57 protein-coding genes, 4 tRNA genes and 1 pseudogene (1 of these 62 running past the window's edge) are annotated in these 57,671 nt (G+C 45.9%); 30 read left to right on the top strand and 32 right to left on the bottom strand.

The features are described from left to right. Positions 1-816: the 5' portion of a hypothetical protein gene (locus C8R11_RS03440; RefSeq protein ID WP_107794493.1), read on the bottom strand. The gene continues 231 nt to the left of window position 1, outside the view; the window shows 816 of its 1,047 coding nt (coding positions 1-816); the start codon lies at positions 814-816; its stop codon lies beyond the left edge, outside the window. Positions 817-961: 145 nt separating this feature from the next. Beyond that, positions 962-1,321 (bottom strand): hypothetical protein, encoded by a 360-nt coding sequence (locus C8R11_RS03435; protein WP_107794492.1) that lies wholly within the window; start codon positions 1,319-1,321, stop codon positions 962-964. A gap of 285 nt (positions 1,322-1,606) precedes the next feature. Here C8R11_RS03435 and C8R11_RS03430 point away from each other — a divergent pair, with 285 nt between their 5' ends. From C8R11_RS03430 to C8R11_RS17110, 9 genes and pseudogenes are all read left to right on the top strand, one after another. After that, the gene (locus tag C8R11_RS03430; RefSeq protein WP_107794491.1) at positions 1,607-2,185 is read left to right on the top strand and encodes a hypothetical protein; all 579 of its coding nucleotides are present in this window, start codon (positions 1,607-1,609) and stop codon (positions 2,183-2,185) included. 52 nt (positions 2,186-2,237) lie between these two features. Continuing rightward, entirely contained in the window at positions 2,238-4,388 is a 2,151-nt protein-coding gene (locus C8R11_RS03425) for a P-loop domain-containing protein (RefSeq protein WP_107794490.1), read from the top strand. Then, positions 4,378-5,301, top strand: coding sequence for a hypothetical protein (locus C8R11_RS03420; RefSeq protein WP_107794489.1), 924 nt, complete (start codon positions 4,378-4,380; stop codon positions 5,299-5,301). The genes C8R11_RS03425 and C8R11_RS03420 overlap by 11 nt, the downstream gene beginning before the upstream one ends. Positions 5,302-5,417: 116 nt before the next feature. Beyond that, positions 5,418-7,172: a type IV secretory system conjugative DNA transfer family protein gene (locus C8R11_RS03415; RefSeq protein WP_107794488.1), complete on the top strand. Its 1,755-nt coding sequence runs from the start codon at positions 5,418-5,420 to the stop codon at positions 7,170-7,172. A 12-nt stretch (positions 7,173-7,184) separates the two neighbouring features. Further along, complete coding sequence (locus tag C8R11_RS03410; RefSeq protein WP_107794487.1) at positions 7,185-7,466, top strand: hypothetical protein; 282 nt, start codon at positions 7,185-7,187, stop codon at positions 7,464-7,466. A 91-nt stretch (positions 7,467-7,557) separates the two neighbouring features. Then, positions 7,558-7,836 carry a hypothetical protein gene (locus C8R11_RS03405; RefSeq protein ID WP_219908532.1) on the top strand — a complete coding sequence of 93 codons (279 nt, stop codon included), beginning with the start codon at positions 7,558-7,560 and terminating at the stop codon, positions 7,834-7,836. Then, positions 7,820-8,287, top strand: a complete 468-nt coding sequence (locus C8R11_RS03400; protein ID WP_107794486.1) for a hypothetical protein — start codon at positions 7,820-7,822, stop codon at positions 8,285-8,287. The genes C8R11_RS03405 and C8R11_RS03400 overlap by 17 nt, the downstream gene beginning before the upstream one ends. A gap of 203 nt (positions 8,288-8,490) precedes the next feature. After that, complete coding sequence (locus tag C8R11_RS03395) at positions 8,491-8,808, top strand: hypothetical protein (protein WP_107794485.1); 318 nt, start codon at positions 8,491-8,493, stop codon at positions 8,806-8,808. Beyond that, positions 8,747-9,565: pseudogene (locus C8R11_RS17110) on the top strand (recombinase family protein); the annotation flags it as partial. The gene C8R11_RS03395 and the pseudogene C8R11_RS17110, both read left to right, overlap by 62 nt. A 751-nt stretch (positions 9,566-10,316) precedes the next feature. Here the strand turns inward: C8R11_RS17110 and C8R11_RS03385 are convergent. The 3 genes from C8R11_RS03385 to aroC all read right to left on the bottom strand — a co-directional run bounded on the left by C8R11_RS03385 (position 10,317) and on the right by aroC (position 11,961). After that, positions 10,317-10,392, bottom strand: a tRNA-Phe gene (locus C8R11_RS03385). 25 nt (positions 10,393-10,417) lie between these two features. Further along, a tRNA-Arg gene (locus C8R11_RS03380) sits at positions 10,418-10,494 on the bottom strand. Between the two features lie 294 nt (positions 10,495-10,788). Next, positions 10,789-11,961, bottom strand: coding sequence for a chorismate synthase (gene aroC, locus C8R11_RS03375; protein WP_107794484.1), 1,173 nt, complete (start codon positions 11,959-11,961; stop codon positions 10,789-10,791). A 296-nt stretch (positions 11,962-12,257) separates the two neighbouring features. Here aroC and hemF point away from each other — a divergent pair, with 296 nt between their 5' ends. The 3 genes from hemF (at position 12,258) to smbP (ending at position 14,957) form a co-directional block, all read left to right on the top strand. After that, on the top strand, positions 12,258-13,154 hold the full coding sequence (gene hemF / locus C8R11_RS03370) for an oxygen-dependent coproporphyrinogen oxidase (protein ID WP_107794483.1): 897 nt from the start codon (positions 12,258-12,260) through the stop codon (positions 13,152-13,154). A 179-nt stretch (positions 13,155-13,333) separates the two neighbouring features. Beyond that, the gene (locus C8R11_RS03365) at positions 13,334-14,335 is read left to right on the top strand and encodes a Kelch repeat-containing protein (protein ID WP_107794482.1); all 1,002 of its coding nucleotides are present in this window, start codon (positions 13,334-13,336) and stop codon (positions 14,333-14,335) included. A gap of 277 nt (positions 14,336-14,612) precedes the next feature. After that, positions 14,613-14,957: a small metal-binding protein SmbP gene (gene smbP, locus C8R11_RS03360; protein WP_107794481.1), complete on the top strand. Its 345-nt coding sequence runs from the start codon at positions 14,613-14,615 to the stop codon at positions 14,955-14,957. Positions 14,958-15,029: 72 nt separating this feature from the next. Here the strand turns inward: smbP and rpoH are convergent, their stop codons facing one another. From rpoH to ftsY, 4 genes are all read right to left on the bottom strand, one after another. Then, positions 15,030-15,872 carry an RNA polymerase sigma factor RpoH gene (gene rpoH, locus C8R11_RS03355; protein ID WP_107794480.1) on the bottom strand — a complete coding sequence of 281 codons (843 nt, stop codon included), beginning with the start codon at positions 15,870-15,872 and terminating at the stop codon, positions 15,030-15,032. A gap of 148 nt (positions 15,873-16,020) precedes the next feature. Beyond that, positions 16,021-16,932: a permease-like cell division protein FtsX gene (gene ftsX / locus C8R11_RS03350; protein WP_107794479.1), complete on the bottom strand. Its 912-nt coding sequence runs from the start codon at positions 16,930-16,932 to the stop codon at positions 16,021-16,023. After that, the gene (ftsE, locus tag C8R11_RS03345; protein WP_090699211.1) at positions 16,929-17,582 is read right to left on the bottom strand and encodes a cell division ATP-binding protein FtsE; all 654 of its coding nucleotides are present in this window, start codon (positions 17,580-17,582) and stop codon (positions 16,929-16,931) included. The genes ftsX and ftsE overlap by 4 nt, the downstream gene beginning before the upstream one ends. A gap of 165 nt (positions 17,583-17,747) precedes the next feature. Beyond that, the gene (ftsY, locus tag C8R11_RS03340) at positions 17,748-18,890 is read right to left on the bottom strand and encodes a signal recognition particle-docking protein FtsY (protein ID WP_107794478.1); all 1,143 of its coding nucleotides are present in this window, start codon (positions 18,888-18,890) and stop codon (positions 17,748-17,750) included. Between the two features lie 81 nt (positions 18,891-18,971). On the opposite strand from ftsY, the gene C8R11_RS03335 reads away from it, so the two are divergent. Then, complete coding sequence (locus tag C8R11_RS03335; RefSeq protein ID WP_107794477.1) at positions 18,972-20,363, top strand: M16 family metallopeptidase; 1,392 nt, start codon at positions 18,972-18,974, stop codon at positions 20,361-20,363. A 231-nt stretch (positions 20,364-20,594) separates the two neighbouring features. Here the strand turns inward: C8R11_RS03335 and C8R11_RS16400 are convergent, their stop codons facing one another. Both C8R11_RS16400 and orn read right to left on the bottom strand, forming a co-directional pair. Beyond that, positions 20,595-21,176, bottom strand: coding sequence for an EF-hand domain-containing protein (locus C8R11_RS16400; protein ID WP_219908531.1), 582 nt, complete (start codon positions 21,174-21,176; stop codon positions 20,595-20,597). A gap of 124 nt (positions 21,177-21,300) precedes the next feature. Beyond that, positions 21,301-21,852 (bottom strand): oligoribonuclease, encoded by a 552-nt coding sequence (gene orn / locus C8R11_RS03325; protein WP_107794476.1) that lies wholly within the window; start codon positions 21,850-21,852, stop codon positions 21,301-21,303. Positions 21,853-21,972: 120 nt separating this feature from the next. On the opposite strand from orn, the gene C8R11_RS03320 reads away from it, so the two are divergent. Genes C8R11_RS03320 through rsgA form a run of 3 tightly spaced genes read left to right on the top strand, consistent with a single transcriptional unit; the run spans position 21,973 to position 24,476 of the window. Continuing rightward, a complete protein-coding gene (locus C8R11_RS03320) occupies positions 21,973-23,226 on the top strand; it encodes a M48 family metallopeptidase (RefSeq protein ID WP_107794475.1) in 1,254 nt (417 codons plus the stop codon). 27 nt (positions 23,227-23,253) lie between these two features. Further along, positions 23,254-23,583, top strand: coding sequence for a 4a-hydroxytetrahydrobiopterin dehydratase (locus tag C8R11_RS03315; protein ID WP_107794474.1), 330 nt, complete (start codon positions 23,254-23,256; stop codon positions 23,581-23,583). After that, the gene (rsgA, locus tag C8R11_RS03310) at positions 23,580-24,476 is read left to right on the top strand and encodes a ribosome small subunit-dependent GTPase A (RefSeq protein WP_244907529.1); all 897 of its coding nucleotides are present in this window, start codon (positions 23,580-23,582) and stop codon (positions 24,474-24,476) included. Before C8R11_RS03315 ends, rsgA begins: the two co-directional genes overlap by 4 nt. A 220-nt stretch (positions 24,477-24,696) precedes the next feature. On the opposite strand, the gene C8R11_RS03305 is transcribed toward rsgA, so the two are convergent. The 7 genes from C8R11_RS03305 to rpsF all read right to left on the bottom strand — a co-directional run bounded on the left by C8R11_RS03305 (position 24,697) and on the right by rpsF (position 28,901). Then, entirely contained in the window at positions 24,697-25,368 is a 672-nt protein-coding gene (locus C8R11_RS03305) for a tyrosine-type recombinase/integrase (RefSeq protein WP_107794472.1), read from the bottom strand. 164 nt (positions 25,369-25,532) lie between these two features. Then, a tRNA-Leu gene (locus C8R11_RS03300) sits at positions 25,533-25,620 on the bottom strand. A gap of 218 nt (positions 25,621-25,838) precedes the next feature. Then, entirely contained in the window at positions 25,839-27,227 is a 1,389-nt protein-coding gene (gene dnaB / locus C8R11_RS03295; RefSeq protein WP_107794471.1) for a replicative DNA helicase, read from the bottom strand. 120 nt (positions 27,228-27,347) lie between these two features. After that, on the bottom strand, positions 27,348-27,803 hold the full coding sequence (rplI, locus tag C8R11_RS03290; RefSeq protein WP_107794470.1) for a 50S ribosomal protein L9: 456 nt from the start codon (positions 27,801-27,803) through the stop codon (positions 27,348-27,350). Between the two features lie 10 nt (positions 27,804-27,813). Further along, positions 27,814-28,095: a 30S ribosomal protein S18 gene (gene rpsR / locus C8R11_RS03285; RefSeq protein ID WP_090699236.1), complete on the bottom strand. Its 282-nt coding sequence runs from the start codon at positions 28,093-28,095 to the stop codon at positions 27,814-27,816. Positions 28,096-28,117: 22 nt separating this feature from the next. Continuing rightward, on the bottom strand, positions 28,118-28,414 hold the full coding sequence (gene priB, locus C8R11_RS03280; protein WP_107794469.1) for a primosomal replication protein N: 297 nt from the start codon (positions 28,412-28,414) through the stop codon (positions 28,118-28,120). A gap of 7 nt (positions 28,415-28,421) precedes the next feature. Next, positions 28,422-28,901, bottom strand: a complete 480-nt coding sequence (gene rpsF, locus C8R11_RS03275; protein ID WP_244907528.1) for a 30S ribosomal protein S6 — start codon at positions 28,899-28,901, stop codon at positions 28,422-28,424. 347 nt (positions 28,902-29,248) lie between these two features. Between rpsF and C8R11_RS03270 the strand changes: the two genes are divergently transcribed. From C8R11_RS03270 to trpC, 3 genes are read left to right on the top strand one after another with little or no spacing between them, the layout of a single operon-like run. Continuing rightward, on the top strand, positions 29,249-29,821 hold the full coding sequence (locus tag C8R11_RS03270; protein WP_090699240.1) for an anthranilate synthase component II: 573 nt from the start codon (positions 29,249-29,251) through the stop codon (positions 29,819-29,821). A gap of 13 nt (positions 29,822-29,834) precedes the next feature. Continuing rightward, entirely contained in the window at positions 29,835-30,881 is a 1,047-nt protein-coding gene (trpD, locus tag C8R11_RS03265) for an anthranilate phosphoribosyltransferase (protein ID WP_107794468.1), read from the top strand. Positions 30,882-30,890: 9 nt separating this feature from the next. Then, positions 30,891-31,760: an indole-3-glycerol phosphate synthase TrpC gene (trpC, locus tag C8R11_RS03260; protein WP_107794467.1), complete on the top strand. Its 870-nt coding sequence runs from the start codon at positions 30,891-30,893 to the stop codon at positions 31,758-31,760. Between the two features lie 13 nt (positions 31,761-31,773). Here trpC and C8R11_RS03255 read toward each other — a convergent pair whose 3' ends face one another. From C8R11_RS03255 to aroQ, 7 genes are all read right to left on the bottom strand, one after another. Next, positions 31,774-31,971 carry a hypothetical protein gene (locus C8R11_RS03255; protein ID WP_107794466.1) on the bottom strand — a complete coding sequence of 66 codons (198 nt, stop codon included), beginning with the start codon at positions 31,969-31,971 and terminating at the stop codon, positions 31,774-31,776. Between the two features lie 517 nt (positions 31,972-32,488). Beyond that, positions 32,489-36,199 carry a methionine synthase gene (gene metH / locus C8R11_RS03250; RefSeq protein WP_107794465.1) on the bottom strand — a complete coding sequence of 1,237 codons (3,711 nt, stop codon included), beginning with the start codon at positions 36,197-36,199 and terminating at the stop codon, positions 32,489-32,491. A gap of 117 nt (positions 36,200-36,316) precedes the next feature. Further along, complete coding sequence (locus C8R11_RS03245; protein WP_107794464.1) at positions 36,317-37,219, bottom strand: zinc-ribbon and DUF3426 domain-containing protein; 903 nt, start codon at positions 37,217-37,219, stop codon at positions 36,317-36,319. Between the two features lie 115 nt (positions 37,220-37,334). Beyond that, on the bottom strand, positions 37,335-38,261 hold the full coding sequence (prmA, locus tag C8R11_RS03240; RefSeq protein WP_107794463.1) for a 50S ribosomal protein L11 methyltransferase: 927 nt from the start codon (positions 38,259-38,261) through the stop codon (positions 37,335-37,337). Between the two features lie 117 nt (positions 38,262-38,378). Beyond that, positions 38,379-39,737: an acetyl-CoA carboxylase biotin carboxylase subunit gene (accC, locus tag C8R11_RS03235; protein WP_090699252.1), complete on the bottom strand. Its 1,359-nt coding sequence runs from the start codon at positions 39,735-39,737 to the stop codon at positions 38,379-38,381. A gap of 98 nt (positions 39,738-39,835) precedes the next feature. Next, entirely contained in the window at positions 39,836-40,324 is a 489-nt protein-coding gene (gene accB / locus C8R11_RS03230; protein ID WP_090699254.1) for an acetyl-CoA carboxylase biotin carboxyl carrier protein, read from the bottom strand. 300 nt (positions 40,325-40,624) lie between these two features. Beyond that, entirely contained in the window at positions 40,625-41,083 is a 459-nt protein-coding gene (gene aroQ, locus C8R11_RS03225) for a type II 3-dehydroquinate dehydratase (protein WP_107794462.1), read from the bottom strand. A gap of 308 nt (positions 41,084-41,391) precedes the next feature. On the opposite strand from aroQ, the gene C8R11_RS03220 reads away from it, so the two are divergent. After that, a tRNA-Thr gene (locus tag C8R11_RS03220) sits at positions 41,392-41,467 on the top strand. 35 nt (positions 41,468-41,502) lie between these two features. Here the strand turns inward: C8R11_RS03220 and C8R11_RS03215 are convergent. The 5 genes from C8R11_RS03215 to C8R11_RS03195 are packed head-to-tail and all read right to left on the bottom strand — an operon-like array spanning position 41,503 to position 44,228. Continuing rightward, positions 41,503-42,483 carry a tyrosine-type recombinase/integrase gene (locus tag C8R11_RS03215; protein ID WP_244907539.1) on the bottom strand — a complete coding sequence of 327 codons (981 nt, stop codon included), beginning with the start codon at positions 42,481-42,483 and terminating at the stop codon, positions 41,503-41,505. After that, the gene (locus tag C8R11_RS16620; RefSeq protein ID WP_107794460.1) at positions 42,393-42,722 is read right to left on the bottom strand and encodes a helix-turn-helix domain-containing protein; all 330 of its coding nucleotides are present in this window, start codon (positions 42,720-42,722) and stop codon (positions 42,393-42,395) included. Before C8R11_RS16620 ends, C8R11_RS03215 begins: the two co-directional genes overlap by 91 nt. A gap of 26 nt (positions 42,723-42,748) precedes the next feature. Beyond that, complete coding sequence (locus tag C8R11_RS03205; RefSeq protein WP_107794459.1) at positions 42,749-43,177, bottom strand: conjugal transfer protein TraM; 429 nt, start codon at positions 43,175-43,177, stop codon at positions 42,749-42,751. Beyond that, positions 43,174-43,905, bottom strand: coding sequence for a nucleotide-binding protein (locus C8R11_RS03200; RefSeq protein ID WP_107794458.1), 732 nt, complete (start codon positions 43,903-43,905; stop codon positions 43,174-43,176). The genes C8R11_RS03205 and C8R11_RS03200 overlap by 4 nt, the downstream gene beginning before the upstream one ends. Then, complete coding sequence (locus tag C8R11_RS03195; RefSeq protein WP_107794457.1) at positions 43,905-44,228, bottom strand: TraK family protein; 324 nt, start codon at positions 44,226-44,228, stop codon at positions 43,905-43,907. Before C8R11_RS03195 ends, C8R11_RS03200 begins: the two co-directional genes overlap by 1 nt. Positions 44,229-44,472: 244 nt before the next feature. Between C8R11_RS03195 and C8R11_RS16615 the strand changes: the two genes are divergently transcribed. The 9 genes from C8R11_RS16615 (at position 44,473) to C8R11_RS16010 (ending at position 54,166) form a co-directional block, all read left to right on the top strand. Next, positions 44,473-45,000 (top strand): plasmid mobilization protein, encoded by a 528-nt coding sequence (locus C8R11_RS16615; protein WP_244907527.1) that lies wholly within the window; start codon positions 44,473-44,475, stop codon positions 44,998-45,000. 40 nt (positions 45,001-45,040) lie between these two features. Beyond that, positions 45,041-46,636, top strand: a complete 1,596-nt coding sequence (gene traI / locus C8R11_RS03180; protein ID WP_107794454.1) for a TraI/MobA(P) family conjugative relaxase — start codon at positions 45,041-45,043, stop codon at positions 46,634-46,636. Next, positions 46,633-48,498 (top strand): type IV secretory system conjugative DNA transfer family protein, encoded by a 1,866-nt coding sequence (locus C8R11_RS03175; RefSeq protein ID WP_107794453.1) that lies wholly within the window; start codon positions 46,633-46,635, stop codon positions 48,496-48,498. The genes traI and C8R11_RS03175 overlap by 4 nt, the downstream gene beginning before the upstream one ends. Then, positions 48,495-49,055, top strand: a complete 561-nt coding sequence (traF, locus tag C8R11_RS03170) for a conjugative transfer signal peptidase TraF (RefSeq protein WP_107794452.1) — start codon at positions 48,495-48,497, stop codon at positions 49,053-49,055. The genes C8R11_RS03175 and traF overlap by 4 nt, the downstream gene beginning before the upstream one ends. Further along, complete coding sequence (locus C8R11_RS17105) at positions 49,052-49,282, top strand: conjugal transfer protein TraD (protein WP_107794451.1); 231 nt, start codon at positions 49,052-49,054, stop codon at positions 49,280-49,282. The genes traF and C8R11_RS17105 overlap by 4 nt, the downstream gene beginning before the upstream one ends. Then, complete coding sequence (locus C8R11_RS03160; protein WP_244907526.1) at positions 49,248-52,124, top strand: zincin-like metallopeptidase domain-containing protein; 2,877 nt, start codon at positions 49,248-49,250, stop codon at positions 52,122-52,124. Before C8R11_RS17105 ends, C8R11_RS03160 begins: the two co-directional genes overlap by 35 nt. 68 nt (positions 52,125-52,192) lie before the next feature. After that, entirely contained in the window at positions 52,193-52,495 is a 303-nt protein-coding gene (locus tag C8R11_RS03155) for a helix-turn-helix transcriptional regulator (RefSeq protein ID WP_107794449.1), read from the top strand. Continuing rightward, entirely contained in the window at positions 52,492-53,742 is a 1,251-nt protein-coding gene (locus tag C8R11_RS03150) for a type II toxin-antitoxin system HipA family toxin (protein WP_107794448.1), read from the top strand. The genes C8R11_RS03155 and C8R11_RS03150 overlap by 4 nt, the downstream gene beginning before the upstream one ends. Before the next feature lie 13 nt (positions 53,743-53,755). Beyond that, complete coding sequence (locus C8R11_RS16010) at positions 53,756-54,166, top strand: hypothetical protein (RefSeq protein ID WP_181258144.1); 411 nt, start codon at positions 53,756-53,758, stop codon at positions 54,164-54,166. A 165-nt stretch (positions 54,167-54,331) separates the two neighbouring features. Here C8R11_RS16010 and C8R11_RS03140 read toward each other — a convergent pair whose 3' ends face one another. After that, positions 54,332-54,901, bottom strand: a complete 570-nt coding sequence (locus C8R11_RS03140; protein WP_107794447.1) for a DNA-binding protein — start codon at positions 54,899-54,901, stop codon at positions 54,332-54,334. 33 nt (positions 54,902-54,934) lie between these two features. Continuing rightward, positions 54,935-55,186: a WGR domain-containing protein gene (locus C8R11_RS03135; protein WP_107794446.1), complete on the bottom strand. Its 252-nt coding sequence runs from the start codon at positions 55,184-55,186 to the stop codon at positions 54,935-54,937. 323 nt (positions 55,187-55,509) lie between these two features. Here C8R11_RS03135 and C8R11_RS03130 point away from each other — a divergent pair. Further along, on the top strand, positions 55,510-57,671 hold a 2,162-nt coding region (locus tag C8R11_RS03130; protein ID WP_181258143.1), incomplete at its 3' end, for a tetratricopeptide repeat protein.

Genomic DNA, 57,671 nt, shown 5'->3' with positions numbered 1-57,671 from the left:
CATATAGATGTCTTCCACTGCAAGGAACAGGGCACTGGCGGCCAGCATCTCGACCAGCAATTGTGACCAGATGAACGCAAATCCCGGATCGGCGCTTTCACCGAAAGAATCCCAGTCAATCGATCCGGCAACGCCGGTGTGAATCACGCCAAACATGCTGCCCCAGAATAGAAAGGCAATGCCGGTGGCGGCATAGATGCATTTGGCGTAAGTCTTGCGCGAGCTGTCATAGGTCATGAAGTTGGTCACAAACTTGACTGACACAGAGGCGATAGGCATTAATGCTGAAATCATCAGCGCCAGCCATGGTTTTTCAATGAACACAGCATTGCCGGAAGCAACCAGATTGGCATAGACATTACCCATGCCCAGACCAGCGGCAATAACGAGGAAGGACAGCAATACGCACAGCAAAATCTGGTCTTTGCGCCGCCAATCTTTCCATTGAATATCGCTGGCATCTTTTTTACCGGTACTGTGCAAAGCCCCGCTTTTGATATATCGCGCAGTATTCGCTTTTTTGATTTCAAGATCACCGAGCAATTTGTGAGCGGCCTTGAATCTGGTGTCGATATTTTCGGTATCCAGCTTCACCTGCGCCAGTTCCGCGCCGAATTTCAAATCGGCTTCAAAAGCGGCTTGCTCCTTAATCAATGCAGCGGCAGCTTCCCCGTCGGGATGATGAATTAACCTTTGGGAAAACTCAGGCGGCGTTGATGATGGCGCTCTTCTACCGATTTTCTTATTGCCGGACTCAATCAATGAGGCGGCAAAATTTTGCTTTTTTATTTTGGATTTGGGTTTTGTTGTAGCCATAAATTAATCTCCTTGTATCTATGGCGCAGCACTTATGCGCTGAGCATTGAACATCATAGAGATGATGTTTTTATGCTTTGGGAAACAGGGAATGAAAAAAAACAACGGGCATGTCAGAAAATTTAATCTGACATGCCCGTTGTTGTTACCTGTCGAAATGTCTGGCTATATTGGGATGCTTAATTTTGAAATACAAATCGATGAGCCTTAAACGCTCGAGCAATCGCACATCGCGGCGCGGCTCACCTTCCTCATCTTCTTCAAAATAATAAGAAAACCAACGCGGGTCGCCTAGGATATTATCAATATCAGGTATGGGCCACCGTATACTGCCAACTATAATATCGCCATCAAAATTGTATATAGAATCGGCTATTTCATCTGGCCAATTACGCCGTGAAATCTTCAAATTCCGTGCCGCCAGCCACAAACGTTTTCTACGATGAGGGCTTTTGAATTTTTCTGCCTCTGTTACAAAGACAATTCTCTTTTTCTTATATTGCATTTTTTTGTCCTCCATTTGGGAACTAGTTGGAATGGAGAACCCGGGTTCTCTGTCGCTGAGAGCGTCCTGCTCAGTCAAATCAGTGTCTCAATGATTGATCCATGTGCGAAGTCGTAGGGTTTCTGTGATTTACATGTTTTATCCATGTAAAAAAACTATGGGGCTACGGAAAATAATTTATTTGACGGTTATAGAAATAAAATATATAACTATTAATAGGTTAGGTGATTTAGTTAAGAGAAAGAAAAGTAGTTGGGAAGGTTGCCTGAATTAGGGTCGTACACCGTGGAGGTTATTTATAACAGCCTTGATCTGTCCGAAGAAGGCAGTGATTTAGATTACGATCCTACCCCTTGTGTCTCAGAAATTTGGAAAAAAAATGGTGTTCTTCATCGTGTTGGTGGGCCAGCCATTACTCGCTATGATGAGGATTCCGGTGAAGTTACTGTTCAGGAATGGTATGAAAATGGAAAGCGTCACCGTGAGGGTGCGCCCGCATTTATATACAATGATCGTGGCTATAGTGTAGAAATTTGGTATAAAAATGGCCAAGAACATAGAGAAAATGCACCTTCTCTAATCGATAAATCAATTGAAACCGGTTTGGTTATCAATGAACAGTGGTATGTTAATGGCCAACCCCACCGTCATAACGGTGCAGCGATAATTCGTAGAGAATCAGATTCAGGAATAGCTGTTTGTGAAGAATGGTATCTCAATGGCAAACTCCACAGAGAGGGTGACGCGCCAGCAGTAATAGTGCGTGGTGAAGATAGCGGACTTGTTCAAACGCAACTCTGGTATCGGCATGGCAATCAAGTAACTGTTAAATCTAGCACCAACGATTTAGATTTTCCAAAGTAAGAATTTTCTATCCGGATAGCATTAAATTCCTGTCTGCCATAGAATTACTTGTATGGCAGATAACAGCTTATATAATCTTTACATATACGATGCTAAATGTATCCGCAAACATCAACGGTTGGATTTTGATAGTAGCGGTCAAAAAACAAAACCTACATTTGAATTATGGAAGATAGTAATCCGCCTTCGAGAGGAAAAGTGGGGCAACGATAACCAAATGTTTTATAACTATCTTCACGATGAAATAGGCATTGTTCCTGCTTTGGGTATGGAGCAGCAAGGTTTTCAAGATTTAAAAAAAGAACAAGATAAAAAATATAAGACTACCCTAAAAGGAAATTTAATTGGTAATGCCATAGCAGAATTGAAACGTGGTCATACTAAAACATATTGGCCATACCTTTTAGCTTGGCTTTGGCATGATCATCCGGATGATATTAGAAATTTTTATACGAAAATTGGCCTCAAACACAACGAATTTCCAAATCCTAGCGACTTGGAGCAAGTTAAAAAAACAGAAAACAATCATCAACTAGAAATCAAATCAGCCTCAATTTCTTTATCAAAAGATACCTATATAGATCCCTTCCAAACACGTATAGAAAAACTTTCAATAGATTTTTTTGAAAGAAAACATGTTTTTAAAGAAATAGATAAATTCCTTCAAGAGAATGACAGCGGATTTATTACCGTTCGAGGTGATGGCGGCACAGGAAAAAGCGCCATTCTTGCCAATGCGGTTAAAAAATACAATAAATCAGATGAATTTAATTGTGTTTACTACTTTGTAAGCCATGGAACCGATCACGATAATACAACCAACTTCATCGAATGTATTTATGAACAGTTGAACAGAATCTATGATTTATCCTCTTTAAAAGCTGATTATGATAGATTGCCAACGGCTTGGCATAGTCTTTCAGGAACATTTCTAAAGAAACTCATCCAAACAGTAGCTTTGCAGACAAAACGACCGTTACTCATCGCTGTCGATGCGCTTGATGAAATTTCTCATAAAGATATTACAAAGCAAAGCGACGATAGAAATTTACTCTATATTCCCGAGCAAGAATTGCCGGAAAGCATCTTTTTCTTGATTTCATCGAGAAACAAAAAGAAACAAGTCTACGCAGGAAAACAGCTTAACCTTTCTTTAGACAAAAAAGAGCCACATCAGAAAAAAGATATTCGCGATTATATAAAGGAAAAGTCGGCGCTGGACGAGGTTAAGCGCTGGATTAAAAAGAATAAACTTGATGCCAATTCATTCACAGAGATTTTATACAAAAAAAGTGAATGTCGTTTTTTATATTTGTTTCACGTCTTTCAGAATATTACGGGGTTTGAAGATATAGACGCTCTGCCACAAGGCATTGAAGAATTTTATGAGAAACAATACGACAGATTTTTTTCTGATGAAAAAAATAAAGAAATAAAAGAAGTAAAAAAAATAATTTTGGCGGGGATTTTACATTTTAAGCCCGATATTTCCCTTTATCATCTTTCTGCACTATGTGGACTTAAGCAAATTAAAGTTGACGCTATGATTGAAAACTGGATCGCCATCCGGTTAATCGACGAAATTATTTTGGATAATATTGCCTATCTAAAATTTTCACACCAACTATTTTATGAGTTTATTAACAAGCACATCATTGAGCTACAAAAGATAGAAAGCAGACCGGAATCATATGAAGAATTAGCAAAATGCACTGTTGAAGATATTGCTCTTGATAATGAAGCAAAGAGAATTACTTACAAAAAACATCATCAGTCAAAAATGCAGATTGAAACAATAAAACTCATTCCTGAATCTCTTTTCAGGTCAGAGGATATGCTCAAACTGTCAACCTACCTAACAAATTGGACGTTCTGCAAAGAATATGTCAACCTGATAGACCGTGGAGAATGGAAAATAATCGATTATCTTGCGCAGATGTATACGCAGATGTCGAATAAAAACTATCCTCAAGAACAACTGGATAAAATCCTCACCGATTTTATCAAGAATATCGTTGATATAGAGAATGAGACAAACACTATTATAAGCAATAAAGAAATCACATCGATTTTTACAAACGAGGACAGCAGACCTGGAGATACAGACAAGCACTGCTCTGGAAACCGGGGTCGTAAGTTTATAAAAAGATATGATCACCTAATTTTTAAAATAATATGCGAGCATGCAAGTGATGACGGATGAAATTGAGGTTGAGCAAAAAGATTTTTCGATAGAACAACTTAGAAAGTTGAAAACAAGCCTTTTACGAAGTTATGCAGGGCAGATTAGAGATCGCTATCGTCGCAAAGGAAAACTGAAAGAGGCTGCCGAAAGATATGAAAAAGTTCTGAGCGTTTATCTTGAATCGCTGCGTAACAATACCGGTATTACTTATGCCGATGTATCAGAAATTCAATATGAGCTAGGCACAATAAAATTTCTCAGATGTGAGACACAAAGCGCTGTAGCGTTATTTGAAGAAAGCGCTAAAAACGCTGATTTAAATAATGATCCGGTGCGGGCTGAAATTGGAAAATTTAGAGCCATGCATGCAAAGCTTTTTGCACAGGAAATTTCCTATGAGCAGGCATATGATGAAATGATAGAGAGTCTGGACAGACTTGCCTCATTGAATAATCAAGGAAATGAAACTCACTTATGTGAAGGATGGATACACAACATACAAAGCCATATTTTTGACTTGGCTATTGATATGAAAAATATTAAGGAGGCGAAACTACGAAATGACCAATTCCTGGAATCGCCGCCATATATTGTAAATCTCAATCAAAATCCACCGAACAGGTTCCTCCTGATTGCTACACATTCAAAGCGGGTCCGTATATTATTTATTGAAGGTAAGTTTGACGAAGCATTGAAACAGTTTGCAATCTATCTGGATGTCGATCTCTCCGAATGGGGAGAGCGAGACACGCAAAACATACCGACCTCAAAAGATATTCAGGATATTGCCCGTGATTATCTTTATGCCGGAATATGCTTGAAGAAAAAAGGATTGGATGACAAAGCACAGGAAGTTTTTAAAGCCGGGCTCGAGCTTGATCCCTATAATGCCAATTGTTATTTCCAAAAAAGGATTCGCGCTGAGATGTAGCTCTGGCCTTAATCTCCTGATTTAGGTTCGCATTAAACTTCTGTATTTCCCACGATAAAAATTGGTGAGTGATACAAATAAGCAATCTCAATGCTTATTTATATCTGTAACCACCAATGAATCCACAATACTCCCCCAATCAAAATCAACCCAGCCTGCTGGCAATTGCTTCAATTGCGGGCGGACTGGTGTGGTGGGCGCTGCAACTGGATGCGCCGCTGGCCGGTGGCCATGTGGATTGGTTTTCGGCGTTTGTTTATTTCATGGCTGGATTGTTTTGTCTGCACACAGCTATTCGCTTGCTGGAAAATATCTCGCACTTCATTGACTTTTTGGCCAGCCGCAAACCATCAGGCCAGCACGGCAGCGCCGCATGGGCAAAAATCAAAGAATACAAAGACGCACTAAGCAGAAGCAAACGCGGCCCATTCTGGGGCCGCGCTTTGGACGGCTCCCGGCCCGCTCTTTTCTTTGATTATGCTTCCAATGCGATGACCATCGCGCCAGCCGGATCGGGTAAAGGTATTTTTACCGTTGTGACCAATATCATGAGTATTTTGCACAGTAAGGTGATCGCTGATTTTAAGGGCGAGTTGGTGTGCATGTGCAAGGCTGCATTGGAAAAACGCGGTGAGATTGTGCGCGTTCTTAATCCCGGCAATTTATGGCAGAACATTATCGGCCAAAGTGATTCATACAATCCACTGGATATTATTGCTGACGATCTAACGCGCCCCAGTGGATTACGGGATGTGATGGATGATTTGCGGGAAATGTGCGCACAAATCCTGCCGGAACCCGGTGATAAAGAAACGGATAATTCCTACTTTCGTGAAGGGAGTAGGCGGCTCATCACCGATGCGATTTTTTTTGAAGTCATGGTGGATTTATTCGATGCCACGCTCTCATCTGTCGCGCTGTTAATCGAAAACCGCACCCGCCTTGAAGACATGGCGCGATGGGTGGCCGGAGTTGATCTTGAGGGCAAAGCGCACCCGGAAGGCCCGTTTCCGATAGAACGCACCGAATGGGCGCAAGGACACGATCCGCAAGATTTGGCCGAGTTTGCGGGATTAGTCAGAGCCAGAGCAAAAAATCTCATTGCGCTTATGTCTGGCGGGGATAACCGCACATTTGATAGTTTCATCACGGGATCGCAAATTGCCTTGGCCCCATTCGCATTTGGCAGGCTAGCACCGGCCATGGGCCGCTCAACTTTTAGGATGAGCGATTTAAAAGAGGGGAAACGGCCAACCACGCTATTTATTGTGGCCGATGCCAGCCGGATGGAAGCCTATAAGTCCTTTGTTGGTCTGATGCAGTGGTGCTGTATGACGGCTGTGAAACGCCATGATAATAAAGAGCGGCCTGTGCATTATATTTTGGATGAGGCCACCAATTACAAAGTAAACGGCCTTGAAAATTTACTCACATGGGGCCGGTCGTATGGACTGCGCCTGCATCTGATCTTTCAGGATTTGGCTGCGTTTGAGCGCACTTACGGCAAAACCGCACTGGATACCTTGTTGAGTGAAACTGAGATTAAACAATTCCTACCCGGTCAGCGCTCGCCTAAAACACTGGAACTCATCTCCAAACAAATGCTGGGGGATCAAACCATGATGGCCATTGGCACCAGCCGATCCAATGAGCAACCCGGATTAAGTGAGAATTTAAGCGAAGCAGGCCGCCCGCTCGCCACGCCCGATGAGATCAGACGATTACTTGCAGGGATTTTATTCGTGCGCCAGCACCTCCCGATTTTGTTTGAACCGGTTTCATACGCCGAAATCCAGCCGTGGCGCGCGCAGGTTGGGATCAATCCGTTCCACGGCAAGCCCTTCAAGAAGAAAGTGAAGATCAGATTATAGGAGAACGAACCCATGAAAACCTATTCCCCCAGAAAATTCCGCCCGCTGCTATGGGCCTCAACGCTGCTGCGCGGCATCGTTTATCTGCTGCGCCACTGGTTTTTGATTTTGATCGCAGCGCTGATTATTTTTCCCACGGGGCCGCATGTGCTGGTTTGGTACAGCTACACCAATTACGGCGCATATAAAAGCATGAATGAATGCGTTTATCTGGGCGGCGGCGGGCTGGTTGAAATCAATGACGGCGATAACTGCCCGGTGATTGTGATTTTTGACCGGCGGGCTATGCATTAACCCTTGAGAAATGATTGTGCACGGATACCCGGCCCGCCTGCAACCGGGTGGTTGTTAAAAACATGCAGGAATTTTTTATAAGGAAATAACCATGAATGATGACAATGCAAATACGGGCCGCAAACCCGATCAGATCGCTTATTCGGTAAAAGATACGCCAGACGGAAAAGGATACTGGAACCGGGTCGGCGCAGTATGGAATCATAAGGACGGGCGCGGCAGCGATCTTATTTTAGAAAGTATGCCGATAGATGGGCGCATAACCTTACGCGAACAACGTGATCAACGGATGCAGGATTATCAGGAGGAACGCGATACGCGCCAGCCGGTAAATAAAGGCCAAGCGCCAGATTATGGCCCGCAACGATAACAGGAATGTTTCCCCGCGAACAACAAGTTTTGCGGGGAAACGCCCGGAACTGGCCGGAGATATGCCTGATAGCTTTCGCGCAGCGCCGCCCAACCGACGGGAGTTTGACCATGCGCGTGACCGCTATATCAGTTTGCAGCTTAAAGCCATGGAGCAAACCGAAGCGCAGCGGCGCGGCGAAAGTGAACGCAGTGGCCGCGGCTCTGAAATGGTGAAGCTGAACAAGCCGTTCCCAGAATTGCGTCCTAAACATGAGCAAGCCCCCATCCGTCAAGCCTTTAACCGCGCATGGCTGCGTGAGCAACGCGAGGCGCGTTTGGCTGAATTAGAGCGCCAGCGTGAGCGCGAACAACACAATGCCATTCAGCAGCAAGCGATTGAACAATCCGCAAAAGGCATGGAAAGAGAATGGGCCAGAAAGGCCAAAGAGCAGCATGCACCGCAGCGCTAGCTCGGATTGACAATTTTTTTACAAAGAAAAATGAAAAGGTTTTTCCCAATAAAACGCGGCGGATGATGCATTTTTTAATTGCCCGCCGGTGAAAAATATGTTCTCTGTTTGTTCACTTTTATTGCGTTTTTGAACAAAGAAGAGGACACCAAAACGAACCCATAACACCACAAGGCAAGGCCTTGGATAAAGGAGGATGTGAAATGCACGATAAAACTATAAATGCCAATATAACAAAGGATAGCGCTGCACCATTAAAACTAGAGCCAGATGCTTACCGGCATCATCTTGATGAGTTTGACCTGACACAAGACCAGCAAAATGAATTGCTGTCTTCACTCTGGGCAATCATGAGCACAATGGTCGACATCGGCTGGGGCGTTGATACCGTGCAGATTTTATTGCCTGATATTTACGCAGAAGTTGCACCGGATTCTGAAAAGTTGCTAGAGTCTCAAGATGCGCCCGAATTTGATCAGGCTGCCGACACTCACAAAAAAGGTCAAAAAAATGACGAATGACACACCCACAAAAGCGCTGATTTATTGCCGCGTATCCGATACCAAGCAAAAGATTGAAGGCAGCGGGCTGGAAAGCCAGGAATTTCGTTGCCGTCAATATTCGGCAGAAAAATTCTATGTGGTCGACAAAGTATTTCATGACGATGTTTCAGGCGGGGGTGACTTTGCTAAGCGCCCCGGCATGATTGCGCTATTATCTTATCTTGAGAAAAACCAGAAGACCGGTTATGTCGTGATCTTCGATGATCTCAAACGCCTTGCCCGCGATACGATGTTTCACTGGCAGTTGCGTCACGCCATGGCGAATTTTGGAGCGCGTCTGGAATGTTTGAACTATAAATTTGACGATAGCCCGGAAGGTGAATTTGTAGAAACGCTGTTTGCCGCGCAAGGCCAGCTAGAGCGCAAACAAATCGGGCGGCAAACACGGCAAAAAACGCAAGCCCGGCTGGAAGCGGGTTATTACGCTTTTGTTGCCCCTGTTGGGTATCATTACCGTAAAACAAAGGGGAATGGCAAAATGATCTTTGTGGATGAAGCTGTCGCCCCGGTTCTCCGCGAAGCCATGGAAGGTTTTGCATCGGGACGGTTTCAGACGAAACGCGAAGTACAATATTTTTTGGAAAGCTGCCCGGAATTCCCCAAAACGGCCAGCGGCAAACTTGGTAATGAGCGCGTTGATAAAATACTCAGCAATCCACTGTATGCCGGATATGTTGAACATAAACCATGGGGCGTGTCCTTACGCAAAGGCCAGCATGAAGGCGTTATCAGCTATGAAACCTTCCTGACAATTCAAGAGCGTTTAAAAGGACGCGCATATGTTCCGGCGCGTAAGGATTTAAATCAGGACTTTCCTTTGCGCGGCAGCGTAGCCTGTGAGTGCGGCAATGCTCTGACAGCCGCATGGTCAAAAAGCAGAACGGGCAAGCTCCATGCTTATTATCTGTGCCAGAACCGCAAATGCGAATATAAGGGCAAATCAATCCGGCGTGATGTATTGGAAGGGGAGTTTGAGGCTCTGTTAAAAAAGCTCACGCCAACACGGAACCTTATGGCCGCTGCTACAGATATGTTTAAGACATTGTGGAACCACCGCGAGGCCACACAGCACACGAGGCGCAAAACACTGGAGCAGGAAGGCCATAACAACCGGCGCAAGATCGATCAACTCTTAGACCGGATTGTCGATGCGGATTCACCGCTGGTCGCCAAAGCGCTCGAAAAACGGATTGAGGATTTGCAAAGCCGCCAGCTCGTAATCGAGGAAAAAACAGGCCGCTGCGGCAATCCGATCAGGTCATATGACGAGATGTATCGAACCGCCCTGCAATTTTTGGCGCAACCGCATAAAATGTGGGCCTTTGGGCGGTTTGAGGATAAACGCGCGGTGCTAAAACTCACCTTCACAGACCGCCTAACCTATGTCCGAAATGAAGGGTATCGAACCCCTGATTTATCATTACCTTTCAAGATGTTAGGTAATGGTTTGGGGCAAAAAGTAAAAATGGTGGCCAAGGGCGGAATCGAACCACCGACACAAGGATTTTCAGTCCTCTGCTCTACCAACTGAGCTACTTGGCCATTTTAGAAATTGAAGACAATTTGATGGCGCGCCCGGCAGGATTCGAACCCACGACCCCTTGGTTCGTAGCCAAGTACTCTATCCAACTGAGCTACGGGCGCTTGGTGCAATCTGTTATGTCCAGACTGCATCTCACAGTCGGGTGGATTATAGCAGATTGAAGCAGGTAGCGGGCTACGAACTTTTTATTTATTTTTATGATCGGATGCCATGAAACAAACCGAACCGCTCTAGTCACCGCGAACCGATGCTATCAGTCTGATCGTTTGTTTTGCTACTGATAATTGTCTCAATTTTATTTGCGGGGGCGATAATGGTTTATTTGGCGTGTCTTGTCAAGGAAAAATTCCGGATTCACTTAAAAATTCGATTGAATTGCCGTCTATAACCTGAATTTAACTTTCTTCAGGCTCCGGATCTTCTTTTAAAGGTATGCCGTCAGCATTTTGCTCAAAAACATCCGATGTATTTCCAATACTTCCCTTTATCTTCGGGGTTGTACAGACGACATCTGCATTTTGCGCACGGTGACGCAGCGCATGATCGATTAGTACCAAAGCAAGCATGGCCTCCACAATCGGTGTTGCACGAATGCCTACGCATGGGTCGTGCCGGCCATGCGTCTCCACAATAACAGGATCACCGTTTTTATTGATGGAGCGACGTCCCAAACGGATGCTTGATGTCGGCTTGATCGCTACATTGACTGCAATCGGTTGGCCACTGGTAATGCCCCCCAATATACCACCCGCGTTATTGCTAAGAAATCCTTCCGGCGTCATTTCATCAGAATGCTCAGTTCCTTTCTGGGTAACACTTGCAAATCCCGCCCCAATTTCAACGCCTTTAGCTGCATTAATACTCATCATGGCATAGGCTATAGCAGCATCTAGGCGGTCATAAACGGGCTCTCCCCATCCAACCGGCATATTATCTGCTACAACACTGATTTTTGCGCCGACCGAATCACCGGATTTTCGTAACTGATCCATGAAGGCTTCCAGTTGCGCCACATAGCTGCCGTCGGCTACAAAAAAAGGGTTCTGGTCGACATCTTCCCATTGTTTGAAAGGTATTTCTATCGGCCCTAGTTGCGACATATAACCTCGTATGACAATGCCAAATTTTTCGAGAAGCCACTTCTTGGCGATTGCACCGGCGGCAACCCGCACGGCCGTCTCGCGGGCTGACGACCGCCCTCCTCCACGGTAATCACGGATACCGTATTTCTGCCAATAAGTATAGTCGGCATGGCCCGGGCGGAAAGAATCCATGATTTTGCTGTAATCCTTACTGCGCTGATCTTCATTACGAATCAGCAAACCAATCGAGGTGCCCGTGGTTTCACCTTCAAACACACCCGACAGAATTTCAACGGTATCGGATTCACGCCGCTGCGTAACATGGCGTGAGGTGCCGGGCTTGCGTCTATCCAGCTCATGTTGTATATCCTTCACACTAAGTACCAGGCCAGGCGGACAGCCATCGACAACACAGCCGATTGCCGGACCATGTGATTCACCAAAAGATGTGACGCTAAAAAGTTTGCCAAATGAATTACCAGACATTCCGGGAGTATTCCTATACGTGTTTTCTAAGCGTTTATAAAATCTGCACATCACATATAAACACATTTAATGCACATGTTAACTTGAGGTAATTCAAGCAAATGATGCTTTAATCATGTTATATAACGAGTAAAATGCAGCAGAATAATCAATTCGCTATTATAAACGCATTAAAACAGGATAATAACGTTAAAGTCTCGCAACACAGACTTATCGAAGCTAAATATCAAACCGTGAAAGACAGGTAGATCTTTACACCCTGCTTTAAAAAAATATACGGACTAACAGGAGACTGAATGAGTACATCACAAATAAAGGAATTTTTGATTAATTTACAAGACAGCATAGTTGCCGCATTGGAACAGGTTGACGGTAAAAGTTTTCGGCGTGATCAATGGGATCGTCCGGGCGGCGGCGGGGGAGCAAGTGCGGTGATTGAAGAAGGTAACGTACTGGAACGCGGCGGCGTTAATTTTTCTCATGTCTACGGCAATGGACTTCCTCCATCTGCAACAGCGGCACGCCCGGAGTTATCAGGCCGGTCATTCGAAGCTATGGGCGTCTCACTGGTTTTACATCCACGTAATCCCTATGCGCCTACAGTTCACATGAATATACGCTACTTCGAAGCACGCAAAGAAAATGCTGATCCTGTCTGGTGGTTTGGCGGTGGCATGGACTTAACACCTTATTATGGTTATGAGGAAGACGCAGTGCATTTTCATCAAGTGTGTAAAGACACCCTGCAGCCTTTTGGAGATGACTGCTATCCACGTCTCAAAAAATGGTGCGATGAATATTTTTTTTTAAAACATCGTAACGAGCCGCGCGGCATCGGCGGTGTATTTTTTGACGACTGGAACCGACCGGATTTTCAATCCTGCTTTCATTTGACCAAAAACGTAGGCAACAATTTTCTGACAGCATATCGCCCGATTCTGGAAAAACGTAAGGACACCCCTTATGGTGAACGTGAGCGTGATTTTCAAGCCTATCGACGAGGACGCTATGTTGAATTTAATCTGGTCTGGGACAGGGGCACACTTTTTGGGTTACAAACCGGTGGTCGTACGGAATCGATTCTGATGTCACTGCCGCCGATTGTCAAATGGCGCTACGACTGGAAGCCCCAGGCTGGAAGCGTGGAAAACAAGCTCTACACTGACTTTTTAATCGGAAAAAACTGGGTATAGACTGCAACCAGTAATCAACAGCAAATGCTATTTTGCCAATACGGGTTACAATGTCAAATGCTGCTGCACTTGTCTTGCCGATCAAACAATCACGGCAACCTCAATCTGCCGGGCTTTGTAACGTTTTAATCTTGTAGTATCTCATCCAACGTAGAAAATCTTAATGAGGAAATCTTTCGATGTTCATACCCAGATTGATTACTACATCACAGCTTCTCTTCTTATTTTTTGTAAATATATCGCTGGTGTCAGCCGAACCTCGACTAGGCACATGGACTCAAGGCGCACCTGCACCGACCAAACGCACTGAAATAGCTGCAACGGCCCTTGATGGCAAAATATACGCAATAGGCGGCTTTAGCAAACCAAGTATTTCAAACATACTTGATTTTGCTATAAGCCGCGATGTTGAGGTTTATGATCCGGCAACAGACAACTGGTCCGTAACAACACCGCTGCCTGAAGGGAGACACCATGCCGGTATCGCTACCCTCGATGGTTTTTTATATATCATTGGCGGATTCGCCAAATCAGGACTGACTATATGGCATGCAGTCAATACCGTTTATCAATATAATCCCGCAACACAAGCATGGCGTGAACGTGCGCCAATGCCGACATCCCGTGGCGCACTGGGAATAGCATCTTATCAGGGACGACTATATGCCATCGGCGGTTATGATGGCGAACAAAATTCAGGCGCAACTGAAATTTATGATCCCCAAACGGATAGCTGGTCGACGGGTGCGCCATTGCTGGCACCTCGTGATCATCTGGCAGTCGCCACCGTTGGTTCCAGAATCTACGCAATTGGTGGCCGTTCTAATCTGAAATACCGTCAAAATACAAGTATGGTAGAAGCGTATGATCCCACAACCAACCAATGGCAAACCGTAGCGAATCTGCCTACTGCCCGCAGCGGCATCAGTGCTGGAACAATCAATGAACAAATCTATGTACTCGGTGGAGAATCTGAAGAAGGCACGTTCGACAATAATGAAAAATACTATCCCGACGAAGACCGCTGGATGACGATGACACCCATGCCAACGGCACGTCATGGCTTAGGGGTCGCTGTCGTCAACGAACGTCTTTACGCAATTGGCGGCGGTCCGACGCCTGGCGCGTCATTTAGCCGAATCAATGAAATCTTCTTCATTCCACAGCCGCAAAATGATTAGATGTGACGTATCTATTATAAAATTCACATTCATTTCAAAATATATAATAATCAAAACCGTGGTGATTGATGGTGAGTAGCCATAGTCTATGGTCCCTATATACGTAAATATACTTATGTTCTTCTTTTCTGCTTTGTGTTATAACTAAATACAATGTATTTGCAAAGCCATATCTCCTGACCAGTATAGGGAGGACAACAAATGCAAGTACATGTATTACGGGCTATCTTTGTAATGTAATTTCATTACTAATTCGCAAAAAAGGAAGGAGATTATTATGAAGCAGGTATCAACTACATTTGCAATTGGAATCTTAGCACTTTTCCTCAGCAGCCAGGCTTTGGCATCCGACGCAGGGCATACGTCTGAAACAATGGAACATGCAGGACAAGCACTCGCCCATGGTGAAGACGGTCATGCGAGCGAACTGGTAAAACATGCTGAAAAAAGCCTGCACCATGCCAAGGCAGCTGAAAAAGCACATGCCGATGCGCATAAACATATGACCGAGGCAATTAAACATATAGAAGAATCTATCAAACATGGCAAAATGGGACACGCAGATGAAGGCGCGAAGCATATGAAGGAAGCGATGCAGCATATTCGCGAATCAGCCCATTAATTTAACCCTTAATTTAAAAACCCTCAGTTACCTGAGGGTTTTTTAAACTCTGATTGATTCAAATTCAGGTGATTACTGCGCTGTCATAACATGACGTATTTTCTGGATGGCTTTGGCTTCAATTTGGCGGACACGCTCAGCTGAAACGCCTAATTCATCAGCCAGCTCGTGTAATGTCGCAGTGTCTTCTTCCCGCAGCCAGCGCGCTTCAATAATATGACGGCTGCGTTCATCCAGACTGGCAAGTGATTGCTGTAAACCTTCGCCGCGCAACGCCCTGTCCTGCTCCGCCTCTAATACTTGCGAAGGATCCGATCCATCTGTCAGATATGCAATCGGACTATAATGCTCGTTTTCCTCCTCTGATAAAGGTTCAAGAGAAATATCATTTCCACTAAAACGCTTTTCCATTTCAACTACTTCTTCGGGCTTAACATTCAATTGCTCAGCAATGATATCCACTTCCTGTGGACTCATGGTTTCCAGCCCTTTTTTCATACTGCGCAGGTTAAAAAACAGTTTGCGTTGCTGTTTAGTGGTTGCGATTTTAACCAAGCGCCAGTTACGCATTATAAACTCATGAATTTCAGCCTTAATCCAGTGCACTGCAAACGATACCAGCCTTACGCCGCGTTCAGGATCAAAACGTTTAACGGCCTTCATTAAACCCACGTTACCTTCTTGAATCAAATCTGCTTGCGGCAGGCCGTAGCCTTTATAACCGCGTGCAATCGTCACCACAAAACGCAAGTGGGACAATATCAGCTGCTGCGCTGCTTTAATATCGCCTTGATCCCGTAAGCGCCTTGCCAGTTTATCCTCTTCTTCCTGAGATAATATAGGGAAAGAATTAGCTGACTGGATATAGCTCTCGAGACTTCCTCCAACAGCAGGTATCGTTAAAGCATTCGTCATAATATTCTCCTCCGTTTCTCTTTTAAATGACCATTATTATACTTATTTTAGCACTCTCAGCGTTAGAGTGCGAATCCAATGAGTAAGTTCAACGTTATGTCAAATCGTTTGCGCCTGTTCGATACTCACCTACAAAATTGTATAACGACTATTTTGGCTCTATCTGCCATAAATGACTCGCTACGGATATGCGCGCACCCAGCCACCCCAGCCATGTTGCAAAAAGCAACAAACTGATACTGTCAGCGTTAGAAAGGTGTTTCAAATGTAAATCCATAGAATAAAGACTTGCCAGCGCTCTAAGCTCATCGTTCATCATTTGCAATGCCAGCGCAATAATCAGCCAGGCCGTAACACCACTGGCCAGGCCTTGTATGGCTCCAAAGTATAGAAAAGGGCGCCGGATAAAACTATCCGTTGCACCGATCAGTTTGGACACCTCAATTTCATCCTGTTTGGTTAAAATCTGCAAGCGGATGGTATTAAACATCACCGCAACAATAGCAACACTTAATAAAGCAAACAGCAACAAAGCAATGACGCGGCCAAAAGTCAATAAGGCATTCAGCCGCTTTGTCCAGGCTGAATCAAATTGTACGTATTCAACTTCCGGCCATGCCTGCATGGTTTCTCGCAACTGATCAAATACTTCAACGTTTGTATCCCGCATATCAACGGTAAATGCATCAGGCAATGGATTATGCGTCATACTACGCATAACATCGCTTAGTCCACTGTTTTGTTGTATTTGGCGCAAAGCTTTATCTTTAGAAACAAATTCAAAACGTAAAACCTGTTCGTTTGCTTCCAGAAGCTGTCTAACTTTATCGATATCAAGCTGATTTGAATTTTGTTTTAGAAAAAGACTCATTTGTGGCGTGGTGCCAGTTTGTCCGGAAAATGCATGCAGATTTTCCATCAGCGTATAAATTCCTGCTGGCAGACTGAAGGCAATCCCCATCACCAGAATACTAAGCAAACTTGTAACAGGCGCAGACATAAGCCGTTTAAGCGACTGGAACAAAACAAACAAGTGCTGACCAAACCAGGCTTTTATCATGCCGCCAGTTTTCCTTGCTGCAATGATAAGATGCGATGCCGCGTATCCTCCAATAAAGCTACATCATGCGTAGCTATCAATACGGTCACACCTACCTGATGGAAAGCATAAAACATCGCCATGATATCCCGCGCATACGCTATATCAAGATTCCCGGTTGGTTCATCGGCAATCAAGATTGATGGCCGATGCACAACAGCACGGGCTATACATAGCCGCTGTCTTTCCCCGCCCGAAAGTGTAATGGGCATGACTTTTTCCTTTTTTAATAAACCCACTTTATCAAGTGCGGCCCGAACCCGGCTGGCGACAACTCTGTTATCAAAGCCACTGATCTGTAACGGCAACAATACGTTGTCAAAAACATTTCGATCAAACAACAATTTATGGTCTTGGAAAACGAAACCGATTTTACGGCGCAAAAAAGGCACAATACCTGGCTTAAGCTGAGCAATATTTTGTCCGCTGATTGAAATACTGCCTGCAGTCGGGCGTTCTATTGCGGCGATTAACTTCAGCAATGTACTTTTGCCCGCACCCGAATGCCCGGTCACATAAACCATCTCACCCGCAGCTATATTCAGATCAATATTATTCAACGCAAAGTATCCATCCGGAAAACGCTTACTGACATGCTTGAATTGAATCATTGAGTGTCCACCCACTGGATATAAAAATACTTAACGGAAGATTCAAGTGTGAGACAAGACAAAACCGTAAAAAAGCGATGAAAACAGAATGACAACAGTTTCATACGTATTTTAAGGCATTGTTAATAATAGATATTGTCAACGCTCTTGATTTTTAGCAATACATCAATCAAACATGGCATCAACAAATTCTTCGGCATTAAATGGCCGCAAGTCATCCACGCCTTCACCTACACCGATAAAGCGCAACGCGGGCGGATTTTGTGGATACTGACCACAGATTGCAGCAACTACGCCACCCTTTGCCGTACCATCGAGTTTGGTTAAAATCAATCCTGACACATTCAGTGCTTCATCAAAAGCCTGCACCTGTGTCACCGCGTTCTGTCCGGTATTGGCATCCAGCACCAGCAATACCTCGTGCGGCGCATTAGACATGGCTTTGGCAATCACACGTTTGACTTTTTTAATTTCTTCCATCAGGTGTAATTGGGTCGTTAAACGTCCTGCTGTATCCGCCAGAACAATATCAATTTCACGCGCTTTGGCCGCATTGATCGCATCAAAAATAACGGCAGCCGGATCACTCTTTTTATCTCCGCTACTGTCCGGTGCAATTACAGTGACATTGTTACGCTCTCCCCAGGCTATCAGCTGTTCACGTGCAGCGGCACGGAAAGTATCCCCGGCAGCGAGCAAAACGGATTTACCCTGGGACTGAAAATATTTGGCCAGCTTGCCGATTGATGTTGTTTTGCCAACTCCATTGACGCCGGTAATCATAATAACAAAAGGTTTATCTGCCGTAGTATCCAGTGATTTTTCAAGCGGCCTGAGCATATCAACAAGTGATCGCTTAAGCGCCGACTTTAAGTCCGCAGCATCTGTCAGTCCGTTCTTTTTTACCTGTTTACGCAGATCCTCAAGTAATTGATGAGTTGCACTAACGCCTGTATCTGCCGTAAGCAAAATAGTTTCAAGTTCCTCATAAAGCGCTTCATCAATTTTTCCACCGCCGCTAAACAATCCGGATAACTGTTTACCCAGATTTTGGCGCGTACGTGAAAGCCCAAGTCGGATTTTGTTTGCAAAACTGAGTGACTGGGTTTCTTCTATTGTATCGGGACCGGAATCAGGTTGCGATTCTGTGCCAGACATGTCTCCAGTTGCAGACTGAGCCTCGGGTGTCCGTTGCGCATCTGCTGTTGTTTTATTTGTCGTTTCCGTTTTATTCTGCGTTTCTTCAGTTGTTTCGGGTTGCTCCAGTTGCTCTGGTTGTTTCTTTTTGGATTTAAAAAAATTAAACATTCTGGTAGGCTCTATCCTGGTTGCTTTAAGATTTCACAATCTTTAATTTTATTCTGTTTAGTCACTCTTAGGTTAGCAAAAATGAATCCAGTTTACTCAAAAACTTTCTCGATCAATTATCTGTTGATAGTGTTTATGCTCGCAGTTGTACCTGCTGCAATCGCCAACCCGCATGAATTCATGCTCGATAACGGTCTAAAATTGATTGTCAAAGAAGATCATCGATCACCTGTAATCGTATCACTGCTTATGTATAAAGCCGGCAGTATTGATGAATTAAATGGCACTACGGGTATCGCGCATGTACTAGAGCATATGATGTTCAAAGGAACTGAGAAAGTACCTGGCGGAGAATTTTCCAAGCGTATTGCGTCGGCAGGTGGCCGGGAAAATGCTTTTACCAGTCGAGATTACACAGGATATTTCCAACAGTTGCATAAAGATCATCTGCCACTGGCCATGGAACTGGAATCTGATCGCATGCATAATCTGAGACTGACAGAGGAAGCATATTCCATGGAAATCAATGTGGTCATGGAAGAACGGCGTTTGCGTACCGATGATCAGGCTCGTTCGCTGCTTTTTGAAAAAATGATGGCAACAGCGTACCAATCGCACCCATACAGACGCCCGGTCATTGGCTGGATGAACGATCTGGAACATATGCGCGTGGAAGACGCGCAAGAATGGTATGACCGCTGGTATGCACCGAACAATGCCATTCTTGTCATTGTGGGTGATATCAGCGCTGATGCAGTTATAGCGCTGGCACAAAAGCACTACGGCAATATTCCGAAACGTCCGATACTTCCCATTGATGAGCGGAAACCGCAAATTGAGCCGCATCAGCTTGGAATTAAGCGCATTACCGTCAAAGCGCCCGCAGAGTTGCCCTATCTGATCATGGGCTACCATACACCGGTTATCCGAGACACCGCGGAAGACTGGGAACCGTTCGCGCTGGAAATGCTCGGAGGTATACTTGACGGCCATGCGTCAGCCAGACTGAATAAATCCTTGGTACGTGATCTTAGAATAGCTAACTCAGCAGGCGCAAGCTATAACGCAACAGGTCGCGGCCAAGGCATGTTTATGCTCAGTGGTACTCCTAGTCCCGGCAAAACGGTTGAAGAACTGGAACGAGCCCTGCGTACTGAGATCGAGAAAGTTATCGAGGAAAATGTCACCGAAGAAGAATTGAGCCGCGTGAAAGCGCAAGTTGTCGCCGGCCATGTTTATCAATTGGATTCCATATTCGCACAAGCCATGCAAATCGGCAGGTTGGAAAGCATTGGGTTGTCATATCGGGATATCGATATCATTCTGGAAAAATTACAAGCAGTTACCGCAGATCAGATTCGAGCGGTGGCAAAAAAATATTTAGTTGACGACAGTTTAACTGTTGCTGTACTTGATCCGCAACCGATCGAGCAGACGCAGCCTGTTAAAACACCTGCAGAATTAAGACATTAACAAACAAACCGGTAAAAAAACGTTTTTGAAGCTGCCGATGCATGATCAAATGTGTTGGTTTCAAAAACACTTACTAATACAACTTTCTTCAGCAAGAACACATTTCAATGCAGGAAGCCACACTCGAATTTCCTAAAGCGGTTCCTGCCATCAGATTTATATATCAAATACCGCCGGCATAGCCGGTGGTATTTTAACGAGGCATACTTTACAACTACTTGAGATATTTTTTTAATGATTCGCGTGCGCATCTTCTTTATCATCACTGTCATATGTCGCCTCGCCATGACTTCCATGCGGTGAATTCTCGATTTCTTCATCATCATGACCATGACCTTGGCCATGATCTTTGCCGTGATCATCACCATGTCCGTGTCCGTGTCCGTGTCCGTGTCCGTGTCCGTGTCCGTGTCCATGATCTTTGCCGTGGTCTTTGCCGTGGTCTTTGCCGTGGTCTTTGCCGTGGTCTTTGCCGTGGTCTTTGCCGTGGTCTTTGCCGTGATCATCGCCTTTCATATGCTTGTGCATATCTTCCATCATCCAATGGATTTCGTCCATATCCAGGAAACGATCATCATTTAGATCATGTTTGTCAAATTTCTCGCCATGAAATTTCATAAACTCTCTTCGACTGATTTTACCGTCTTTATCAGTGTCCATTTTCGACAATTTCTTTTCGCAATGTCGGCATTGATCATGACCGTGATCGTCGTCATGGCCTGGACCATGTGCGATTACAGGCGCAGCGCTGAGTACAAATAAAAACGAAGCGCTGATAGTCGCAACAGAAATCCATTTTTTTTGATGGGACATTTTTTCTCCTCAACATTCGGTTATATGATAAAAGTGTATAAACAAGAATACGCTTACAAGTTTTAATTGTAAACTCACCTTCCTGAACAGTTCCTGACAATTCAGGAAGGTGAGTTTTCTAGTGCTATGCCACGATAAAATGCTCGCGATAATATTTAAGTTCGTTAATGGAATCATAAATATCTGCTAACGCTTCATGCTTGCTTTCCTTCTTTAGACCGGATGCGATCTCAGGCTTCCAACGTTTGACCAGTTCTTTGAAAGTACTGACATCCAGATTACGGTAATGAAAATACGCTTCCAGTTGCGGCATCCAACGCGCCATAAAACGTCTATCCTGGCAAATTGAATTACCACACATGGGCGAAACGCCTGAAGGAACATGCTGTTGCAAAAAAGCAAGCATTTGCGTCTCGACCTCAGCTTCCGTCAGTCTCGAAGCCTTGACCTTGTCAATCAGGCCCGATTTGGCGTGTGTAGACTGGTTCCACTTATCCATGCCATTGAGCACCTCGTTTGCCTGAGAAACGACCAGAACAGGACCCTCAGCAATGGTGCTCAATTGCGAATCGGTAATGACGATCGCAACCTCAATGATACGATCCTTATCCGGTTCAAGCCCGGTCATCTCCATATCAATCCAGATGAGGTGATGATTATTGTTTTCTTGTGTCATAATTAATAAAATATAATAATGTAACGCAATCTTAGGTGAATGTAATTTGTTTTATTTTGTCATATTTGGTACCAAATCGTCACTTTTCATTATTGATTACTTAAAATACGGACATCCATTATGCAATCTTTTACCTTGATTTTTATTACCGCCCTGTTACTCATGACGTTGATTCAAGTGTGGCTGTCATCAAGGCATATTCGTCATATCCGCGCACACCAGGACAAGGTACCTGAAAAATTCGCCAGTCAAATCAGTCTGGCCGACCACCACAAAGCAGCTAATTATACTTGTGCCAAAACGCGCGCAGGTTATCCAGGTATTTTTTTACATACTGTTATATTGCTGATTCTCACGCTGGGTGGTGGTTTAAATGCGTTAAGCAACTTCTGGACTGACTGGTTCACCGATCCTATCTTCCACGGCATGGCACTCATCATCAGCACGTTCCTGATTATGGGGCTGGCGGAAATTCCTATGAGTTATTACCGTACTTTCGTCATAGAAGAGCAATTCGGTTTCAATAAAATGACCCGCGGCATGTTTTTCGCTGACCTGGTCAAACAGGCAACCCTGATGTTGTTGCTGGGCGCCCCGCTGTTATTTGGAATCCTATGGCTGATGGAAAAAATGGGTGAAAACTGGTGGCTTTACGCCTGGGCGGCATGGATTACGTTTAATTTATTTCTGTTAGCCATTTTTCCCACCTGGATTGCACCACTGTTTAACAAATTCACGCCACTTGAAGATGCAGCGCTTAAAACACGTATTGAACAATTACTGAAAAAATGTGGTTTCAAATCCAGCGGGCTTTTTGTCATGGACGGGTCACGCCGCAGCAATCACGGCAATGCCTATTTCACCGGTTTCGGTAAAACAAAGCGAATTGTTTTCTTTGACACTCTGCTTTCGCGCCTGGAACCAGCTGAAATAGAAGCCGTTCTTGCACATGAACTAGGTCATTTCAAGCACCGCCACGTCATCAAACACATCATCATCTCATTCATCATGAGTCTGGCGTTCTTCTGGCTTCTCGGTTATCTTATGAACCAGACTTGGTTCTATGAGAGCTTAGGCGTTACGATTGATGCCGTACCTGCGACTGCTATGGCGTTGCTGTTATTTTTCCTCGTCATGCCAGTGTTTACATTTTTATTTCACCCTATATCGAGCATTTTCTCGCGCAAGCATGAATTTGAAGCCGACGCCTATGCTGCACAAAACGCATCTGCTGATGACTTGATCCGTGCATTAGTCAAGCTCTATCAGGATAATGCAGCCACGCTCACACCTGATCCGCTTCATTCCACCTTTTATGATTCGCACCCACCGGCTGCCATCCGGGTAGCTCATTTACAAAATCAAACGCAATGAACGAATATAATTTAAAAGGACTAGACCATGATAGAACTCACAAATCAAAAATGTAAACCCTGTGAAGGTTTGGTCGCACCGCTGACTGTTGATGCTGCGACAATATTACTGCAGCAACTGGATGGATGGCAATTACAGGATAATCAAATCAACAAGTGTTATTCATTCAAAAATTATTACCAGACCATGGCCTTTGTAAACGCTGTAGCGTGGATATCTCACCGGGAAGATCATCATCCTGACATGGTCGTTGGCTATAACCGCTGCGATATCACCTATACAACCCATGCCATTGGCGGCTTGTCTGAAAATGACTTCATTTGTGCTGCCAAAGTTGACAAGTTGTTCAACGATTGAGCATTCCTCTTCAACAAAGCAAAGTCATATTTCCTCATCATACAGGTCAGATCATCGCTGTATACGGCAGGCACTACACTGTAGAGACAACGAATGGAGAAGCGCTGTCATGTGTCATGCGCGGCAAAAAAGGTGGCGTCGCCTGTGGCGACCAAGTTGAAATAAAATTTACCACGCCCGGGCAAGGTGTGATTGAGAAAATTTTATTACGTAAAAGTCTGCTCTACCGCAGCGATGCTTTTAAGGAAAAAATCATTGCTGCAAATGTCACGCAAATCATTATCGTGGTTGCCGCCGTACCCGGTTTCAGCGAAGAACTCATCAACCGTTGCCTGGTCGCCGCAGAAAGTCAGCGCATTCAAGCCATTATCGTGCTCAATAAAACCGATCTGGCTGAACCGACAAAAGCTGCGATCAAGGAATTATCGCTTTATGAATCACTTGGCTACCCCTTGATAAAAATCAGTGCTGTTCAGGATATTTCAGCGCTTAAATCTTATCTTCAAGGCCATGTAAGTGTACTTGCAGGCCAGTCAGGTATGGGCAAATCGACTATTCTCAACGCATTGATTCCGGAAGCGCAACGTGCAACAGCTGAAATTTCGGTCGCGTTAAATTCGGGCTGTCATACCACGACGCATGCACACCTTTATCATATCGATGCCAACAGTGACATCATTGATTCTCCGGGTATTCAAGCATTCGGGTTAAATCATATCGGGGATGAAAACCTGGCATGGGGTTTTACCGAATTTCATCCGTATATCGGACAGTGTAAATTTAACGATTGCCGGCATGTCAACGAACCTGGTTGTATGTTAATTCAAGCGACAAGCGAAAAAAAGATCAGCACCAAACGGTTTAATTTTTATCATAAATTGCTGCAAAAATAATCTAACACGGGCTGTGTAATGTACGCTTACTAACCTAAACGGCATCGAAGTCCCAGAATAGTGTTGCAGCAAAAATTCACTTAAAAGAGACAAGTACCCAATATGGTGATTGCAACAATAGGGATTAATTTAGTAAAAGCGGCGTGAAGTGGCCCCGGAAAGTTGGAGACCTGAATACCGCAGTTTGTTCTGGTCAAGTCTAACCTGTACTGACTCAAACTTAATCTGGCAGAAACACAATTAAATTTAATGCCCCTACGCCTTGTGGATCGGTAATACTGGGATGATGTTGTACTTTGACAGGTATCAATGCGCCCCTTAAATCGCCGCCAGGATCACATTCAGCGCATCCAGTTGCCGCAGCATATAACAACCCTATCCACCCGGCATATTTACGGCAACGCTGCACTTTCTCGTGCGCTCCACGGCTTTCTACTCTACGCAATACCGCCAGCAATTCCGGTGCGGTTATATCTTTGATAAGACGATTACCCAGACAAGGAAAAATATCCTTTTCAAGATAGCGCTTGATACTATGCGCGGTGGAAGCTGCCCAGGTATGGATATGTTTTGTGTGCCATTCAAGCGCTATGGCTTGGAAGGTATTTTCAGCCACATGAAGTGTTGCCTGTTTCCTTATAGCTTTGCGTAGAGACGGATCGGTATCTTTTGCGAGGTGGTCTTTTGCTGTATCACGCTTTTTTCTGGCTTCTACCAATGACACCGTTGGATAGACACCAACTGCAAGCGTTTTTTGCTTACCTGCAAAGCGGTAATTCATACGCCAACATTTCCCAGTAGACTTAATCAGCAAATACAACCCGCCACTATCACTGACTTTGTAGGGTTTGTGCCTTGATTTGGTTTGACTTACCGTAATATCGGTAAGCATTTGTTGGTACCTCACTTGCTGGTATCTAAAAGTACCATCAAAAGTACCAACTATTTGTTGGTGTGTCAAAAGATGTTATGCAATCTTCTGATACGATTAAATTAGCGAGAACGTAATAAATAAGAGGGGTTTGATGTGTTACGAGACTTCATGAAAACCCAAGGTGGTGCCCGGGGCCGGAGTCGAACCGGCACGGACGCAATGTCCGAGGGATTTTAAGTCCCTTGTGTCTACCAATTTCACCACCCGGGCAATAAAAATATATCTTTACTTACAGTGCCTTACTATTACCGCATGCCTTTCGCAAAGGCGGAGATTATAACCCGAAAAGCGCCGCTTTGATAGGGGTTAATGGTGAACGGATTATGAATATATTCTAATCCGCTATTGCTTCAAATCCATCAATGGTTAGAAAGCACTGCATATCTGTGTTAAAAATGATGAATTTCCGTGATAACCTTTACGGCTACTCAATAATATTCCATTTTAGCGTGACTCTCAAACCGCGTGTATTCGCCAAGGAATGTCAAATTTACTTTGCCAATCGGCCCATTACGCTGTTTACCAATGATAATTTCGGCGATGCCTTTATCCTGCGTTTCCGGGTTATACACTTCATCACGATAAATAAACAGTATCACATCGGCATCCTGCTCGATGGCGCCAGATTCGCGCAAATCCGACATCACCGGACGTTTATTCGGACGCTGCTCAAGACTGCGGTTCAGTTGTGATAATGCAATTACCGGAACTTTTAGTTCCTTGGCAAGGCTTTTCAGCGCACGGGAAATCTCGGATATTTCCGTGGCTCTGTTTTCACCCGGATGACTGGAAGACATCAATTGCAGGTAATCAACAACAATCAGTCCAAGGCCACCATATTGGCGGTATAAACGTCTTGCCCTTGCTCTGACCTCCAGCGCATTCAATGCCGCACTTTCGTCAATATGGATAGGTGCATCATTAAGCTTACCCAATGCATGGGTGAGTTTTGGCCAGTCATCATCCTCCAGGCGGCCTGTACGTACTTTATGTTGATCCAGCCGCCCAACTGAACCCAGCATACGCATAGCCAGCTGCGCACCGCCCATTTCCATACTGAAGACGGCAACCGGCTTATCCAGTTCCAGTGCGACGTGTTCGGCTATATTTAATGAGAACGCCGTCTTTCCCATGGAAGGTCTACCGGCAACAATAATCAAATCACCGGGCTGGAAGCCGGAAGTTTTCTGATCAAGATCATGAAATCCTGAGGCAATCCCGGTAACATCACTGAGATTATCCCGGCTATAGAGTAATTCAATGCGCTCGACCACCTCTTTCAACAAAGGTTGAATATCGACAAAGCCTTGCTTGCCGCGTGCACCTTCTTCGGCTATTTCGAATACCCGGGATTCGGCCTCATCCAGCAGATCTGTAGCCGAACGTCCGGCAGGACTATAAGTTGATTCTGTAATCTTCACGCCAACCTGGGCAAGGTTACGCATGATTGAACGTTCACGCACGATTTCAGCGTAACGTTTGATATTAGCCGCCGAGGGTGTATTTTGTACTATGTTACCTATATAAGAAAGTCCGCCTACCGATTGTAATTCGGCTGATGACTCCAGTGATTCCGCAACCGTGATAACGTCAGCCGGTTTATTCTGCTCGATTAATCTGCAGATATGATGGTATATCAAGCGATGATCATGACGGTAAAAATCTTCATCCGTAATGATGTCCGCGATTTTATCCCAGGCTTGATTGTCAAGCATAAGTCCGCCCAGAACCGATTGTTCGGTCTCGATAGAGTGCGGCGGTGTTTTATAGGTGTCCAGCGTTTCGCCGGTATTGATGCTAAGAGTGGATTGAGCCATGGATATCCAGCGGAGACTAAAATACAGATCCTGAATTTTAGCACTTACTCGACTGAAGATGAAAAAAGAAAATAAAAAAGGACTCGTCAGAGTCCTTTTTTGTTAGGAAACTACTCAAAGTTAAATCGCTGCTTCACCTAATACGGAAACGGTAATTTGCGCCGAAACATCACCATGCAAAACCACTTTGATTGGATAATCGCCAACTTGTTTTAATTGACCATGCGGCATACGTATCATGGATTTTTCGATAACAAACCCCTGTTCACTCAGTGCATCAGCGATATTAGCATTGGTAACGGAACCAAACAACTTGCCATCGTTACTGGTTTTTTGCGTGATTTGCAGCATCAAACCTTCCAATTTTCCGGCCATTGCCTGTGCCGACGCCTGTGTGTCTGCCTGCTTTTGTTCAAGCTCAGCACGTTTTGTTTCAAATTCTGCAATCGCGTTTTCCGTTGCACGGTGCGCTTTTCCTTGCGGAATCAGGTAATTTCTTGCATAACCGCTTTTCACATTTACAATGTCACCTAATCGTCCCAGCTTAGCAATTGTTTCCATTAATATAATCTGCATATTTCACTCCTTAATGACGATCCGTGTAAGGCAATAACGCGAGAAAGCGCGCACGCTCAATCGCTGTGCCAAGCTGTCTTTGGTAAAACGATTTGGTACCCGTAATGCGCGCGGGAATAATCTTTCCATTTTCACTGACAAAATCTTTTAAAACTTCGATATCTTTATAATCGATTGTTTTAACGCCCTCAACCGTAAAACGGCAAAACTTCTTGCGCTTGAACAAAGGGCGATTTGCTCTTTTTTCTTTTTCCTTATCTTTACCGTCTTTTCGCCTGTTTATACGTGCCATGTTCTTTCTTTCCTGTTTTCAATTAAATTTGAGTGATGCTATCTACATGTAATACCAGTTGTTGGTTTGTATGGCTTTTTCTATTGAGAAATCCAGTTACCTTAATATTATTGCCATTGCGCATTTCAGATATGGTTTTTGCCGTCGCACCCATCGCTACAGTTGGCAACTCACAATTGATTTGCCGGGTGATGTTGGCTTCCATCTGACGCGATGTGTGCCTTACAACAAAATTTATGACAGGCACTCCTGCCGGGGTATATCGTAAAACGCCAATGCGAATGGCTTCTCCACAGATAATCGCCTGATTACATTCCACCTGATTATTATGTTGCGGGACTGGTGCTATCGGCCGCTTCAGATTCTTCGGTTTCTTTGGATTCCGCTTTATCAGCGGATTCACCGGATGTTTCAGGCTCTATTTTTTGGACAGATTCAGTTCTCACTGCCGATTCATCAGATGGACGTGCAGCTGTGTCATCACTTTCTCTTTGCTGCATCATGGGTGAAGCCTCGGTTACCGGGCCATCCATTCTAATCGTCAAATGACGTAAAATGGCATCACTAAATTTAAACGCATGCTCCAGATCATTGAGTGTCTCCTGGTCACATTCAATATTCATTAATACATAATGCGCTTTGTGTACTTTCTGTATCAGATATGCCAGCTGACGCCTTCCCCAGTCTTCCAGACGGTGGATTGTGCCGTTCTTTGCAGTCACAATATTGCGATAACGTTCTATCATCGCTGGTACCTGCTCGCTCTGATCAGGATGTACTATAAATACGATTTCATAATGTCGCATAATATCTTTTTGCTATTCCTTTTGGGTAAAGTCTTCCATAAACGTATGGTAAGACAAGGGTTTAAAAAGGATGGATTTTACTGAATTACGGCAATAACATCAAATAAACTTCTTTGTTTAATAGAAAATAAAATCTACAAACATTAGCAACCACCATTAAAAAACGATTAGCAGCGGATCATATTCAGCATCAGCATGACTTAATTTTTTCATTTACACGAAGAATCAACACCATGAATACCGGTTGAACTGTTAAAATCTGCTGATTTATTAGAATTTAAATATCAACCTGGGATTTAAATTCCAGCACCAATAAAAATGCCCGTTAAACATAGAATTACAAAAACATGTTATTAATGATTGATAATTACGACTCCTTTACTTATAACCTGGTGCAATATTTATCCGAGCTGGGAGAAGAGGTTGTCGTATACCGCAATGATGAAATCACATTGGAAAAGATTAAACAACTAGCACCTGAACGTATCGTGATTTCTCCAGGCCCCTGCACACCAAATGAAGCAGGGATCTCCTTGTCAGTCATTAAGCAGTTCAGCGAAAAAATGCCTGTACTCGGAGTTTGCCTGGGTCATCAGAGTATCGGACAGGCATTTGGCGGAAAAATTATTCATGCCAAACAGCTTATGCATGGTAAAACATCACCGATTTATCACAATAACTCAGGCGTGTTTCATGATTTACCCAATCCCTTTATTGCAACTCGGTACCATTCTCTCGTTATTGATCGTGCCTCATTACCGGATTGTCTCGAAATAACAGCCTGGACAGAGGACGATGAGATCATGGGCATCAGGCATAAAACGCTCCATATCGAAGGTATACAATTTCACCCGGAGTCCATCCTGAGCGAATATGGTCACGACATGTTAAAAAACTTTTTAAACCAATCGCAACACTGATTTATTCATTTTTATGAAACCGCAAGAAGCTTTAAATAGAATTATCAATCATGAAGAAATTCATCATGACGACATGCTGTCAATCATGCGTCAAATCATGCAGGGAGAAGTATCACCCGTTTTGATTTCCGCCATTATTACCGGATTACGCGTCAAAAAAGAAACAATCGGCGAAATCACCGCAGCAGCCAAAGTCATGCGTGAATTTGCAACGCCGGTTCATGTCGCCAATCGCCATCATTTAATCGACACTTGCGGCACAGGTGGTGATGCAACCCATACCTTCAACATTTCTACTGCAGCAGCCTTTGTCAGCGCAGCAGCGGGCGTTCAGGTTGCTAAGCATGGTGGACGTTCGGTATCCAGCAAATCGGGTAGCGCCGATGTTCTTGAAGCACTGGGCGTCAATCTGAATCAAACACCCGAACAAGTCGCCGATAGCATCGGCAAAATCGGCGTAGGCTTTATGTTCGCACCGAATTACCATAGTGCAATGAAGTATGCAGCACCGGTTCGGCGTGAACTCGGCATCAAAACCATTTTTAATGTTCTCGGACCACTGACTAATCCGGCGGCTGCAAAAAATCAGGTACTGGGGGTATTTGACGCAAAACTGGTAGCACTTTTAGCACATGTATTGCAACATTTGGGCAGCAAACATGTCATGATTGTCAACGGCAAAGACGGCCTGGATGAAATCACCATCAGCGGTGAAACATATGTCGGCGAATTAAAACAAGACAAAGTCACCGAATACACTATTAAGCCGGAAGATTTTGGCCTGCAGTCCGCACCCATTACATCCATACAGGTCAGCGACAGCGACCAGGCGAAAGCCATGCTGGTGTCCGTGTTGAAAAACACCAAGGGACCAGCTCGCGACATCGTATTGCTCAATGCCGGTGCAGCCATCTATGTTTCAGGTATTGCAGATTCACTTGCACAGGGTGTTCAGGCTGCACAAAGAGCAATTGAAAGCGGTGCAGCTCTCCAGAAGCTGCATGAACTGGTTGCGCTATCCAAGCAATATAATCAGAACCAGAATCCGGCAACAGCATAACCAAAAAACATGTCAGATATTCTCAATAAAATACTCGCTACCAAGGTACAGGAAATAAGAGCAGCCAAAACTGAAAAAACATTTTCTGAGGTCATGGCAGAAGCTGGAGATGCCGCACCTGCAAGAAATTTTACTGCAGTCATTCAAAACAAAGTTACAGCAGGTCAATCAGCCGTAATTGCAGAAATCAAGCAGGCCAGCCCCAGTAAAGGCATATTGCGCGGCCCCAAATCGCCACATGCTTCACATCTAAGTTTTAATCCTGCCGAAATTGCAGAATCCTACGAAAAACATGGTGCAGCCTGCTTATCCGTGCTGACGGATCGCCAGTACTTCATGGGCAGTCCGGAATACCTGCAGCAAGCCCGTGCTGCCTGCCAATTGCCAGTGATTCGCAAGGACTTCATTATTGATGAATATCAGGTCGCGGAAGCCCGCGCCATGGGTGCCGATTGCATTCTGCTCATCGTTGCAGCGTTTACCATGAAAAATGACTTTGGCGAAGAAAGTCTGGATAACTTTGAACAAGATCCACTCAGGCAAATGCTAAAACTGGAAGCACAAGCCCATGAACTGGGCATGTCGGTATTGGTGGAAGTGCATAATGCCGAAGAACTGGCACTCGCGCTACAACTCAATACACCTTTGATCGGTATCAACAACCGCAATTTGCGCACCTTTGAAACCAGCCTCAACACCACCCTGCAACTGCTGCAACAGATACCCGCCGGACGCATTATTGTCACCGAAAGCGGCATTCATGCACCGGAAGATGTTGAGCTGATGCGCCACAACAACGTTAATGCATTCCTGGTCGGTGAAGCGTTTATGCGCGCCGACGATCCAGGTGCTGAACTGGCACGATTATTTGCAAATTAAGGCTTAAATTTGTTTACCGTAGATGGTTTCCTACTCTGCCTGGCTTGTCTCGGATAAGGCGTAAACCAAACGTTTCATAAAGGCCGCTAAGCGCGTTCTTACCACGTATGGCAAAACTGGCGTGCTTACCCGTAAATAAACTACGGGCGTCCACGAATAGCATATCCATTATATCCAGATATGTGGCAATTTTCAGGGTCGTCAGATTCATTGAGCCACCATTCTCATACTTTTATCCGCGGCATTAAATCCCATCCTGTGAAACGACGATGGGCACAGAAAGTTTGCCGATATCCGGTGATTCCTCATTGTCTCCTGATTCCTCTGATTCTTGCATACGCCAGATTCCAAAAAAGTCACGTTGGGTGGAATACCCATTCCCAGATTCAAACTGCCGATGTGACAGTTTGAACCACGCGCTTTTAGAATAGCATTGACTTTTTCCTGTTTTTCTACTGCCTAGATAATGTTACTGGCAATGACTTCATCACTGCTGAATTCAACGATTTTGTCAGCAACACCGCTTGACAGTTCTTTTGCTTTATCGAGAAAACTCATCTCCAATCTTCCCCAAAACAAATAAGTATAAACAGACTGTTCAAAATTGTTAAGAACGGGAGCCAATGTCAAGGTAAAAATTAATTCAAAATACTCATTTACTTAGGATAAATTCCATTTTTTCATTTACTTTTAACACCGAAATTGCAAACGCAATGGAATTTAGATCTCTAGCGTTCATAAGCCAACACTGGCGCCAGCCACCTCTCCGCCTCTTCAACCGTCCAATCTTTGCGTTTGGCATAATCTTCCACTTGATCCTTACCAATTTTGCCAACAGCAAAAAATGTAGATTCGGGGTGCGCAATACAAAAACCGGATACCGCCGCCGTCGGCACCATGGCATAAGACTCCGTAATAATAATACCGGCTCTATTCTGAGCGTCCAGCAACTTAAACAAAGACCCTTTTTCGGTATGATCCGGGCACGCCGGATAACCCGGCGCTGGCCGAATGCCAAGATATTCTTCGTTAATCAATTGCTGATTTTCAAGCGTTTCATCTTTGGCATAACCCCAGAATTCCCGTCTGACCCGCATATGCATATGTTCGGCAAATGCTTCCGCCAGACGGTCAGCCAGCGCTTTGAGTACAATGGCACTATAGTCATCATTAGCATCTTCAAACGCTTTGATACGTTCGTCAATGCCGAAACCCGCACCCACTGCAAACAAGCCAATGGCATCTTTGAGTCCCGTTTCCTTGGGTGCAATAAAATCCGACAGGCATCGATTCGGCTTCCCGGTTGGTTTTTGCGTTTGCTGACGCAAGCAGTGCCAGGTCATGGCAATCTGGTTTCGACTTTCATCGGTATAGATTTCAATATCATCCCCGACAGCGTTGGCCGGAAACAGTCCGATGACCGCATTGGCGGAGAGCCATTTCTGCTCAACTATTTTTTTCAGCATTGCCTGTGCATCGCGGAACAAATTACGTGCTGTCTCTCCCACCACTTCATCATCCAGAATTGCAGGATAACGACCGGCAAGTTCCCATGCCTGGAAAAACGGCGTCCAGTCGATAAACGGTACAATTTTTTCCAGTGGATAATTATTCAAGGTACGGATGCCCAATAATTCCGGTTGCGGCGGTTCGTACTGCTCCCAGTCAACTTTAAACGCATTTGCACGTGCGTCAGCTATCGGCAGGATTTTAGAAGGCCCTTTCTTGTTTTTATGCTGTGTGCGAACCTTTTCATATTCCGCTTTGATGCCTTGAACATAATCGGCCTGCATGTCTTCCGACATCAGATTGCTGCAGACACCTACAGCGCGGCTTGCGTCCGGTACCCATACAACCGATCCGTCATAATGCGGGGCGATTTTAACGGCGGTATGTACACGTGAAGTTGTCGCTCCGCCAATTAACAGCGGAATGGTAAAGCCCTCACGTTTCATTTCTTTGGCCACATGCGCCATTTCTTCAAGCGATGGCGTAATCAATCCGGAGAGACCGATAATATCTGCATTTTCCTTTCTCGCTGTTTCCAGTATTTGTGCGCTGGGTACCATCACGCCCATATTGATGACTTCGTAGTTATTACATTGCAACACTACAGCGACAATATTTTTACCGATGTCATGCACATCACCTTTGACGGTTGCGACAACAATCTTGCCTTTAGGCCGTGAATCGCCGAGCAGTTTCTTCTCTTCCTCGATAAATGGCAATAAATGGGCGACGGCCTGTTTCATCACTCGTGCGGACTTAACCACTTGCGGCAAAAACATCTTGCCGGCACCAAATAAATCACCTACTACACCCATCCCATCCATCAACGGCCCTTCAATCACCTGAATTGGACGTCCACCTTTTTGCTTGATTTCCAGACGTGCTTCTTCCGTATCCTCAACAACATAGGTGGAGATTCCCTTGACCAACGCATGCGTCAGTCGATCCTGCAAAGGCTGTTCACGCCAGCTTAAATCTTCAATCTGTTCTTTTTTCTTACCCTTGTAGTTTTCCGCAAAATCAACCAGACGCTCAGTCGCGTCTTCACGACGGTTAAGTATCACATCTTCCACGTACTCCAGCAAATCCGCCGGAATATCCGAATAAACACCCAATTGCCCGGCATTCACAATTCCCATGGTCATACCCGCTTTAATGGCATGATAAAGAAAAGCGGTATGAATGGCTTCTCGAATTGGATCGTTGCCGCGGAAAGAGAACGAAACATTGGACACACCGCCGCTGATCTTGGCATGCGGCAGCGTTTTTTTAATCTCACGTGTGGCGTCAATAAAATCAACGCCATAGTTATTGTGTTCTTCAATACCGGTGGCAATGGCGAAAATATTCGGATCAAAAATAATATCTTCCGGTGGAAAGCCAACTTTATCGACCAGCAAGCGATAACTGCGCGTACATATTTCAACTTTACGGGCAAGTGTATCCGCCTGACCTTCTTCATCAAAAGCCATGACAATCACGGCAGCACCATAACGGCGCGCCAGTCTGGCATGCATAATAAACTCTTCCTCGCCTTCTTTCATGCTGATAGAGTTGATTATGGATTTGCCCTGTATGCATTTGAGTCCCGCTTCTATCACCGTCCACTTGCTCGAATCGAGCATTATCGGTACACGGCAGATATCCGGCTCGGTGGCAATCAGCTTCAGAAAAGTCACCATGGCTTTTTGTGAATCCAGCATGGCTTCGTCCATATTGATGTCGATGATCTGCGCACCGTTTTCAACCTGACTGCGCGCCACATCCAATGCCTCAGCGTACTGATCGCCCAGAATCAATCGTGCAAATGCGCGTGAACCGGTAACATTGGTGCGTTCGCCGACATTGACGAAGAGTGAATCATCATCAATGCTGAGCGGCTCCAAACCTGACAGTCTGAGTTTTTTTGGAAGTTCCGGTATTTTTCTCGTCGGCAGCGGACTGACGGCTTCAGCGATGGCTTTAATATGTGCAGGCGTGGTGCCACAACACCCTCCGACTATATTCACAAAACCGGACTGCGCGAAATCCTTGAGTTGACGCGCGGTATATTCCGGCGTTTCATCATAGCCGGTTTCCGACAAAGGATTCGGCAGCCCGGCATTCGGATGCACGCTGACGTAGACTTCCGCCACATCGGAGAGCTCTTCAATGTATGGACGCATGAGTTCAGCACCCAATGCACAGTTAATACCGACCGATAATGGATTTGCATGCCGGACTGAATTCCAGAATGCTTCCGGCGTCTGTCCGGACAACGTCCGGCCTGAAGCATCCGTTATGGTGACTGAAATCATGATAGGCAATCGAACATTGTTTACTTCAAAAAACTGATCAATTGCAAATAACGCCGCCTTGGAATTCAAGGAATCAAATATGGTTTCAACCATCAGTATATCGACACCGCCATCAACCAGTCCGCGGATTGATTCAGTATAGTCGGCTACCAGTTGATCAAAGGTGATATTACGGAAACCGGGGTCATTGACATCAGGCGAGATTGAAGCTGTTTTTGTTGTCGGCCCGATGACGCCAGCGACGAAACGGGGTTTGTCAGGTATTTTTTTCTCGATTGCCTGTGCGGCTTCTCGCGCCAGTTTTGCCGCAGACGCATTGAGCTCATATACCAAATCCTGCATATGATAATCCGCCATTGAAACCGCATTGGAGTTAAATGTGTTGGTTTCTATGATATCCGCTCCGGCTTCAAGATAATCGTCGTGAATTGAGCGGATCACGTCCGGACGTGTCAACGTCAACAAATCATTATTACCTTTCAAATCATGCGGAAAATCTGCAAAGCGCTCGCCTCGGAAATCGGCTTCTTCGAGTTTAAAGGTTTGTATCATTGTCCCCATTGCACCATCGAGAATCATAATACGGTTGGCAATGGAACTTTCTAACAGGGTCGTGCGAAGATCTTTATTCATTACGTTAAGTGCTTTTGAATTTAATATAAAGCGATTTATTATACCCTACCAGCCGATCCATACCGAAACCGAGCCAGGCCGACCTCTTTGAATTATCAGTAACTTTATGATATATAGTCATAAATATAACAATTCCAAATGATAACCGGTCGATTTTAATTGGCTATTATCCAGATAAATCTGAATAATAATTTCTTGATTCGGTTGAATGGCTGTTTTTTGAATCTGTGCTTTGGTTAGATAATCAGTTGTGGTAAAAATTCGACTGGCCAGCAATTGATTATGCATATCTGTTAACAATAATTTTAAAGCTGGCAATGCCTGCGTAACAGGTGCGTGGTTACGAACAACTGCAGTTAAAGTCGCTACTTCCGGTTGAGTCTCAGGATCTCTCACTGTCATATCTGACGACACAATACTTAACAGCTGAACATTCCCGGGGAGCGGCACTGTACATCCCAGAATATTACAATATTGTTCCAGATATGGCCTGGATTGCGGCGCGATAATTGCCAAATCTGCACGATACATATAAATGACCTGAGCTATCAACAGAATGAATAAGGCAATATTGCCGAATTTCCAGCCCCAATGTTGAGGTGATTTTTGAGATACTTCCGATAAGAAATCACTACTTGATACATTATACGGTGAGGGCACCAGTGAGTACGAGGGCTCTATACCCACTCCAGATTCTGACGATTCAGTCGTTTTTACAGCTTCATCTTGCACATGATCAGACTGAAATGCAGCACTCGTGTCTGCTTGCAGTTCACAGTGAGAAGTATCTGCCAAATGGACACTTTCTTTGATTTCATCAGAATTGTCAGATGCTGTCGTTTTTTCAACAAACGTCGACTGGTATTGAATCTCGGACTCGTCAATTGTAATTAACGTAGCGAATCCGTTGAAGATAACCTGGCATTCTCCGCATCGCACCAGACCACTTTGGGATTGCAATTGCTCTGGAATAATTTTGTAAGTAGTTCCACAACCCGGACATAATGTCACAAGTGCCATCAGCTACTCCATTTAAGCACAGGAAAAATAAAAATTATAGCGATTAAAAATTGCTTAATGCTGATTATTGCCGTCTTACCTTTTTAAAAAGACTGGTTCCAACGCTCGTATACGTTTATTTTTTTATTCCAGTTAATAATACCCAACCGTCCTGTGCTTCAGATAATTGCATATCAAACCAATTTTGATAAGACGCCTTCACTTCATCTGCTTGCGCTTGCAAAATACCGGACAAAACAATCTGCCCCCCTCTGCGTGCTGCTTGCGCAAGAATGGGGGCAAGCATGATCAGTGGATTGGATAATATGTTTGCTATCACAACATCAACCTGACCAGCCACAACGGTTTTATCGTCCGGGTTGCTTCCGGGCTGATAATGTGTCGAAAAAAATAGTTTTGATTGATCGCAATCGTTCAGCAACGCATTTGCCTGGCTTGCCTTGACCGCATGCGGATCAATATCTATGCCGGTTACATGACCGGCGCCCAGCTTTAATGCCGCTATGGCAAGAATACCCGAACCGCAACCATAATCCAGTAGCGTTTCTTCCCGCTTTAAATGCTGATCGAGCCAGACAAGACATAGTTGCGTCGTTGGATGGCTGCCTGTACCAAATGCCAAACCCGGATCAAGAATCAAATTTATCGCGGCCGGATCAGGCGGTTGATGCCATGTGGGCACAATCCATAAGCGAGCGGAAATCTGAATGGGTTCAAACTGTGCCTGTGTTAATCGCACCCAGTCCTGTGCTTCAACTATCTCCGTTCGATAGCTGGGCATTTGCGATAGCTGCGCTGCCTCCTTGACAGACTGCATAATAGCATCCAGATCGGTATCCTTATCGAACAGTCCGGTTACTTCTGCTTTCTGCCATACCTGTTCTGCAGGCAATCCAGGTTCGCCGTATAATGGCTGTTCCGCATCGGTACCGGCTTCTGCGTCATGTATATCCACCGATAAAGCGCCATGCTCCAACAACGCTTCACTCAAACGATCCGCAGAAGCATTATCCGTTTTTATAATGATTTTGTTCCAAGACATACGCGGTGATCGCTAAAATTTAGTTACTTGCCATCAATCCAAACCAGCAATTCCATGTGATCCGGCAGATCAGGTTAAATGGCAAAGTTGACAGCAGGTTATAACAGGTTTAATGAATCAGACAGTTTGTTGATTATGCAAGGCAAGTTTGTGTTCAAGGTAATGGATCGAGTATTGTCCGCTTAGAAAAGTTGCATCTGAAAGCAAGTCAAGATGCAGTGGAATATTGGTTTTAATCCCTTGCACCACCATTTCGGATAGCGCAATACGCATGCGCGCAATAGCTTGCTCACGCGTATCGCCAAAAGTAATTATTTTGCCGATCATCGAATCATAATAGGGCGGCACCATATAATTATGATATACGTGTGAATCCACGCGCACACCGGGACCACCCGGTGCATGATATTGTGTAATTCGACCGGCTGATGGTGTTAATTTATATGCATCCTCAGCATTCACGCGACATTCGATAGCATGCCCCTTGAATACGATATCGCTTTGCTGAAATGATAATTTCTTTCCCGCCGCTACATTAATCTGGGCCTGCACAAGATCAATACCGGTCACTGACTCAGTCACAGGGTGCTCGACCTGCAATCGGGTATTCATTTCAATGAAATAAAATTCATTATTTTCGAACAAAAATTCAAATGTACCTACCCCACGATATTTGATCCGGCGACAAGCATCGGCACACCGCTCCCCTATTTTATTGCGCAGCTTTTCAGAAATACCGGGGGCTGGTGCTTCTTCCAGAATTTTTTGATGCCGCCGTTGAAGTGAACAATCACGTTCACCCAAATGCACTGCATTACCTTGTTCGTCAATCAGTAATTGAAATTCAATATGGCGCGGATTTTCTAAATATTTTTCAGCATATACGACTGGATTACCAAAAGCCGCCTGAGCCTCATTACGCGTCATAATGACTGCATTGGGCAGCGCAGCTTCGGTATGCACGACGCGCATACCGCGTCCACCACCCCCGCCAGCCGCTTTGATTATGATTGGATAGCCAATTTCCTTGACTATCTTTTTTATTGCATCAATACCTTCTGGCAACGCTCCCTCTGAACCCGGCACACATGGCACACCGGCTGTTTTCATTGCGTTTTTCGCACTTACCTTGTCTCCCATCAAACGAATCGTTTCCGGTCGTGGGCCAATAAAAACAAAACCGCTTTTTTCTACGCGCTCAGCAAAATCGGCATTTTCTGAAAGAAATCCATAACCGGGGTGTATTGCTTCCGCATCCGTTACTTCAGCCGAGCTGATAATTGCAGGTATGTTTAAATAGCTTTGGGCAACGGGTGCAGGACCAATGCAAACCGATTCATCCGCCAATTTGACATATTTGGCCTCAGAATCCGCTTCCGAATAAACTGCAACTGTTTTTATACCCATGGCACGGCATGCACGCTGAATACGCAGGGCAATTTCACCACGATTTGCGATAAGAATTTTCTCAAACATATAAACTCACAAGAGATAAACTTGGCCGTCAAAAAATATCAGGCAGGCTAACTATGTAACCTTTATCGATATAGATTATCAGACTATCTTTTAATGCATTATTGAATGACAAACAAATGTTCCCCGTATTCAACAGGTTGACCATTTTCTACCAGTATGGCCTTAATCACGCCATTTTTATCGGCTTCGATCTCATTGAGCAGCTTCATGGCTTCTATAATGCACAAGGTATCACCCACTTTCACGGTCTGGCCTACATCGACAAAGGGACTGGACCCGGGTGATGATGAACGGTAAAAAGTCCCTACCATGGGCGACTTGACCAGATGCCCTTCCGGTGTATCTTTCTTTACATTAGATGGATCAGATGTTTTCGAATCATTGGGCGTCGCATCCGGCGCTGGTTGACATTGCCCTTGAGGATATGGAGCCACACTTTGCTGCATGGGTGGCATCCAGGCATAGCCGGGCACCGCAGGGCCTGATTTACTGATGCGGACCTTCTCTTCTCCTTCAGTAATCTCTAATTCAGCAATACCAGACTCTTCAACCAGCTCAATTAGTTTTTTAAGCTTTCTTAAATCCATATCAAACCCCTCGCAACATCATCCCAACTAATCCGGGATTATTTCAAAAAGATAACTACCAATACATTTCCTGGTAACAGGAAACTCACCAAGAATAAACCATCCTACTGTGGAAAAGTTATTTGATTTAAATATACAATCAAAAATTTCGGACAGCCTGCTGGCATTTGTCAGCAAACTCATGCCAATCGAAATAAAGCCTTTAACATTACAATAAACTCCCGAAATATATATAGATAAAACGCTCACCGAATTTTCATGATGACAATATAAAAATAATATGCAAAATCACATTGTTTATTAACGCCGAATCATTAAGGCATATTCCAGCGCCAATTCATAACCTTTTGAACCCAGACCACTAATCACACCAACAGCCATGTCTGAAAAATAGGAATGATGACGAAAAGCCTCTCGAGAAAAAATATTCGATAGATGGACTTCAATAAATGGTATTCGCACCGCTGCCAATGCATCACGCATTGCAACGCTGGTATGTGTATAAGCCGCCGGATTGATAATAATAAAATCGGTACCATCAGTCATGGCCTGCTGAATCCTGTCAACCAGCAAAGACTCCGCATTACTTTGAAAAAAAACAACACCCGCCTGAACTTTATTCGCAAGTCGACTTAATTCTCTGTTAATATCCTGCAAACTTTCATGACCATATATCTCCGGCTCACGCATTCCAAGAAGATTTAAATTGGGCCCATGAATAACCAGAATATTGGTCGCACCCGTGTTTTTCGTATTCATGACAGATTATTGCATTTTATTGCCTTAAAGTACAGTTTTTAACGAAATTAACCGAACTTAGCAACACCCATAAAAACTGAGTCGTTCAGAAAAATACACTTACTATCACTTTAAAACTTCTGCTTCCGCACCAGCCTCACCCTAAAACAGAATGCTCCAGAAATATACGATCTTTTTGAATACAATAATAAACAATCGAAGGGATTATTACATTGCCAAAGCAGGAATTCTGTAAAATTAAATCAACGATTTGCCCGCTCCATCACAAGCAACTATAATAACCAGCTTTTTGGCATATGAGTTGTCGAGCTGTTGTAGCTCAGTTGGTAGAGCAACTGATTCGTAATCAGTAGGTCCGCGGTTCGATTCCGCGCAACAGCACCATTAATCAATGACTTAGAAGCACAGCTGCATAAGCATTATTTTGATTGTGTCAAATTTGTGCCAGAAAACATGGCATCTACGACACGAGCATGTATTGTAAACTGAGCTGGTGCTAGATGCGCATACCGTCGAACCATCTCTGCAGATTCCCATGCCCCCATCTCCTGAATGACATTTAATGGCACACCATTCTGGGTTAACCAACTCGCCCAGGTATGGCGCAAATCATGCCAGCGAAAATCTTCAATACCAGCCCGTCTTAATGCCTTACGCCAAGCTCTAGTATTTACTTGATTAATGGGCATGCCTTTATAAGTAAATACTGTTTTGGGATGTTTTCCAATTTGTCTCGCTAACACATCAATAGCCGTAGAATTAAGTGACACATGAATCGGCTTCCCGGCTTTTGCCTGATCGCCATGTATCCATGCAACATTGCGCTCCATGTCGACTTGTGACCATTCAAGTTTTGTAACATTTGCTCGCCGCAAACCCGTAGCCAGTGAGAATCGCACAATATCCGCCAAATGGACCGGCAATTCCTGCATAAGCTTATTGGCTTCTTCAACACTCAAATAACGTATCCGTCGCTTTGGCTCCCGGTACAGTTTGATAGTTGGCACTTTATCAATCCATGCCCAGTCGAGAGCAGCCCGCCGGAAAATAGAACGAATCAGTGCCAGCAATCGATTTGCCGTAGCCGGAGTGGTTGTTTTTAACTTTAACGCCCCTATTCTTGCAATTTCTTCACGGGTAATCTCATGAAGATATTTGCCCCTGAAAAATTGCTGGAGCCAACTAATTTTGGAAACATCATCATGCTGTGTTTTTTTGTGCTGCGTTTCCATCAGCCATTTATAAGCAGCTTCATCCCAGGTATATTTTGGTTTTTCGCCAACTTTTGCAATTCTCCACGCTTCCGCTTTTAGCTTGTCGTGAAATTCTTGCGCCTGGGTTTTGTCTTCTGTTGCAGCAGAGCATCTAATGCGCTCGCCGCTTGGTGCGGTGAATCTAATCCACCACGTTTTACCGCGTTTAAAGAGTGACATAATTTTTTCTCCTCATGTCCCACTTGCAACGCTTGCCGCGTACAAGCATATAACGAGCGGATATGATCGGCAAGGTCATCTTCAATAAATGTCCAGCGTTTTCCTAATTTGGCGCCTGGAATGACTCCGGCTTTGGCGCGTCGACGCACTTCTTCGGGATGCAATTTAAGAAACTGGGCCGCTTCCGTAAGATTTAAGGTTTTCATAAGCCGTCCAACCTTTTAGTAAAATGCTATAACAGCATGAACGAAACAATGACCGCTGACAGCAGCACAAGAATAGAAGCCAGTAAATTCATAATGGCCGCCTGCCTGGAAATTCTGGTCAGTTCATAAATTTCCTGACTGACCGCGCTTCTGATTTTTTCATGGATCATTTGCGTACAACTTTCAAAGAGCTGCTTTTTTGATATATTGGCGTTATTCACAGATGCACTGAGAATGGCATTCGATTTCTTGATTGAACATTCTGTCCATTGATTAAAGCTGTTTTCCAGGATTTCCTGATATTTATTGAGCAGTTCAGCATGTGCCTTCTCATTTTGTTCCAACAATGCTTCATTCAGGGTATGCATCATCAATACCGGATCATCTTTGGTCAAAACGATGCCGTGTTCTGACGCGATCCGTTTGATCAATGCGTCCAGTTTGTCGTTGTTCATGTCAGAATCGCAGCCACATTCTCAAGATTGGTAAACAGTTGTCTGCGTATAATGGTTAATCTTTGGCGCACCATGACCGGTAAAGCGCTGTTTTTTAGTGCTTCATCGAACGTGAATTTCGATTGCAGGATTTCGCTTAAATCCTTGCCGAAGGTTTCAGGCTTGTAGTGTGGAATCCGGATAATGGCCGATACGCGTGTTTTGTTGTCCACATACGCTTTCATTTCCTCGAACTGTTTGCCATGCATGGTAATTTCACCCCAATAGGGGTTGAGCCAGACAACAAACAGTGCTTCTTTGGGAAATTGTTTAATCAGATGCACAAAGCCATTCAGGGTATCCAGCAGTGCCTGACTGCCGGTAATCACGGTATGAATGATCAGTTCGTGCCCCATGTCTAAAAGTAATGCCGGAATCTGGTTACTGATCAGATAATGCGACATCGGCACGAAGGTGCTGGCACCGTTGTCAATAATGACATCCGACTCTGCTTTGGCAATGAGTTCAATGAGATCGTCAAACTTTCTCGGATCAATCTCGTCATTGTTCATCACATTAATCTGGCACACATTGAGCTGCTTAAAGCCATAGAAAGTGGCATTGACCGGATCGGTGTCAATGCACAAAGGATTTTTGCCCTTGGTGATCTTATGCTGTGCCAGCGTCGATGATATAAACGATTTACCTACCCCGCCCTTACCCTGCAGAATCATATGTATTTTAGCCATCAGATGAGCTCCTCTTTCTCAGTTACAGAATTAAAACGAAATCCTTCCTGATCATTTCCGGCAGTTTTTAATTGATCAGTGCGCGAATGCTGTTTTCTATCCCCGTTGATATGCCGGTTAACCAGTGTCCTGAACCATTGATAGGAACATTTAATCTTTCCTTCATCATGCAATGTGTTCCAGACTTGTCTCACCGTCCAGCCATCCTGTAATGCCTGCTCGATATCCGGCTTCAATGCGATGAACGCCGGTAAAAACTGTTTGCCGGCATGTCTGTTTCTATCTGTAAAAAGCGCGATACGTTCTGATAAAGATTGGGTCATCACTTTTGTGCCGTATAAATTTATTTTTTGGCGAAAAATATTTTTATTGTTTTGTTTCAGTTTTTAAGTTTCTCTTACTTGCCTCGGGTTGCTTTCCGTTTCAACTCGTTTCTTTTGCCTGCTTTTCCTTTCTTTTTGTTTCAGGCGCACTGTTATTTCGTTGAAAGAAGCTGCTTTCAAGTATTTTTAAAGCAGTTGAAGTTATAATATAACGAATATTTAGTGTTTGCAAACTTATAATATAGTGGTAGTATATTTCAAACAATTCACACAACAGGGCAAGATATGTGGAGATGGCCATCTCCACGCAAACTTATTCGCACAAAATGTGCTCAACGTTAATCTTGCTCTACGAGGTAAGCATAGAAAACAGTTGCAGAACGCCATAAAGAATGGTGACAAAGGAAAAATCGTGAGAAGAAATCGTGGAATTGGATGTGAAAAAAGAGACAAGAAACTCAGGGTCCCTGTGCTGCCGGTAGAAGAGATGGCCATAAAAAGTAAAGCACAGGAATCCGGATTAACGGTTGCCGAATATCTGCGCAACCTGGGTTTAGGCTATCACGTTCCCAGTGTGATCGATAACCGGCATGTGGATGCCTTGCTTAAAATCAATGCTGACCTGGGGCGACTGGGTGGATTGATCAAGCTGTGGCTGACTAACGACAAGCGCACCAGACTCATTGGCAAATCACAGCTGCATATGACGCTCGACAGTATCCGTGAAACACAAAATGTAATGCTGAATGAAATCATGAAACTCAAAAAATAGCCTTCGGAATAACCATTTTGACTTAAGCCGCTTAAAACCCATGATCGCTAAAATCATCCCCATCAAATCACTCCGCAAGAGCAGTTTCACAACACTTGTGAAGTATCTGACCGATCCCCAGGGCAAGCGCGAGCGCATCGGTCAGGTGACGGTTACAAACTGCTATACGGATGAACTGACCGCTGCACTGCTTGAGATCCAGAACACGCAGGACATGAACAAACGCGCCCGATCCGATAAAACCTGTCACCTGGTACTGAGTTTCCCTGAAGGTGAGCGGTTATCCAATGCCGATCTGGCTGCGATTGAGGAACGATTCTGTGAGACATTGGGCTTCTGCGGCCACCAACGCATCAGTGTGGTGCATGACGACACCAACAATCTGCACGTCCACATTGCCATCAACAAGATTCATCCCGCAAAACTCACTATTCATAATCCTTACTACGACTACAAAAAGGTTGCGACACTTTGCGAGCAGATCGAGCAGGAATATGGTCTGACCAAAGTCAATCACGAAACCAGAATTGATCAGACCGACCGGGTCATACAGGACATCGAGAACAAGGCCGGTACTGAGAGCCTGCTTGGCTGGATCAGGCGCGAGTGCCTTGCTGAAATCAAAAGCGCTGACAGCTGGCAGGATTTGCATGCAGTTCTTCAAAGCCATGGTCTTGAAATCAGGGAACGCGGCAACGGCCTAGTGTTTGTGTCGAAAAGTGGAGTCGCGGTTAAAGCCAGTTCGGTTGACCGGTCGCTGTCCAAAAACAGTCTTGTGAAACGGCTGGGTACATTTGAACAGGCTGCGCATACTCAAGAAACCGCAAAAACATCCCTATCAAAACGCAAACACTACCAGCCCAGACCGCTGCAAAGTCGCATGGACACGTCAAAGCTTTATACACGATACCAGCAGGCACAAAGCCAGGCAGCCGGTGTACGACAAACTGCGTGGGTGATGCTGCGCAATCAACGTGACCGGCTGATTGACCGCGCCAAACAAAAAGCCCGGCTTAAGCGCAGCATCATCAGAAACCTTGCTGCCGGCAAACTGGGTAAGAAAGCACTGTATGCAACGGTCAGCCTGCAATTCAAAACAGCGCTGACGATCATCAAGAGCGACTACCGCCGCGATTATGCCAGCTCCAAAGCCCGTTATCCCAAAATGGCCTGGCTTGACTGGCTGGCTATTGAAGCGAGCAACGGCCATGATGAAGCGCTTGCGGTGCTGCGCGCCAGAAAAGCCGACAGTGAAGTGACCGGCAATTCTGTTTGCGGCAAACGAACACGAGGCAATCGGTCCGGCATGGGCCGTATCGAATCGATCACCAGAAGCGGTACCGTGATTTACCGAATGGGTAGTACAACGATACGCGATGACGGCAGGCGACTGCATATTCCATCCAATGCTGCAGACGCATCCTTTGCCGGCATTCTGCAGGTAGCCGTCAAACGATACGGCAACCGGCTGGCAATCAACGGTGACGATGATTTTAAAAAAGCGATTGCGCAGGCTGCCGTGCAGCACGGCATTCGCGTTACCTTCGAAGACAAGACACTTGAACAGTACCGCCGACAGTGCATGCAACAGCAGCGCTTCACTAAAACCCGTACTTCCAGAGGAATATCGCTATGAGTCCAGACAACAGGCATAACAGGCCTTTCGATCAAAACCAGGATACGTCAAGCAATAGCTGGATGATTCGCCTGCTCGCCGCTGTCTTTCTGATTGGCGGGTTTCAGCTTGCCACCCAGTATTTTGCACACCAGTTTCATTATCAGGCGCAACTGGGTGCACAGTTCAATCAACTCTATGCACCCTGGTCGATTCTGGTGTGGCGCAATCAATGGTATGACAGGCATTCAGACATCTTTGATCTGGCGGCCGGTTACGGGGTGTTGTTTTCCAGTGTCGGGTTGATACTGGTGCTGGTCATCAAGATGGTGATGGCCAATTCTTCGAGAACCAATCAAAAACTGTATGGTTCAGCCCGATGGGCAATCAAAGACGATATTGAGGCGGCAGGATTATTACCCACCCGGCAGAATGCGCGTCATGATGCTGTCTATGTCGGCGCCTGGCGCGATAAATCCGGTAAAACGCATTATCTCAAACACAGCGGGCCGGAACATGTATTGTGTTTTGCCCCGACCCGTTCGGGCAAAGGTGTTAGCCTGGTAATCCCTACTTTGTTATCCTGGACCCAAAGCGCGGTTATTACCGACCTTAAAGGCGAGCTGTGGGCACTGACTGCCGGATGGCGCAAACAGCATGCTCACAACAAGGTACTGCGCTTTGATCCGGCATCCACAATAAGCTGTCACTGGAACCCGCTTGATGAAATCATCATCGGCAGCGGCACTGAGGTGGCCGATGTGCAGAATCTGACCAATCTGATTGTTGACCCGGACGGCAAGGGACTGGAGACACACTGGCAAAAGACCGCGCAGGCGCTGCTGGTCGGCCTGATCCTGCATGTACTGTACAAATCGCAGCGTGAAGGCATACCGGCGACATTGCCTGCTGTCGATGCGTTATTGTCCGATCCTGACCGCGACATTCAGGAACTGTGGATGGAAATGGTGACGCAGGATTATCTGGATGGCCAGACACATCCGGTAATCGCGGCCGCTGCCCGCGATATGCTTGACCGCCCCGAAGAAGAAGCCGGTTCGGTATTATCCACCGCCAAGTCCTATCTGTCCTTGTACCGCGATCCGATCGTGGCAAACAATATCGGCGATTCGGATTTCTGTATTCGCGATCTCATGCACCATGACAGCCCTGTCAGTCTGTACATTGTGTCACACCCGAATGACAAATCACGGCTGCGCCCGTTAATCCGCATCCTGCTCAATATGATCGTGCGTAAACTCGCAGATCAGATGTCGTTCAGGAATGGTGAGTCGATCGCACACTACAGACACCGGTTGCTGCTGATGCTCGATGAATTTCCAGGCCTTGGCAAACTGGAGATCTTTCAGGAATCTCTGGCATTTATCGCCGGTTACGGTATCAAAGCGTATCTGATCTGCCAGGACATCAACCAGCTTAAAAGCCGCGAGTCCGGTTACGGACATGATGAGGCGATTACGTCGAACTGTCATATTCAGTCAGCGTTTGCCCCGAACCGTATTGAAACGGCAGAACACTTATCAAAGCTGACGGGACAGACCACGGTGATCAGGGAGCAGATTACCACCAGCGGCAAACGCGCATCCATGATGCATGGTCATGTCACCCGCACGCTGCAGGAGACGCAGCGCGCGTTATTGACGCCCGATGAATGCATGCGCCTGCCCGGCGCCGCCAAGGATGCCAGCGGCAGAATTACAAAGCCTGGCGACATGATTATTTATGCCGCAGGCTATCCGGCAATCTACGGCGTGCAGCCATTGTATTTCCAGGATGAAACCTTTGCGGCACGTGCAAAGGTAAATCCGCCGGGTTTTAGCGACCGCCTGACAGCCGCTGATACGACAGGATTGCTGTCATGACAAAACCACTTAAGATACTGGCTGTTTCTGTACTCACCATCAGCGCGGGTTTGTTTGTACTGAGTATTGTGCTGCGTGTTTCCGGTATTTATCTCAACACCACGGCAAGTCTGCCGGTGGGGTTTTACAAGATTGTGGATGCACCCATTGCAAAAGGTGCTTATGTTGCATTCTGTCCGCCACAGATGGACGGTTTTAGCAAGGCAGTGAAAAGCGGCGTGCTGTTCTCAGGCAATTGTCCGGGTGGTTACGGCCAACTGCTCAAACAGGTTTATGCGGTTGAAAACGATCATGTTCGCATCGATCGCAAAGGTATAAGTATCAATGGCGAACTGCTGCCCAACACTGCGCAGGTAACAACCAATCCGGCAGTCATCCAGTTACCGCAATACACGCTGGATACGGTACTCAATGAATTCGAATACCTGCTGTTAGCAGACCTGCATCCCCATTCACTCGATGCACGCTATTTCGGCCCATCGCATCAGTCACAGATTCTGCATGTCGTGCGTGCGCAATTCATCTGGAATTCCCACAACAAGGAGTCATCACCATGAAAAAACCCGTCAATGATGAAACACATCCTGATCATTTGAATGACCCGGCTACTCAGGACCCGGTTGTCCTTGAAAAGTTAGTTGATGCGCAAACACCGGGATTCCAGGCTGAATTTGATCCCGATGAAGCGCAACTGCTTGGAGCGTTCTTTGAAGATGCGTTGAGCGAGACCGATGCACTGGAGAGCTGCATTGATCAACCGCAATTTACGGCTGGGGGGCACTGACATGGACAAATCCAGAAAACCCTATCATCAAACCGTCGCCGAAAACCTGATTGCACAGTTAAAGCAAGGCACAGCACCGTGGCAAAAGCCGTGGCAGCCCGGCGATCCATTGTTGTCGTTTCCGAACAATCCGACCACGCAAAAACGCTACAAAGGGATTAATGCCTTGTATCTGATGAGTCAGGGATATCAGGACCCGCGCTGGCTGACCTATAAACAGGCATCCAATATGGGTGCACAGGTACGTAAAGGTGAAAAAAGCACCCTGATCCAGTACTGGAAATTCACCGATGAGCGTATCAAAAAGGATGAACACGGCAAGCCCGTTTTGAACAATGACGGCAAACCGGTCAAGGAGCAGTTTAAGCTGGAGCGTCCCAGAGTATTTTATGCCACTGTTTTTAATGCCGCCCAGATCGATAACCTGCCGGACCTGATTATCGATCCGCCGCAGTGGCATCCAATCGAGCGTGCTGAAGCAATCCTGCAGGCATCCGGTGCTGTGATTCAACATGGTCAACATGACCGTGCATTTTACCGGGTCAAAACAGACAGCATTCACCTGCCACACCAGCACCAGTTTGAAACGCCGGATCGCTATTATGCCACCGCCTTGCATGAACTGGGTCACTGGACGGGCTATGAATCGCGCTTAAACCGCGATCTGGTGCACCCCTTTGGCAGTGAAGGTTATGCCAGGGAAGAGTTACGTGCGGAGATTGCCAGCATGCTGCTTGGGACCGAACTTGGCATTGGTCATGATCCCGGCCAGCATGTGGCGTATGTTGGCGCATGGATCAAGGCACTGGAGGAAGATCCTTTAGAAATATTCCGTGCAGCAGCCGATGCGGAAAAGATTCAGGAATATGTACTAGGGTTTGTACAACAGCAGGACATCGTAGAACAGGAGGCCGTCAGAATGGATGAAATCAAACAGAACATCGCACGCTATACAGTAAACCTGGCGCCTGATCTGGCGACGGTGGCACAGCACAATATCCAGCAGTTACAAAAACTGACCGAAAACATGTCACCCAAAGACCGGGACGCCATCTACCTGGTCGCCGACGCACTCAAATTCTATAGAAACGCCAGTATCGATAATCTGGCATTTGAGGAAATCGCAGAAGATAAGCTCAGGCTTAAATTGCCGGCCGACTGGAACGGCCGTGTCGAGATACAAGGCAGTGTGGTTGAAATGAATGATAAGGGTTCCGGTCATGTGGTTTCGGCAGAAAAACTGGGGGTTGAACCTGAATTCTGGAATATCAGTGTCCAGCTTCTAGATCGCACCTGGGCCTGGGTGGCGGATTTTGAAGTGGCACTGCATGCGCAGGATGCTGCAGAAAAGCTGACCTTGATTGATGCCGTGGCAGAACGCAATGAGCATGAAAAGGCGGCCAAACTTGCACGCATGGTTGCACTTAAAAACGGCCACAATCCGGACGCTGAAAACAAGCAACCGCAAAACATACAAGCCGACATCCGCACACCTAAAGCACAGGCGTCACTGACCGGCAATACCCGTCAATATCTGGCTGTCCCCTACGCTGAGAAAGACCAGGCCAAGGCAGCCGGTGCACGCTGGGATAAAGTAGCCAAAGCATGGTACGTAGGCAAGAACGCAGATATCCGTGCATTACAGCGCTGGTTTCCTGAGAATATTACCCTACAACAGCAACCCGCCCTATCGCCGCAAGTGGAGTTTGCCGAACTGCTGCGCGCCAACGCCTGTGTTATTGACGGTAATCATCCGCTGATGGATGGTCACAAGCACCGCATCAAGGTGGCCGGCGACAAGGCCGGTCAAAAGTCTGGTTTTTATGTCGCGCACATGGACAACCACCCTGCCGGCTATTTTATTAATAACCGTACAAAATCCGAGATACGCTGGAAGGCGAAGGGATATGCCCTGACCGACGCACAAAAGGCCGCGTTTGCTGCGCAGGTTGCGATCAAACAACAGGAACGGCAAGCGGCGCTTCATGCGCAGCAGACCAAAGTGGCAGATGCCATTGAGGAACTGCTCACCATCGCGCCACAGGCTGACGCTGATCATCCTTATCTGCAGGACAAAGGGGCAAGACCGGGTGGTTTGAAGGTCGTGCCTGACAGTGTGGCGGAAGATTCAATGATTAAAATCTGCCGCGACCGGCAGGCGGTCAAAACGGTACGTGAGCAGCACCCCGACAACCTGGTATTTGTCGTCGGTGATCTGTTGTTGCCGATTTATGATGTGGATGGCAATATTCGCAGTGTACAAACCATACAACCGAGCGGTACCAAGTTGTATGCGGCAAACAGTCAGAAGGAAGGTCACTTTTATGTGGTCGATAGCAATAATCAAGGCCTGGCTGCACTGGATGGAACAAAAGCCATTGTGATCGCTGAAGGCTATGCGACTGCAGATACGGTATCAAGCGCCTTAAATTGCCCGGTGGTGGCGGCATTTGATTCGGGTAATCTTGTGCCTGTTGCAAAGCTTTTACATGCGCGCTATCCGGACAAGGTGATCGTGATTGCCGGTGATGACGATCAACATCTGGAATCGATCAATGAAATCAATGCCGGCAAGGACAAAGCGATTGAAGCGGCCGGACTGGTGCATGGTGTTGTGGTGTTTCCGGTGTTTGCACCCGGTGAACAGGTAGCACAGAAATTGAGCGACTTTAACGATCTGGCCAGTAAAAGCACATTGGGAATCGATGCGGTCAAGCGCCAGGTTGGATCGGTCGTTGACAAAGCTCTCGTTCAGGCCAAAGTTGAAAAGCTGCAGACCCGTGCGGATAGTCAGCAGCCAGGTTTGGCGGGTAGACAACAACAACGGGCTGTGGTCAGATGATCAGTTATTGATAATAGCGTATACTATAAGGTACATTATTATTCATTATGAATCTTTAGTTATACACTATGACGGTTAAATCATTTCGCGTCGAACGTATTCTCAAAAAACTCGGCAGTGATATTCGTGACGCCCGAAAGCGGCGCGGTATCACTGCGCAGTTAATGGCTGAACGCATGGGTGTGACACGGGTTACTGTGGCCAATATAGAACGGGGCGAACCCAGTACCGGAATGGGTAATTACGCCATGGCACTGCATATTCTCGGCAAAGCCGATGAACTTGAAATGATCATGGATCGCACCCATGACGTACTGGGTCTGGATCTGATGGATGAAAAACTGCCCAAACGGGTCAGAGTGCCCAAATGAGCGATGCGCATTTGCTGGTTTCAACAGACTGGCAAGGGCCGTTACACCGTATCGGCCGCCTTGAGATTCATCAAAGCCGTGGCCGGGAGAACTACCGTTTTATCTACGAACAGAGCTGGATCAGGCATCCCGGTCGTTTTGCCATTGATCCGGAACTACCCCTGATGGCGGATGTGCCGTTTATGAATAGCCGCTTGTGGGGCGCTTTTGAAGATATTTCACCGGACCGATGGGGCAGGCTGGTACAGACACGCGCAACCGGGCATTATTTGAGCGATAGCGATTATATGCTGGGGGTGAGTGACTTGATGCGCATGGGCGCATTGCGCTTAAGCCATGACAGTACCCCTGACAAATACGAAGCAGCACATACCCGTATTCCAAAATTGATCCATGTCCGTAAACTGGAAACCGCAATACAGCACCTTGAGCGCGGCCAGGAAACCGACGCCGATCTGGCCGTACTTGCACAGCCGGGTTCTTCACTCGGTGGTGCGCGGCCAAAAGCTGCCATTGAAGATGCCGGCGAACTCTGGATCGCCAAATTTGCATCACAAAACGATACTGAACGTGTCGGCTTATGGGAGGCGGTCATGCTTGATCTGGCACAGCAGGCCGGGATTGATGTGGCCACATTCAGCACTTTAAGCGCCGGTTACGATCAACCGGTTTTACTGGTTAAGCGCTTTGACCGCAACCAGTCTGAACGCATTCCCTATATGTCAGCCATGACAATGCTCGGACGCACCGAAGATAGCAAAGCAGGCGCGAGCTATCTTGAAGTTGCCGATGCCATTAGCCGCGAATCGGTGCAACCGGAACAGGACCGCCTTGAATTATGGCGGCGCATGGTATTTAACGCCATGGCCGGCAATATTGATGATCACCTGCGCAATCACGGATTTTTGCGCACGGTACAGGGATGGCAACTGGCGCCGGCTTTTGATTTAAACCCGACGCCACAGCCTTTTACCCAACGAACCCATCAACTGGCGTTTGATCATCGATCCAAACCGTCGCTGGATACCTGTCTGCAACTGGCTGAGTACTTTTGTAGCAGGAAACCGGTGATTGATCTGACTTTAAAACGAATCGGAGAAAGTCTGAGTAACTGGCAATCGACCGCCAAACGTCATCAACTGCGCAGCGATGAAATCAAGCGCATGGCTGCATCGTTTGAACATGAAGACAGTCAGCGACTGGTTGCCATGGCCAAACAGAAGCGTGCGCACACGCGCAGTCAATAGCGGATAGTGGGTTATGTGCGGCGGCATTGAATACCAGGGCCAGAAAATTTACTTCCCGAATCCACAGGCACGGTTGCCGGTGCGTAACCGCCGCGGCGATGTGACCTGGGTGACCTGGGGCAACCGCAGGCAGGAGGCAAACAGCAATTTCCCGAATGGCGGCTGGGCGCGGCTAAATTCCATCTATGCCGGCAAATGGAAGCCGTGGCATCCAAGACCGGTACTGATTGTCGCCGACCAGTTCATGGAAAAGGACCAGGACGAGCAATCGCACTGGATACCGCTGGATCAGAGGATGGTGATTCAGGGATTACTGGCTGAGCGAAAAAAAGAACAGCGGGTTTATGTGGTCACCATCGATACACCACCTGAATATGCCTGGATACATGACCGCTGGCCAAGACTGCTGCGATTAAAGCAATAAAATGCTCAAGAAACATTTTTGACTGCCGATGCATTAATTATAGATACCAGTCTATGAAAATAAATTAGCAGTCCCTAGCTGTAACACCTAGCAGTACTCCTCCAGGGTTGATACTCCTTTTGCCCTTTCAGACCCTGGGGGATTTCATCTGTCAATCAAGCCGCACTATTGCTTGTCTTTGCCGATTTTAGCGATCACAACCAGATCTGCCTGTAGTTTGCTGTAATCATCCCGCAACTGTTGCAATGCGCTGTCACGATCCGCCAGGCGTGTTTCCAGTGCTGTTTTATGCGTGTTCAGCTGGGTAATCTCGCTTGTCGCTATGGCCAGGCGCTTTTCTGCCAGGGCCAGCGATTGCCGGTTTTTATCCAGCTGTTCTTCAAGACTGGCAATAGCGTCCATGTATTCTGACAATTCCGATCTGGATTGCTCCAGTGCCTCCTGCGCTTCGGTGCGCACAGATTCAATTCTCTCGTGGGCCAGACTGGCTGCGGCCTCCCAGACCACGGCAGTAGCCTGATACATAGCATTGGCAATAGATTGCGGCATATCAATGGCCGGTGCAGCTTTTTTTTGCTGTTCCGTGCGCCAGGCCTTGACCATTGTACCGACAGTCGAAAAAGAGCCGCCTGTGATCGCAATGACGGCGTTCACAGTGGCATTCTTGCCCGCTTGCTGCAATTCTTCGCAGGCTGCGTCAACCGCCTGTTGGGTGACCTTGGGCTTACGTTCCATGGGGTTCAGATGTGTGTGTTGAAAAAAGGGGGGTCAGGCGGCGTTCTCGACTTCAACCGGCGCTATTTCCTGATAGCCTCTGCGTAGCCGTCTGGCGGTTATCCGTTGGTATGCTTTCAGTGCTTCATGCCAGTCATTACAGGGCTCATGTTTATGGCCGCCCCGGTTATTGTGCAATCCATACCAGCAGCGCACCACAGACAAATCACCAAACAGGTCGCGCGCGATCAGCAGGGTATAGCCGCGTGCATTTGTTTTGAAGTCGGTTCTGAGGAGTATGTTCATGGTAAATGTGCAATATTAGAAAATAAATATCAGTTGTTGCAGTTAAATAATATTACTAACTATTAATAGTATAACTACTACTATTATACTATATAACACCGCAATGGATATTGAAAAAATACGTGCACACGAACAGCCTGATGCCTTGTCCACAATATCTGTGGATAAGACTGTGTGCAACAGACTTAAGTGAATCAGGCGAAATGGGTTCAGGTGCTTGATTGAAATAGAGGCAGAAAATTATCTGCTACAATTCCTGTAAGTAACGGTTGTCCGTCAATCTAATGTAGAAAGATTTAATTATGTTGAGTTGGTTGAGAGCTATGAGCAAATCTAAAATGAAAACACTGGCAGGCGTGATATTCGCCGCCCTGAGTGGGTTGAGTGTGTGGTCTATTAATACTGGAAACATCATTACTCAAGACATCAGTGGTGGCAATACAGTTAACCAACAGGGTGAAAACAACACTTACAATGATAATAGAACCTTCGGCATTACCCAAGAAAAATACGAACAAGGACTTAAAGAACGCGAAGCAGAAGTCCGTACAGATCTAGAAAGAATCTTAGCTTCTAAACAACAGCTACTTGATACTGAACGACAGTTATCTGAATCTAAACAACAGTTACTTGAGAGAGAGCTCGGGGTCATTGAGCAACGGTTACAGGACACGCAAGCGAGTTATGAAGCGCATATTGCCGATCTAAAAGAACGCATTGCGCAATTGGAACAACTGCGCGGTGAATTTCCGGATAGATTAATAGATCAGGCGATTGAAGCCTTACAGCAGGGTGAAACCGATACAGCGGATCGTCTGTTCAAGCAAATCGAAGATGAAGGGGAAGGTAATATCAAGCGAGTTGCCGAAGCAGCCTTTCAGCGTGGCAAGATTGCACAAGACGCTATTCGATATACAGACGCACTTGAGCATTATGAGAAAGCCGTCCGGTTGCAGAAGAACAATGCGCTGTATTTAAATGAAGCGGGTATATTACATCATACGCTCTCCAATCACAGGAAGGCCATTGAGTATTTAGAGCTCGCGCTGGCAAGCGATCTCAACACCTATGGTGATGAAAATCATCCTCAAGTTGCACTATACCGAAACAACCTGGGCGAGGCGTGGCGTCAATTGGGTGAATATCATAAGGCCATTGAATATTATGAGCAGGCGCTGGCAAGCGACCTCAAAACCTATGGCGAGAATCATCCTCAAGTTGCACTATACCGAAACAACCTGGGCTCGGCGTGGGATTCATTAGGCGAACACCACAAGGCCATTGAATATTATGAGCAGGCGCTGGCAAGCCTCGTCAACACCTATGGCGAGAATCACCCCAGTGTCGCGACAACCCGAAACAACCTGGGCTGGGCGTGGCGTCAATTAGGTGAATATCACAAGGCCATTGAATATTATGAGCAGGCGCTGGCAAGCGACCTCAAAACCTATGGCGAGAATCATCCCAGTGTTGCCAGAGACCGAAGCAACCTGGGCGAGGCATGGCATCAATTGGGTGAATACCACAAGGCCATTGAATATTATGAACAGGCGCTGGCAAGCGACCTCAATACCTATGGCGAGAATCATCCTCAAGTTGCACTATACCGAAACAACCTGGGCCTGGCGTGGGATTCATTAGGCGAATACCACAAGGCCATCGACTATTATGAACAGGCGCTGGCAAGCGACCTCAAAACCTATGGCGAGAATCATCCCAGTGTTGCCAGAGACCGAAACAACCTGGGCGAGGCGTGGCGTCAATTGGGTGAATACCACAAGGCCATTGAATATTATGAGCAGGCGCTGGCAAGCTTCGTCAACACCTATGGCGAGAATCATCCCCATGTCGCAACAACCCGAAACAACCTGGGCCTGGCGTGGGATTCATTAGGCGAACACCACAAGGCCATTAAATATTATGAACAGGCGCTGGCAAGCCTCGTCAACACCTATGGCGAGAAGCATCCCAGTGTCGCGACAACCCGAAACAACCTGGGCATGGCGTGGCATTCATTAGGCGAATACCACAAGGCCATTGAATATTTTGAGCAGGCACTGGCAAGCGGCCTCAAGACCTATGGTGAAAATCATCCCCATATCGCAACAACCCGAAACAACCTGGGCCTGGCGTGGGATTCATTAGGCGAATACCACAAGGCCATTGAATATTTTGAGCAGGCACTGGCAAGCGACCTCAAGACCTATGGTGAAAATCATCCCCATATCGCAACAACCCGAAACAACCTGGGCCTGGCGTGGGATTCATTAGGCAAACACCACAAGGCCATTAAATATTTTAAACAGGCGCTGGCAAGCCTCGTCAACACCTATGGCGAGAAGCATCCCAGTGTCGCGACAACCCGAAACAACCTGGGCGGGGCGTGGGACTCATTAGGCGAACACCACAAGGCCATTGAATATTATGAACAGGCGCTGGCAAGCGGCCTCAAGACCTATGGTGATGAAAATCATCCTCAAGTTGC

Source organism: Nitrosomonas aestuarii (genome assembly GCF_003046585.1).
GTDB lineage: Bacteria > Pseudomonadota > Gammaproteobacteria > Burkholderiales > Nitrosomonadaceae > Nitrosomonas > Nitrosomonas aestuarii.
This window is presented reverse-complemented; position numbering and strand designations above follow the sequence as displayed.

What these genes read in the sequence shown, in the direction of transcription:
- C8R11_RS03435 (WP_107794492.1), bottom strand. Translation starts at nt 1,321, where the DNA reads ATGCAATATAAGAAAAAGAGAATTGTCTTTGTAACAGAGGCAGAAAAA.
- C8R11_RS03425 (WP_107794490.1), top strand. Translation starts at nt 2,238, where the DNA reads ATGGCAGATAACAGCTTATATAATCTTTACATATACGATGCTAAATGT.
- C8R11_RS03420 (WP_107794489.1), top strand. Translation starts at nt 4,378, where the DNA reads ATGACGGATGAAATTGAGGTTGAGCAAAAAGATTTTTCGATAGAACAA.
- C8R11_RS03415 (WP_107794488.1), top strand. Translation starts at nt 5,418, where the DNA reads ATGAATCCACAATACTCCCCCAATCAAAATCAACCCAGCCTGCTGGCA.
- C8R11_RS03410 (WP_107794487.1), top strand. Translation starts at nt 7,185, where the DNA reads ATGAAAACCTATTCCCCCAGAAAATTCCGCCCGCTGCTATGGGCCTCA.
- C8R11_RS03405 (WP_219908532.1), top strand. Translation starts at nt 7,558, where the DNA reads ATGAATGATGACAATGCAAATACGGGCCGCAAACCCGATCAGATCGCT.
- C8R11_RS03400 (WP_107794486.1), top strand. Translation starts at nt 7,820, where the DNA reads ATGGCCCGCAACGATAACAGGAATGTTTCCCCGCGAACAACAAGTTTT.
- C8R11_RS03395 (WP_107794485.1), top strand. Translation starts at nt 8,491, where the DNA reads ATGCACGATAAAACTATAAATGCCAATATAACAAAGGATAGCGCTGCA.
- aroC (WP_107794484.1), bottom strand. Translation starts at nt 11,961, where the DNA reads ATGTCTGGTAATTCATTTGGCAAACTTTTTAGCGTCACATCTTTTGGT.
- hemF (WP_107794483.1), top strand. Translation starts at nt 12,258, where the DNA reads ATGAGTACATCACAAATAAAGGAATTTTTGATTAATTTACAAGACAGC.
- C8R11_RS03365 (WP_107794482.1), top strand. Translation starts at nt 13,334, where the DNA reads ATGTTCATACCCAGATTGATTACTACATCACAGCTTCTCTTCTTATTT.
- smbP (WP_107794481.1), top strand. Translation starts at nt 14,613, where the DNA reads ATGAAGCAGGTATCAACTACATTTGCAATTGGAATCTTAGCACTTTTC.
- rpoH (WP_107794480.1), bottom strand. Translation starts at nt 15,872, where the DNA reads ATGACGAATGCTTTAACGATACCTGCTGTTGGAGGAAGTCTCGAGAGC.
- ftsX (WP_107794479.1), bottom strand. Translation starts at nt 16,932, where the DNA reads ATGATAAAAGCCTGGTTTGGTCAGCACTTGTTTGTTTTGTTCCAGTCG.
- ftsE (WP_090699211.1), bottom strand. Translation starts at nt 17,582, where the DNA reads ATGATTCAATTCAAGCATGTCAGTAAGCGTTTTCCGGATGGATACTTT.
- ftsY (WP_107794478.1), bottom strand. Translation starts at nt 18,890, where the DNA reads ATGTTTAATTTTTTTAAATCCAAAAAGAAACAACCAGAGCAACTGGAG.
- C8R11_RS03335 (WP_107794477.1), top strand. Translation starts at nt 18,972, where the DNA reads ATGAATCCAGTTTACTCAAAAACTTTCTCGATCAATTATCTGTTGATA.
- C8R11_RS16400 (WP_219908531.1), bottom strand. Translation starts at nt 21,176, where the DNA reads ATGTCCCATCAAAAAAAATGGATTTCTGTTGCGACTATCAGCGCTTCG.
- orn (WP_107794476.1), bottom strand. Translation starts at nt 21,852, where the DNA reads ATGACACAAGAAAACAATAATCATCACCTCATCTGGATTGATATGGAG.
- C8R11_RS03320 (WP_107794475.1), top strand. Translation starts at nt 21,973, where the DNA reads ATGCAATCTTTTACCTTGATTTTTATTACCGCCCTGTTACTCATGACG.
- C8R11_RS03315 (WP_107794474.1), top strand. Translation starts at nt 23,254, where the DNA reads ATGATAGAACTCACAAATCAAAAATGTAAACCCTGTGAAGGTTTGGTC.
- C8R11_RS03305 (WP_107794472.1), bottom strand. Translation starts at nt 25,368, where the DNA reads ATGCTTACCGATATTACGGTAAGTCAAACCAAATCAAGGCACAAACCC.
- dnaB (WP_107794471.1), bottom strand. Translation starts at nt 27,227, where the DNA reads ATGGCTCAATCCACTCTTAGCATCAATACCGGCGAAACGCTGGACACC.
- rplI (WP_107794470.1), bottom strand. Translation starts at nt 27,803, where the DNA reads ATGCAGATTATATTAATGGAAACAATTGCTAAGCTGGGACGATTAGGT.
- rpsR (WP_090699236.1), bottom strand. Translation starts at nt 28,095, where the DNA reads ATGGCACGTATAAACAGGCGAAAAGACGGTAAAGATAAGGAAAAAGAA.
- rpsF (WP_244907528.1), bottom strand. Translation starts at nt 28,901, where the DNA reads ATGCGACATTATGAAATCGTATTTATAGTACATCCTGATCAGAGCGAG.
- C8R11_RS03270 (WP_090699240.1), top strand. Translation starts at nt 29,249, where the DNA reads ATGTTATTAATGATTGATAATTACGACTCCTTTACTTATAACCTGGTG.
- trpD (WP_107794468.1), top strand. Translation starts at nt 29,835, where the DNA reads ATGAAACCGCAAGAAGCTTTAAATAGAATTATCAATCATGAAGAAATT.
- trpC (WP_107794467.1), top strand. Translation starts at nt 30,891, where the DNA reads ATGTCAGATATTCTCAATAAAATACTCGCTACCAAGGTACAGGAAATA.
- C8R11_RS03255 (WP_107794466.1), bottom strand. Translation starts at nt 31,971, where the DNA reads ATGAATCTGACGACCCTGAAAATTGCCACATATCTGGATATAATGGAT.
- metH (WP_107794465.1), bottom strand. Translation starts at nt 36,199, where the DNA reads ATGAATAAAGATCTTCGCACGACCCTGTTAGAAAGTTCCATTGCCAAC.
- C8R11_RS03245 (WP_107794464.1), bottom strand. Translation starts at nt 37,219, where the DNA reads ATGGCACTTGTGACATTATGTCCGGGTTGTGGAACTACTTACAAAATT.
- prmA (WP_107794463.1), bottom strand. Translation starts at nt 38,261, where the DNA reads ATGTCTTGGAACAAAATCATTATAAAAACGGATAATGCTTCTGCGGAT.
- accC (WP_090699252.1), bottom strand. Translation starts at nt 39,737, where the DNA reads ATGTTTGAGAAAATTCTTATCGCAAATCGTGGTGAAATTGCCCTGCGT.
- accB (WP_090699254.1), bottom strand. Translation starts at nt 40,324, where the DNA reads ATGGATTTAAGAAAGCTTAAAAAACTAATTGAGCTGGTTGAAGAGTCT.
- aroQ (WP_107794462.1), bottom strand. Translation starts at nt 41,083, where the DNA reads ATGAATACGAAAAACACGGGTGCGACCAATATTCTGGTTATTCATGGG.
- C8R11_RS16620 (WP_107794460.1), bottom strand. Translation starts at nt 42,722, where the DNA reads ATGAAAACCTTAAATCTTACGGAAGCGGCCCAGTTTCTTAAATTGCAT.
- C8R11_RS03205 (WP_107794459.1), bottom strand. Translation starts at nt 43,177, where the DNA reads ATGAACAACGACAAACTGGACGCATTGATCAAACGGATCGCGTCAGAA.
- C8R11_RS03200 (WP_107794458.1), bottom strand. Translation starts at nt 43,905, where the DNA reads ATGGCTAAAATACATATGATTCTGCAGGGTAAGGGCGGGGTAGGTAAA.
- C8R11_RS03195 (WP_107794457.1), bottom strand. Translation starts at nt 44,228, where the DNA reads ATGACCCAATCTTTATCAGAACGTATCGCGCTTTTTACAGATAGAAAC.
- traI (WP_107794454.1), top strand. Translation starts at nt 45,041, where the DNA reads ATGATCGCTAAAATCATCCCCATCAAATCACTCCGCAAGAGCAGTTTC.
- C8R11_RS03175 (WP_107794453.1), top strand. Translation starts at nt 46,633, where the DNA reads ATGAGTCCAGACAACAGGCATAACAGGCCTTTCGATCAAAACCAGGAT.
- traF (WP_107794452.1), top strand. Translation starts at nt 48,495, where the DNA reads ATGACAAAACCACTTAAGATACTGGCTGTTTCTGTACTCACCATCAGC.
- C8R11_RS17105 (WP_107794451.1), top strand. Translation starts at nt 49,052, where the DNA reads ATGAAAAAACCCGTCAATGATGAAACACATCCTGATCATTTGAATGAC.
- C8R11_RS03155 (WP_107794449.1), top strand. Translation starts at nt 52,193, where the DNA reads ATGACGGTTAAATCATTTCGCGTCGAACGTATTCTCAAAAAACTCGGC.
- C8R11_RS03150 (WP_107794448.1), top strand. Translation starts at nt 52,492, where the DNA reads ATGAGCGATGCGCATTTGCTGGTTTCAACAGACTGGCAAGGGCCGTTA.
- C8R11_RS16010 (WP_181258144.1), top strand. Translation starts at nt 53,756, where the DNA reads ATGTGCGGCGGCATTGAATACCAGGGCCAGAAAATTTACTTCCCGAAT.
- C8R11_RS03140 (WP_107794447.1), bottom strand. Translation starts at nt 54,901, where the DNA reads ATGGAACGTAAGCCCAAGGTCACCCAACAGGCGGTTGACGCAGCCTGC.
- C8R11_RS03135 (WP_107794446.1), bottom strand. Translation starts at nt 55,186, where the DNA reads ATGAACATACTCCTCAGAACCGACTTCAAAACAAATGCACGCGGCTAT.